Annotated in this window: 50 protein-coding genes and 1 pseudogene; 32 read left to right on the forward strand and 19 right to left on the reverse strand. The window is 71.4% G+C overall.

Features of this window, described 5'->3' with window-relative positions:
• Positions 1-153: 153 nt before the first annotated feature.
• A complete protein-coding gene (locus tag ACH4PU_RS12125) occupies positions 154-792 on the reverse strand; it encodes a HEAT repeat domain-containing protein (RefSeq protein ID WP_398269937.1) in 639 nt (212 codons plus the stop codon).
• Between the two features lie 424 nt (positions 793-1,216).
• Here ACH4PU_RS12125 and ACH4PU_RS12130 point away from each other — a divergent pair, with 424 nt between their 5' ends.
• Both ACH4PU_RS12130 and ACH4PU_RS12135 read left to right on the forward strand, forming a co-directional pair.
• On the forward strand, positions 1,217-3,061 hold the full coding sequence (locus ACH4PU_RS12130; protein ID WP_398269940.1) for a 3-hydroxyacyl-CoA dehydrogenase family protein: 1,845 nt from the start codon (positions 1,217-1,219) through the stop codon (positions 3,059-3,061).
• Between the two features lie 361 nt (positions 3,062-3,422).
• Complete coding sequence (locus ACH4PU_RS12135) at positions 3,423-4,283, forward strand: TetR family transcriptional regulator (protein WP_398269943.1); 861 nt, start codon at positions 3,423-3,425, stop codon at positions 4,281-4,283.
• Between the two features lie 321 nt (positions 4,284-4,604).
• Here the strand turns inward: ACH4PU_RS12135 and ACH4PU_RS12140 are convergent, their stop codons facing one another.
• The 4 genes from ACH4PU_RS12140 to ACH4PU_RS12155 form a co-directional block, all read right to left on the reverse strand.
• Entirely contained in the window at positions 4,605-5,030 is a 426-nt protein-coding gene (locus tag ACH4PU_RS12140; RefSeq protein WP_398269946.1) for a contact-dependent growth inhibition system immunity protein, read from the reverse strand.
• Positions 5,031-5,073: 43 nt separating this feature from the next.
• Positions 5,074-5,904: a methyltransferase domain-containing protein gene (locus tag ACH4PU_RS12145; protein WP_398269949.1), complete on the reverse strand. Its 831-nt coding sequence runs from the start codon at positions 5,902-5,904 to the stop codon at positions 5,074-5,076.
• Between the two features lie 160 nt (positions 5,905-6,064).
• A complete protein-coding gene (locus ACH4PU_RS12150) occupies positions 6,065-7,495 on the reverse strand; it encodes an MFS transporter (RefSeq protein ID WP_398269952.1) in 1,431 nt (476 codons plus the stop codon).
• Positions 7,496-7,630: 135 nt separating this feature from the next.
• Positions 7,631-8,701: an Lrp/AsnC family transcriptional regulator gene (locus ACH4PU_RS12155; RefSeq protein WP_398269955.1), complete on the reverse strand. Its 1,071-nt coding sequence runs from the start codon at positions 8,699-8,701 to the stop codon at positions 7,631-7,633.
• 96 nt (positions 8,702-8,797) lie between these two features.
• On the opposite strand from ACH4PU_RS12155, the gene ACH4PU_RS12160 reads away from it, so the two are divergent.
• Both ACH4PU_RS12160 and ACH4PU_RS12165 read left to right on the forward strand, forming a co-directional pair.
• Positions 8,798-9,526, forward strand: coding sequence for an SDR family NAD(P)-dependent oxidoreductase (locus ACH4PU_RS12160; protein WP_398269958.1), 729 nt, complete (start codon positions 8,798-8,800; stop codon positions 9,524-9,526).
• Positions 9,527-9,780: 254 nt separating this feature from the next.
• Complete coding sequence (locus ACH4PU_RS12165; protein ID WP_398269961.1) at positions 9,781-10,071, forward strand: hypothetical protein; 291 nt, start codon at positions 9,781-9,783, stop codon at positions 10,069-10,071.
• An 11-nt stretch (positions 10,072-10,082) separates the two neighbouring features.
• Here ACH4PU_RS12165 and ACH4PU_RS12170 read toward each other — a convergent pair whose 3' ends face one another.
• Together ACH4PU_RS12170 and ACH4PU_RS12175 are read right to left on the reverse strand one after the other, a co-directional pair.
• On the reverse strand, positions 10,083-10,247 hold the full coding sequence (locus ACH4PU_RS12170) for a hypothetical protein (protein WP_398269964.1): 165 nt from the start codon (positions 10,245-10,247) through the stop codon (positions 10,083-10,085).
• A complete protein-coding gene (locus tag ACH4PU_RS12175) occupies positions 10,241-10,459 on the reverse strand; it encodes a hypothetical protein (protein ID WP_398269967.1) in 219 nt (72 codons plus the stop codon). The genes ACH4PU_RS12170 and ACH4PU_RS12175 overlap by 7 nt, the downstream gene beginning before the upstream one ends.
• 347 nt (positions 10,460-10,806) lie before the next feature.
• On the opposite strand from ACH4PU_RS12175, the gene ACH4PU_RS12180 reads away from it, so the two are divergent.
• The 3 genes from ACH4PU_RS12180 to ACH4PU_RS12190 are packed head-to-tail and all read left to right on the forward strand — an operon-like array spanning position 10,807 to position 11,979.
• Complete coding sequence (locus tag ACH4PU_RS12180) at positions 10,807-11,754, forward strand: Scr1 family TA system antitoxin-like transcriptional regulator (RefSeq protein ID WP_398269970.1); 948 nt, start codon at positions 10,807-10,809, stop codon at positions 11,752-11,754.
• Positions 11,705-11,842, forward strand: a complete 138-nt coding sequence (locus tag ACH4PU_RS12185; protein WP_398269973.1) for a DUF397 domain-containing protein — start codon at positions 11,705-11,707, stop codon at positions 11,840-11,842. The genes ACH4PU_RS12180 and ACH4PU_RS12185 overlap by 50 nt, the downstream gene beginning before the upstream one ends.
• Before the next feature lie 14 nt (positions 11,843-11,856).
• Positions 11,857-11,979, forward strand: a complete 123-nt coding sequence (locus ACH4PU_RS12190) for a hypothetical protein (RefSeq protein ID WP_398269976.1) — start codon at positions 11,857-11,859, stop codon at positions 11,977-11,979.
• Positions 11,980-11,982: 3 nt separating this feature from the next.
• Here the strand turns inward: ACH4PU_RS12190 and ACH4PU_RS12195 are convergent, their stop codons facing one another.
• Both ACH4PU_RS12195 and ACH4PU_RS12200 read right to left on the reverse strand, forming a co-directional pair.
• Positions 11,983-12,732, reverse strand: a complete 750-nt coding sequence (locus ACH4PU_RS12195) for a hypothetical protein (RefSeq protein WP_398269979.1) — start codon at positions 12,730-12,732, stop codon at positions 11,983-11,985.
• Positions 12,733-12,742: 10 nt separating this feature from the next.
• On the reverse strand, positions 12,743-13,489 hold the full coding sequence (locus ACH4PU_RS12200) for a hypothetical protein (RefSeq protein ID WP_398269982.1): 747 nt from the start codon (positions 13,487-13,489) through the stop codon (positions 12,743-12,745).
• A gap of 472 nt (positions 13,490-13,961) precedes the next feature.
• Here ACH4PU_RS12200 and ACH4PU_RS12205 point away from each other — a divergent pair, with 472 nt between their 5' ends.
• From ACH4PU_RS12205 to ACH4PU_RS12230, 6 genes are all read left to right on the forward strand, one after another.
• Positions 13,962-14,492: a hypothetical protein gene (locus tag ACH4PU_RS12205; RefSeq protein WP_398269985.1), complete on the forward strand. Its 531-nt coding sequence runs from the start codon at positions 13,962-13,964 to the stop codon at positions 14,490-14,492.
• Between the two features lie 230 nt (positions 14,493-14,722).
• A complete protein-coding gene (locus ACH4PU_RS12210) occupies positions 14,723-15,088 on the forward strand; it encodes a hypothetical protein (protein WP_398269987.1) in 366 nt (121 codons plus the stop codon).
• 394 nt (positions 15,089-15,482) lie between these two features.
• A complete protein-coding gene (locus ACH4PU_RS12215; protein ID WP_398269990.1) occupies positions 15,483-16,898 on the forward strand; it encodes a family 2B encapsulin nanocompartment shell protein in 1,416 nt (471 codons plus the stop codon).
• A gap of 82 nt (positions 16,899-16,980) precedes the next feature.
• Positions 16,981-18,456 (forward strand): family 2 encapsulin nanocompartment cargo protein terpene cyclase, encoded by a 1,476-nt coding sequence (locus ACH4PU_RS12220; RefSeq protein WP_398269993.1) that lies wholly within the window; start codon positions 16,981-16,983, stop codon positions 18,454-18,456.
• A 15-nt stretch (positions 18,457-18,471) separates the two neighbouring features.
• The gene (locus tag ACH4PU_RS12225) at positions 18,472-19,347 is read left to right on the forward strand and encodes a geranyl diphosphate 2-C-methyltransferase (RefSeq protein WP_398269996.1); all 876 of its coding nucleotides are present in this window, start codon (positions 18,472-18,474) and stop codon (positions 19,345-19,347) included.
• Between the two features lie 258 nt (positions 19,348-19,605).
• Positions 19,606-20,637, forward strand: coding sequence for a terpene synthase (locus ACH4PU_RS12230; protein ID WP_398269999.1), 1,032 nt, complete (start codon positions 19,606-19,608; stop codon positions 20,635-20,637).
• A gap of 445 nt (positions 20,638-21,082) precedes the next feature.
• On the opposite strand, the gene ACH4PU_RS12235 is transcribed toward ACH4PU_RS12230, so the two are convergent.
• Positions 21,083-21,727 carry a dihydrofolate reductase family protein gene (locus ACH4PU_RS12235; RefSeq protein ID WP_398270002.1) on the reverse strand — a complete coding sequence of 215 codons (645 nt, stop codon included), beginning with the start codon at positions 21,725-21,727 and terminating at the stop codon, positions 21,083-21,085.
• A gap of 502 nt (positions 21,728-22,229) precedes the next feature.
• Between ACH4PU_RS12235 and ccrA the strand changes: the two genes are divergently transcribed.
• The 7 genes from ccrA to pssA all read left to right on the forward strand — a co-directional run bounded on the left by ccrA (position 22,230) and on the right by pssA (position 29,969).
• Positions 22,230-23,567: a crotonyl-CoA carboxylase/reductase gene (gene ccrA / locus ACH4PU_RS12240; RefSeq protein WP_398270005.1), complete on the forward strand. Its 1,338-nt coding sequence runs from the start codon at positions 22,230-22,232 to the stop codon at positions 23,565-23,567.
• Positions 23,567-25,582: a protein meaA gene (locus ACH4PU_RS12245; RefSeq protein ID WP_398270008.1), complete on the forward strand. Its 2,016-nt coding sequence runs from the start codon at positions 23,567-23,569 to the stop codon at positions 25,580-25,582. The genes ccrA and ACH4PU_RS12245 overlap by 1 nt, the downstream gene beginning before the upstream one ends.
• Positions 25,579-26,556, forward strand: a complete 978-nt coding sequence (locus ACH4PU_RS12250; protein ID WP_398270011.1) for an HpcH/HpaI aldolase/citrate lyase family protein — start codon at positions 25,579-25,581, stop codon at positions 26,554-26,556. The genes ACH4PU_RS12245 and ACH4PU_RS12250 overlap by 4 nt, the downstream gene beginning before the upstream one ends.
• Positions 26,557-26,560: 4 nt before the next feature.
• Positions 26,561-27,073 carry a MaoC family dehydratase gene (locus ACH4PU_RS12255; protein ID WP_398270015.1) on the forward strand — a complete coding sequence of 171 codons (513 nt, stop codon included), beginning with the start codon at positions 26,561-26,563 and terminating at the stop codon, positions 27,071-27,073.
• Between the two features lies 1 nt (position 27,074).
• Positions 27,075-28,280: an acyl-CoA dehydrogenase family protein gene (locus ACH4PU_RS12260; protein ID WP_398270018.1), complete on the forward strand. Its 1,206-nt coding sequence runs from the start codon at positions 27,075-27,077 to the stop codon at positions 28,278-28,280.
• Between the two features lie 191 nt (positions 28,281-28,471).
• On the forward strand, positions 28,472-29,128 hold the full coding sequence (locus ACH4PU_RS12265; RefSeq protein ID WP_185943551.1) for a phosphatidylserine decarboxylase: 657 nt from the start codon (positions 28,472-28,474) through the stop codon (positions 29,126-29,128).
• A complete protein-coding gene (pssA, locus tag ACH4PU_RS12270) occupies positions 29,115-29,969 on the forward strand; it encodes a CDP-diacylglycerol--serine O-phosphatidyltransferase (protein ID WP_398270022.1) in 855 nt (284 codons plus the stop codon). Before ACH4PU_RS12265 ends, pssA begins: the two co-directional genes overlap by 14 nt.
• Before the next feature lie 237 nt (positions 29,970-30,206).
• Here the strand turns inward: pssA and ACH4PU_RS12275 are convergent, their stop codons facing one another.
• Positions 30,207-31,322 carry a glycerate kinase gene (locus ACH4PU_RS12275; RefSeq protein WP_398270025.1) on the reverse strand — a complete coding sequence of 372 codons (1,116 nt, stop codon included), beginning with the start codon at positions 31,320-31,322 and terminating at the stop codon, positions 30,207-30,209.
• A 145-nt stretch (positions 31,323-31,467) separates the two neighbouring features.
• Here ACH4PU_RS12275 and ACH4PU_RS12280 point away from each other — a divergent pair, with 145 nt between their 5' ends.
• The 5 genes from ACH4PU_RS12280 (at position 31,468) to lanKC (ending at position 40,246) form a co-directional block, all read left to right on the forward strand.
• On the forward strand, positions 31,468-33,171 hold the full coding sequence (locus ACH4PU_RS12280; RefSeq protein ID WP_398270028.1) for a BCCT family transporter: 1,704 nt from the start codon (positions 31,468-31,470) through the stop codon (positions 33,169-33,171).
• Positions 33,172-33,247: 76 nt separating this feature from the next.
• Positions 33,248-34,279 (forward strand): MerR family transcriptional regulator, encoded by a 1,032-nt coding sequence (locus tag ACH4PU_RS12285; RefSeq protein WP_398270031.1) that lies wholly within the window; start codon positions 33,248-33,250, stop codon positions 34,277-34,279.
• A gap of 284 nt (positions 34,280-34,563) precedes the next feature.
• On the forward strand, positions 34,564-35,886 hold the full coding sequence (locus tag ACH4PU_RS12290) for a radical SAM protein (RefSeq protein WP_398270034.1): 1,323 nt from the start codon (positions 34,564-34,566) through the stop codon (positions 35,884-35,886).
• Between the two features lie 172 nt (positions 35,887-36,058).
• Positions 36,059-36,799, forward strand: a complete 741-nt coding sequence (locus ACH4PU_RS12295; protein ID WP_398270037.1) for an SIR2 family NAD-dependent protein deacylase — start codon at positions 36,059-36,061, stop codon at positions 36,797-36,799.
• 540 nt (positions 36,800-37,339) lie between these two features.
• The gene (gene lanKC / locus ACH4PU_RS12300; protein WP_398270040.1) at positions 37,340-40,246 is read left to right on the forward strand and encodes a class III lanthionine synthetase LanKC; all 2,907 of its coding nucleotides are present in this window, start codon (positions 37,340-37,342) and stop codon (positions 40,244-40,246) included.
• Between the two features lie 67 nt (positions 40,247-40,313).
• On the opposite strand, the gene ACH4PU_RS12305 is transcribed toward lanKC, so the two are convergent.
• Both ACH4PU_RS12305 and ACH4PU_RS12310 read right to left on the reverse strand, forming a co-directional pair.
• On the reverse strand, positions 40,314-40,844 hold the full coding sequence (locus ACH4PU_RS12305) for a methylated-DNA--[protein]-cysteine S-methyltransferase (protein ID WP_398270043.1): 531 nt from the start codon (positions 40,842-40,844) through the stop codon (positions 40,314-40,316).
• Positions 40,845-41,497: 653 nt separating this feature from the next.
• The gene (locus ACH4PU_RS12310; protein ID WP_398270046.1) at positions 41,498-43,033 is read right to left on the reverse strand and encodes a DNA-3-methyladenine glycosylase 2 family protein; all 1,536 of its coding nucleotides are present in this window, start codon (positions 43,031-43,033) and stop codon (positions 41,498-41,500) included.
• Positions 43,034-43,153: 120 nt separating this feature from the next.
• Between ACH4PU_RS12310 and ACH4PU_RS12315 the strand changes: the two genes are divergently transcribed.
• Complete coding sequence (locus tag ACH4PU_RS12315; RefSeq protein WP_004939468.1) at positions 43,154-43,378, forward strand: hypothetical protein; 225 nt, start codon at positions 43,154-43,156, stop codon at positions 43,376-43,378.
• Between the two features lie 6 nt (positions 43,379-43,384).
• Positions 43,385-43,990, forward strand: coding sequence for a Clp protease N-terminal domain-containing protein (locus tag ACH4PU_RS12320; protein WP_398270049.1), 606 nt, complete (start codon positions 43,385-43,387; stop codon positions 43,988-43,990).
• A 155-nt stretch (positions 43,991-44,145) separates the two neighbouring features.
• Here ACH4PU_RS12320 and ACH4PU_RS12325 read toward each other — a convergent pair whose 3' ends face one another.
• The 3 genes from ACH4PU_RS12325 to ACH4PU_RS12335 form a co-directional block, all read right to left on the reverse strand.
• The gene (locus ACH4PU_RS12325; RefSeq protein WP_078587674.1) at positions 44,146-44,604 is read right to left on the reverse strand and encodes an RICIN domain-containing protein; all 459 of its coding nucleotides are present in this window, start codon (positions 44,602-44,604) and stop codon (positions 44,146-44,148) included.
• 422 nt (positions 44,605-45,026) lie between these two features.
• On the reverse strand, positions 45,027-46,448 hold the full coding sequence (locus ACH4PU_RS12330) for a phytoene desaturase family protein (RefSeq protein WP_398270052.1): 1,422 nt from the start codon (positions 46,446-46,448) through the stop codon (positions 45,027-45,029).
• A gap of 55 nt (positions 46,449-46,503) precedes the next feature.
• Positions 46,504-47,325: an inositol monophosphatase family protein gene (locus tag ACH4PU_RS12335; protein ID WP_398270055.1), complete on the reverse strand. Its 822-nt coding sequence runs from the start codon at positions 47,323-47,325 to the stop codon at positions 46,504-46,506.
• Positions 47,326-48,201: 876 nt separating this feature from the next.
• Here ACH4PU_RS12335 and ACH4PU_RS12340 point away from each other — a divergent pair.
• Together ACH4PU_RS12340 and ACH4PU_RS12345 are read left to right on the forward strand one after the other, a co-directional pair.
• Positions 48,202-48,369: pseudogene (locus ACH4PU_RS12340) on the forward strand (IS5/IS1182 family transposase); the annotation flags it as partial.
• A 133-nt stretch (positions 48,370-48,502) separates the two neighbouring features.
• Complete coding sequence (locus tag ACH4PU_RS12345; protein ID WP_398270917.1) at positions 48,503-48,793, forward strand: hypothetical protein; 291 nt, start codon at positions 48,503-48,505, stop codon at positions 48,791-48,793.
• 108 nt (positions 48,794-48,901) lie between these two features.
• Here the strand turns inward: ACH4PU_RS12345 and ACH4PU_RS12350 are convergent, their stop codons facing one another.
• A complete protein-coding gene (locus tag ACH4PU_RS12350) occupies positions 48,902-49,684 on the reverse strand; it encodes a transposase (protein ID WP_398270059.1) in 783 nt (260 codons plus the stop codon).
• Between the two features lie 113 nt (positions 49,685-49,797).
• Positions 49,798-50,325, reverse strand: coding sequence for a CAP domain-containing protein (locus ACH4PU_RS12355; protein WP_398270062.1), 528 nt, complete (start codon positions 50,323-50,325; stop codon positions 49,798-49,800).
• A 490-nt stretch (positions 50,326-50,815) separates the two neighbouring features.
• Here ACH4PU_RS12355 and ACH4PU_RS12360 point away from each other — a divergent pair, with 490 nt between their 5' ends.
• Both ACH4PU_RS12360 and ACH4PU_RS12365 read left to right on the forward strand, forming a co-directional pair.
• Positions 50,816-50,962 carry a hypothetical protein gene (locus ACH4PU_RS12360; protein WP_398270065.1) on the forward strand — a complete coding sequence of 49 codons (147 nt, stop codon included), beginning with the start codon at positions 50,816-50,818 and terminating at the stop codon, positions 50,960-50,962.
• 393 nt (positions 50,963-51,355) lie between these two features.
• Entirely contained in the window at positions 51,356-52,411 is a 1,056-nt protein-coding gene (locus ACH4PU_RS12365; protein ID WP_398270068.1) for a biotin/lipoate A/B protein ligase family protein, read from the forward strand.
• 30 nt (positions 52,412-52,441) lie between these two features.
• On the opposite strand, the gene ACH4PU_RS12370 is transcribed toward ACH4PU_RS12365, so the two are convergent.
• On the reverse strand, positions 52,442-55,834 hold the full coding sequence (locus ACH4PU_RS12370) for a hypothetical protein (RefSeq protein WP_398270071.1): 3,393 nt from the start codon (positions 55,832-55,834) through the stop codon (positions 52,442-52,444).
• A gap of 209 nt (positions 55,835-56,043) precedes the next feature.
• Between ACH4PU_RS12370 and ACH4PU_RS12375 the strand changes: the two genes are divergently transcribed.
• Positions 56,044-56,223 (forward strand): hypothetical protein, encoded by a 180-nt coding sequence (locus ACH4PU_RS12375; RefSeq protein WP_398270074.1) that lies wholly within the window; start codon positions 56,044-56,046, stop codon positions 56,221-56,223.
• The last annotated feature ends 129 nt before the right edge of the window (positions 56,224-56,352 follow it).

Consider the following 56,352-nt stretch of genomic DNA (forward strand, 5'->3'; position numbering starts at 1 on the left):
TTCCTGGGGCTGCGCCCCAGACCCCCTTGTCCTCAAGCGCCGGACGGGCTGAATCAGCCCGTCCGGCGCTTGAGGACAGCGCCCGCAGGGCGCTTGGGGGGTGCGGGGGCTTGCCCCCGCAGGAAACGGTGAAAGGGCGGGACCGGGGCACCCTTACCCCCGCCGCCCGTTCCGGGCCCGCACCGTCGGCAGGGGCCGCCCGTTCAGCCGCGCCAGAGCGACCACCGCCGCCGGCCGCAACCGTTCATGCTCGCGCGCGGCGACCAGCGTCGCCTCCGCCCGCCGGTCACCGAGCAACCCCAGCCCCTCCACACACGCCCGGGCGACGGGCCAGCAGTGGTCCCGGGCGGCCAACAGCCGCTCCAGGGTGGAGAGGAGGGCGGGCACGGACTCGGGCGCGCGCAGCTCGGTCAGCAGCCGGACGGGGTGGACGGCGTAGGCGGTCCGCAGCGGGTTGGTGGCGAGGGCGGCGGCGGCACGGGCCGTACGCGGGTCCCGGAGCCGCGCGAGGACGTGCGCCGCCGTGGCGCACCGCACCGGCTCCCGGTAGTTGAGCAGCAGCACCAGCGTCTCGAAGGCGCGCCGGTCCCCCTGGACGCCGAGCGCGAAGGCGGCGATCTCTCGCGCCCAGAGCGGCCGTTCGGGGGCGACCAGGACGTCCGCGAGCTCGTCGCGGGCGGCCCGGCTGTCGGTGCGGGCCAGGGCCAGCAGCCGTTCGTACGCCGTGAACTCGGCCGGGGAGACCAGTTCGGCCCGCACCCGCTTCAGCAGTACGCGGAATTCCTCTTCCATTCCCGCTCCTCCCCGAGTGGCCTGTACCACATACTAATTCGGGCCCCCGCCCCCTGGCGCTCGCGGTTACCGGTGAGTTAATCTCCCGGCACGAGCCGCACCCCGGCTCGGGCGGCCGGTGACGCGGCCGTCGTGGCACCGGAGTTCCCGGTGCCGCCCGCCGGTTCGGCACTCCAGTACGGCACGGCCCCGGGACAGGGCCGGCCGCTCGCACGACTCCCTCCCCGTGGACGCCCTTTACCCGTCCGCGGAAATCCTTAAGGCGCCGCGCCCGCGCAGGGCCGTGCCGCGCTCCCGCACCCGGCAGCGTCGCCGGGTCGGCACTCCGTAGCTCCCGCTCCCGTCGAGCTCTCAGCGCCCGGGACACGCCCGCCGTCGCTCCCGGCGGGCCCCCGCGCCGGAAAACACCCTCTGGAGTCCCGTCATGGACCGTCAGTCCGCCGTCCCACCGTCCCCCGCCGCCGGCCGTACCGCCGAGAACACCGCCCCCACCGGTCCGCTCCGGTCCGTCGCCGTCATCGGCCTCGGCACCATGGGATCCGGCATCGCCGAGGCCCTCGTGCGGGCCGGCCGCGAGGTCGTCGGCATCGACGTCAGCGCCGACGCGGCCGGCCGGGCCGTCGAGGCGCTCAGCGCCGCCACCGCCCGCGCGGTCGCGCGCGGCAAGCTGACCGAGGACGAACGCCGGGCCGCGCTGGGCCGGTTCCGCACCTCGGCCGACCTCGCCGACGCCGCCGGCGCGGACCTGGTGATCGAGGTCGTGCCCGAGGACTACGCGCTCAAGCACGACGTGTTCACCGCCCTCGACGGGATCGTCGCGCCCACGGCGATCCTGGCCACCGGCACCAACGCGCTGTCCGTCACCCGCCTCGCCGCCGACTCCGCCCATCCCGAACGGGTGCTCGGCCTGCACTTCTTCAACCCCGCCCCGGCGATGAAGCTGGTGGAGGTGGTCTCCTCGGTGCTCACCGCGCCGAGCGCGGTCGCCGCCGTCACCGAACTCGCCCTCGAGCTGGGCAAGGAGCCGGTCGCGGTCGGCGACCGGCCCGGATTCGTCGCGGACGGGCTGCTGTTCGGCTACCTCAACCAGGCGGCCGCCATGTACGAGTCGCGGTACGCGTCCCGCGAGGACATCGACGCCGCGATGAAGCTGGGCTGCGGCCTGCCGATGGGCCCGCTGGCCCTGCTGGACCTGATCGGCGTCGACACCGCCCGGACCGTCCTGGAGGCCATGTACGCCGCCTCGCGCGACCGGCTGCACGCGCCCGCGCCGATCCTGGGGCAGTTGGCCGCGGCCGGGCTGACCGGCCGCAAGGCGGGCCGCGGCTTCTACACGTACGCGGCCCCGGGCTCGTCGGAGACCGTCCCGGACGCGGAGACACCGGGTACGTCCGGCACCCGGACGGCCGGCCGGCCCGTGCGCTCCGTCGGCGTCGTCGGCTCCGGGACGATGGCGAGCGGCATCGCCGAGGTCTTCGCCCGGGCGGGCCTCCCGGTGGTGCTCGCCGCCCGGACGCCGGCCAAGGCGGACGCCGCCCGGGACCGGGTGGCGGCATCACTGGCCCGCTCGGTGAAGAAGGGGAGGCTGACCGCCGGGCAACGGGACGCGGCCCTCGGACTGATCGCCCCGGCCGGGTCCCTGGACGCCCTCGCCGAAGTGGACCTGGCCGTGGAGGCCGTGGCCGAGGACCTCGCCGTCAAGCGGGAGTTGTTCACGGCGCTCGACAAGATCTGCCGCCCGGGAGCCGTCCTGGCCACCACCACCTCCTCGCTTCCGGTGATCGCCTGCGCCCGGGCGACGTCCCGCCCCCAGGACGTCGTGGGCATGCACTTCTTCAACCCGGCACCCGCGATGAAGCTGGTGGAGGTGGTGCGGACGGTGCTGACCGCGGACGACGCCCACGCCACCGTCCGCGAGATCTGCGCGGCCGTCCGCAAGCACCCGGTGGACTGCGGGGACCGCGCCGGGTTCATCGTCAACGCGCTGCTGTTCCCGTACCTCAACAACGCGGTGAAGATGGTGCAGGAGCACTACGCCTCGCCGGACGACATCGACACCGCCATGAAGCTCGGCGGCGGCTACCCGATGGGGCCCTTCGAACTCCTCGACGTGGTCGGGCTGGACGTCTCGCTCGCCATCGAGCGCGTCCTGCACCGCGAGTTCCGCGATCCGGGCCTCGCCCCCGCGCCGCTGCTGGAGCACCTGGTCGCGGCGGGCTGCCTCGGCCGCAAGACGGGGCGTGGCTTCCGCGAGTATGCGCGGGCCTGACGCCCCGGCCGCGCGGGGCGCGGCGGAAGACTCCGGGAGTCCGGGGACGCGGGACGCGGCGGAGGACTCCCGGAACCTGACCGGGCGCGGCCCGACGCGAGGCCCCGGGGGCCCGGATGCGCGGGCCGCGGCGGAAGGCTCCGAGGGCCTGGACGCCCGGGCCGCGGCGGAACGCTCCGGGAGCCCGGGGACGCGGGGTGCGGGCGAGGGCTCCCGGAGCCCGGACCCGGACCCGCGGTACGCGGTCGAGCGGCCCGGGGGCCCAGGGGTACGGAGCGCGGCGGAAGGCTGGGGCGGCCTGCTGGAACCGGCCGGCGGTCCGTCCCGGCACGCCTGCGCGGGGGCGTGTTACGTTCCCCACATGTCCCAGCCCGCCAAGTCCGTCCGCTCCCCGCGCGGGACCGCCGCCAGGGGCTCCGAGGAGCCCGGACCGCCCGGCCCGCGCCCGTCGCCGTCCTCCCCCGCCCCGGAGGCCGCCGGCACCCGGCGCGCCGCCGCCCAGCGCCTCACCATGCGCCGCAAACTCGCCGCCGCGGCCATGGAGTTGTTCGCCACCAAGGGCTACGAGGCCACCACCGTCGACGAGATCGCGGCGGCGGCCGGGGTCGCCCGCCGCACCTTCTTCCGCCACTTCCGCTCCAAGGAAGAGGCCATCTTCCCCGATCACGACGACACCCTCGTCCGCGCGGCCGGGGTCCTCGACGCGGCGCCCGCGCACGAGAACCCGCTGGACACGGTGTGCCGCGGCATCAAGGAGGTCATGCGCATGTACGCGGCCTCCCCCGCCGTCTCCGTCGCCCGCTACCGCCTCACCCGCGAGGTCCCCACCCTCCGCGAGCGCGAGATCGCCTCCGTCGCCCGCTACGAACGCCTCTTCACCCGTTACCTCCTGGGCCACTTCGAGGAGGGCACCCACCACGACGACGACCCCCTCCTCGCCGAGGTCGCCGCCTCCGCCGTCGTCACGGCCCACAACCACGTCCTCCGCCGCTGGCTCCGCAGCGGCGGAGAGGGCGACGTCGAGACCCAGCTCGACCACGCGTTCGCCATCGTCCGCGAAACCTTCGGCAAGGGCATCGGCGCGGGCCGCGCCCCGCTCCCGCCCGAACCGGCGGTCACCGCGCGGGCGGAGGGGGAGGTCCTGGTGGCGGTGGCGCGGACGGACGCGCCGCTGGGGGACGTGATGGCGGCGATCGAGAAGGTGCTGCGGCCGCGGGACTGAAGTGCCGGGGAGGATGTCGGACGGACACCTGCCGTGCGCCGACGGGGGTTCCCGCCCTGCCCGCCAGGGCGGGAACCCCCGCCCTCCGGCCCGCTCACGCGCGCACGGCGAGGTGATCACGAGGCAGGAGCGCGGCGAGGTGATCACGAGGCAGGAGCGCGGCGAGGTGATCACGAGGCAGGAGCGCGGCGAGGTGATCACGAGGCAGGAGCGCACCCGCCTGATTGACGTGCCGCAGGACCGGTGATTGCCGGCCGATCCTCCTGGGCGTGCTCGACCGGGTCAGCGCCGGACCCGCCGCGCCGCGGGTTCCTCCGTCCGTCAGCGAAGCGACGCGGTCCGGGCAACGAAGCGGGTCGGTTTCTCGGCGGTGCCGTGGGGCAGGCCGGCCGCCGCTGCCTCCGGCAGGGCCGTGATCGCGGTGCGCAGCCGTACCGCGAGGTCCGGGAACGGGGCCCAGGCTGACGCCGGAACGTTCACAGTGGCAAGCGACAGGTCGCCCTCGTAGAGGTGGGCGTCAAGCATCGGTTCCTCCGGCAACAAGCGCACCGCGAGGGGGAGAACGCAGGGCAGCGCCACCTGCCGGGAGATGAGCGTGCGGAGATCCGCCGGCCCGGTTTCGCCCGGCGGAACCCGCCGCAGCTCGTGCACCCCGCGCACGAGACGGGTCGCCTCGGAGCCGGCAGACACCCAGCGAGGCGGGTCCGGTTCATCGAGCGTGCGGTCGAGGTGCGGCAGACGGTCCACAGGGTTCCTTGTCGCCGGAACGGGAAGGGGCCTCTGCCTCAGGTCACCGACCGGGCGACGGAGGGTGCTCGGCCGGACGGCGGCCCCAGGCCGAGATCAAGGGCGCGAGTGTCAGGTCGAGTCCGCCCGCGTCGACGGCGGCCAGGTGCGCGTCGATCTCGGCGTCGTCGGCCAGGCCGGCCGCGAGAAGTTCGCCGCGTACGTGCCGGATGGTCGCCGCCTCCAGCCGGTCGCATGCCAGGCCGCCGACCGGAAAGAAGCCCGCCGCGGCGACCTCCACCAAGCCTGCCTCGCGCAAGGCCCGGGGCAGTGTCCGCCCGTAGCTCAGGTCCGCGCCGCGGCGCGCCAGCAGCTCCCGGACCGCCCCGCGCAGCCGGTTGGCCCGCCGCTGCGCGGGGCCGCTGTCGTCCAGGCATGCCAGTGGCTGCAAAGCGGTGTCGGCGTCCTCGACCAGCAACCAGCCGCCGGGCCGCAGCGCCGCCGCCATCGTGGCCAACGCGCGCGCCCGGTCCGGTACATGGACCAGCACGAGCCGGGCGTGCACCAGGTCGAACGCCCCCGGCTCAGGAGGGGGATCAGCGGCGATGTCGTGCCGGCGTACCTCGTACCCCTCGCCTGTCTTCAGCCACGACGGGTCGATGTCCGTGGCCAGCACGTGCCCGGACGGACCGACGGCCGCCGCGAGCGCCTCCGGGATGCCGGGGCCACCGGCCCCCACTTCCCAGCAGCGCGAGCCGGCCCCGACCCCCAGGCGGTCGAAGTGCCCGCGCGTCACACCGTCGAACAACTCGGCCAGCCAGACGAACCGCTCGCCCGCCTCGGCGCGCGCGTTGTCCAGCAGGTACCCGTGGGCGGAAGCAGAATCGGACGTCATGGCTCCATGGTCCACCTTCCCGGGTCGTTGCTCAGCCCGTCCGGCGTTTGAGGGCAACCGCGCGGAGCGCGGTTTCGGGGGTGCGGGGGCTTGCCCCCGCAAGAAACCGGGGGCACCTCCCAGCGGTAGCCGGGGGAGAAAGAGCGGGGCCGGGGGACCCTCAGCGCGTCAGCGCCCCCGCCGCCTCCTCCTGCGTCGACACCGCCGGAGGCGACCCCTCCAGCGGCCGCCCGGCCGTCTCCCTCATGCAGGCCACCGCCGCCACGCCGACGAGGGCCGCGCCGGCCGCGTACCAGGCCGGGGCCAGGTCACTGCCGGAGGCGTGGATCAGGCCGGTGGTGATCAGCGGCGTGGTGCCGCCGAAGAGGGAGGTGGAGAGGTTGTAGCCGATGGAGAGGGAGCCGTACCGCACCCGCGTGGGAAAGAGAGCGGGGAGCGCGGCCGACATCGTCCCCAGCAGGCAGACGAGGGAGAGGCCGAGCATCAGCATCCCCCCGAACACGGCGGCGACGCCGTCCTGTCCGATCAGGAGGAAAGCGGGCACGGACAGGACGACGAATCCGCCCATCCCCGCCATCAGCAGCGGTTTCCGGCCCACCCGGTCGCTGAGCCTCCCCACAAAGGTGATGACGCACATCAGCACCAGCATCGTCACCACCAGGACGGCGGTGCCGTGCGCGTCGTCGTATCCCAGCCGGTCGGTGAGGTAGGTCGGCAGGTAGGAGAGCAGCATGTAGTTGGTGATGCCGTAGGCGCCGGCCAGGACGACGCACAGGAGCAGCCGAGACCGTTGCGTAGCGAAGATCTCCCGCAGGCCGGCCGGCTCCCGGGCGGCCGTCCGGGCCGTCGACTCCTCGGCCAGCTTGCGGAAGGCCGGTGTGTCCTCCAGCCGCAGCCGCAGGTACAGGCCGACGAGGCCGAGCGGTCCGGCGACGAGGAAGGGGACGCGCCATCCCCACTCCCGCATCCCGTCGCCGCCGAGCCAGGTGCTCATGAGAGTGACGAGGCCGGCGGCGCCGACGTAACCGGCGAGGGTGCCGAATTCCAGGAAACTGCCGTAATAGCCACGGCGTTTGTCGGGCGCGTACTCGGCGATGAAGGTGGACGCGCCGCCGTATTCACCCCCGGTGGAGAAACCCTGAAGCATCCGGAAGACGATCAGCAGCACCGGGGACCAGAATCCGACGGCCGCGTACGACGGAATCAGCCCGATGGCGAACGTGCCGGCGGCCATCAGCACCATCGTCAGTGCGAGCACCCGTTTTCGGCCGACGCGGTCGCCGAGCGGACCGAAGAACAGGCCGCCGAGCGGCCGGACGAGAAACGCCACGGCGAAGGTCGCGAGGGACGACAGCAGCCGCACCGCGCCGTCGCCGGACGGGAAGAACACGTCGCCGATCGTCACCGCGAGATAGCTGTAGACGCCGAAGTCGAACCACTCCATGGCATTGCCGAGCGCCGCCGCCTTCACCGCGCGTCTGACCAGCCGCTCGTCCGTGACCGTGACATCCGCGGCCGTGACGTCCGTGCGTTCGGCCGCCCCCGGGTCACTGCCGTCGCGCCGGACCTCGACGCTGCTGCCTCTGGGCAAGGCTCGGTTTCCTTTCCTGCGGAGCGCGGGCCCGGCGTCAGGCGTTTCCCACACGGGACCCGTTTTTCGCGGCGCGCCTGCACACCGGGCGGGCCCGCGAAACGGCCGGTGGCCGAAACGCGACGCAGATCACGTTCACGTTCGGGTACGGGAGCGGTGCGGCCCGACGAGTCCGACGGATCCGACGAGGCGGTCACCGGACACGAGCGCGCCCGCCTGCTTGACGTGTCGCAGGACGGGTGACACCTCCATGCTCTGCAAGCCCGGCAGCGCCCCGATGCGATCCGTGGTGAATTCGAAGAGTTCGTCGAAGTCCCGGCAGTGGGCGACGGCATGGACGTTGTAGGGGCCGGAAATGGCCGCCGCGAAGGCGATTTCGGGCTCTCGCGCCAGCGCGCGCCCGGCGTTCTTCACCTCCGACGGATGCACGCGCAGCCACAGATTGGCCCGCGCGTGAAAGCCCAGGGCCGCCGGGGCGATCTCGACGTCGATGTACACGACGCGCTGCCGGAGCAGGGTGCTGAGGCGGCGGGACACACGGCCCGGCGTGGAGTCCGCCGCCTTGGCGAGGTCGACGAGGCCGGCCCGGCCGTCCGCGGCGAGCGCGGCGAGCAGCCGCTCGTCCTCGGCGGTGAGGCGTACGGGGTCGCCGGCGACGACCGGGGTCTCCGTGAACGGCGGTTCCTCGCCGGCCAGCATCACCTCCTGCTCGGGGGACAGCGTGCCGTGCAGCGCGGCCCAGTAGTGGCCTCGGCCTCCCATGAACTGGCGCAACATGGCGTAGGCGTTGACGTCGAGCACGGCGGCGGCACGCGGAAGCCGCCGGCCGAGCAGCTCTTCGCGCTGCGCGTCGTCCCGGGACTGGGTCGCGCACGTGACCTCGGAGCCCGCCGCGCCCACGGCCACCCAGTTGACGTCGTCCCGCTGGGCGAGCGCGCCCGCGATCGCCTCGACACCGCCCGGCCGGCAGCGCAGCCGTACCAGCCACCTGCTCTGCCCCAGCGCCCCCGGGTTCACCACGCCGGCGACCCGGATGACGCCCTCGGCGCACAGGTGTCGGTACCGGCGGTTGACCGTGCTCTCCGTGAGGCCGAGCGCGGCCGCCATCGCCGCGAAGGAGGCTCGCGGAGCGATCTGGAGGGCGCGGATGATACGGACGTCGTCGGGCCGGATCTCGAAGGATCCGGACGCGGAGCCACCTTTCACAGCGGGAATCCTACGAACCGGCCCGTCCGGACCGTCCCCGGAGCGGCACGGCGAGCAGACTCGCCCCATACCGCCGAAGAACGGAGTGACCGCCGTATGTCATCGACCAGCAGCGCGGAGCGGCCCGCGCCGACCGCCCTCATCATCGGAGCCTCGCGCGGGCTCGGCCACGCGATGGCGGCCGAGCTCGTCCGGCGGGGCTGGAACGTCACCGGCACGGTCCGCGACACCGCCGCACGGACGCCCCTGCACGAGCTCGCCGACCGGTCCGACGGCCGCGTCACCATCGAGCACCTCGACGTCAACGAGCCCGGCCACCTGCCGCCCCTGCACGAGCGCCTCGCGGAACGGGACCGTCTCGACCTCCTCTTCGTCAACGCCGGCACCGCGGGCCACGAGCCGACGCCCATCGGCGAGGTGACGACGGACGCCTTCGTCGAGGTGATGACCACCAACGCCCTCGGCCCCCTGCGCGCGATCGAGGCCCTTGAAGACCTCGTCTCCCCCACCGGCCTCATCGGAGCGATGTCCTCCGGACAGGGCAGCATCACCAACAACACGACCGCGGGCCGCGAGCTCTACCGGGGCAGCAAGGCGGCGTTGAACATGTTCCTGCGCTCCTTCGCCGTCCGGCAGGCCCACACCCACCCCCGGCGCGGCTTCGTCCTCCTGGCGCCGGGCTGGATCCGCACCGCACTCGGGGGTCCGGACGCGCCCTTCACCGTCGAGGAGAGCACGCCGCTCCTCGTGGACGTCCTGCTGTCCCGGCTGGGCACCCCGGGCCTGGCGTACCTGGACCGCTCGGGCCGGACGGTGCCCTGGTAAGCCGGCCCACCGAAGCGACGGCCGGCCGGCCGAGGCCGATCCCGGCCGGATCCCGGCGGACGAAGTCGCGGACGGGCTCCCTCCCCGTCCACGGGTTCCGGTGGTACCGGGGCCGGAAGCACTGTGCCGGCTGCCACCACGCCTCGGTGACGGGCAGGAGGGTGGCCTGCGGAGGGCCCTTGCCACTTCGCCGAACCGGGACGGCGGCCGGCCATGGCCCGCCGCCGTCCGCCGTGCGCCGTCCGCCGTGCGCCGTGCGCCGTGCGCCGTCCGTCGGGCGTCGGCTGTGGAACGGCTCCGCCGTCGCGCACCACGCCAGCGGGCGCAAGACCATCGACCACCCCCAGGCCGGCGCGATCGAACTCGACTGCGACGTGCTCTCCCTCCACGGCGCAGACCTGCGCATCATCGTCTTCACCGCCGCCCCCGACAGCGCGGCCGCCGACAAACTCCGGCTCCTGACCGTCGTCGGCCTACAGGACATGACCACTCCACCCCCCGGCTCCACCGACCCCGCGAAAGATCGCGGCCTGGGGACCTCCTGAGCCCGCAGCGTTCACGCGTGGTCCCGGCGGACGTGCTCCGCCCGGTTGGCGACGTACTGGGCCCGGTGCTCCTCGGCGGTGGCCCGCTCCCAACGGTCCCGGGCGGTATGTACCCTCGCCTCGGTCCGCCCGATCACGGTGTCCCACCACTGGCACGCCTCGCACGGCGTCACCATGGGCGTCCCTCCTTGTTCAGCTTGTTCACGCGGGCGCGCAGCTTGTCGGTGGCGGTGGCACGGCGGTACCGCGTCGGGTGCCAGGTCCGTCCGCCCTCCGGCGGGCGGAGGGTGATCCGCCTGGTGTCGTGGTCCCAGCCGACGACGACGCCGAACCGGTCGCCCTCGATGTCCAGGATCAGTTCGAGCGGCTGGGGGATCCAGTCAGCCACGGTGCGCCTCCGCGTGCCTCAGGCTCTCGCGGCGAAGCCGTTCCACGCGGGGCCAGTCGCCCGCGCGCTCTGCGGCACGCCGCGCGTCGGTGATGCGCGTGCACGCGGTGCACGGCGCATGGGGGTTGGGTACGAGTGCGGCCCGGGCCCCGACCCCGAAGGACATGTGCGTCATGCGGCACCGCCCACGCGATACACGAACTCGATCATTTGTGCGTCTTCCTCCTTGCAACAGCACGCAACTTCGCGTCCCACCAGGAGAGTTGCGTGGGTCACAGCGGACACGCAACACTTCGTGTCGTGCCAGTGACGCACTGGCACGACACGCGATCATGGGTTGGAGGGGCATGTCCGCCCGCAACGCCGCCAGTTCCGCCCCGGGAGGGCGCCGCGCGTTCGGTCAACTGCTCGCCCACTATCGGCGAGCAGCCAACGAGACGCAGGAATCGCTGGCCCCGCAGGTGCTCTGCGAACGGTCGGTGCTGAGCCGGATCGAGACCGGCGATCGAGTGCCGAGCGAACCGCTCGTCAAGAGGTGCGACAAGAAGCTCAACACCGGCGGTGCGCTGTACAAGTTGTGGCGGGAGACCGATTGGTATCCCGACCTGGCGTACCCCGACTGGTTTCAGCGTCGACTGAACCTCGAAGCCAAGGCGGTAGCTGTCAGCGAGTTCCAGGAGCAGGTAATGCCTGGGCTGCTGCAAAGCGAGGAGTACGTACAAGCCTTGTACGCCACGGATACGGACCCGGCGAGAAGGGAGCGGCGCATCCGCACCCGCTTGGCCAGAAAAGAGCGGTTCCTCTGTTCAGACGGCCCGCTTCTGGTCGTCGTCCTGGACGAGAGCGCTCTCCGCAACGTGGTCGAGTCCCCGAGAGTGATGGCGGCCCAGTGCCGGTTTCTCCTGAACGTCGGAAAACTCCCCAACATCCGCATTCAGGTGGCACCGGCAAGCGACAGGAAACTCAGGCGCCCCAGAACGTCGCTGACGATTCTCAAACTTCCCAATGGAGAAGAGTGGGTGTACTACGAATCGCTGGACAGAGGGCACTTCAGTGACGATCCGGAGGTCGTCGCTCGCCACGCCCAGAGTTACGCTGTCCTCAGAGCTGACTGTCTGTCGGCCAGCGATTCTGCTGCGTTTATCAGAGATGCACTGGAAGAGTATAGGAGGGGTCGTGAAAGCAACTACAAGCGGCGCGCGCTGGGTGAAGAGCAAACACAGCCACCCCGACGGCACCAACTGCGTGGAAATCGGCCTAGATACCCCCGGATCCACCCCCGTCCGGGACAGTAAAACGCCGGACGGCCCCATCCTGCGGTTCCCCGCGTCCGCATTCACGGAGTTCGTATCCTCCCTCAAGGACGGAAGCCTCAACTCCTGACAGCCAGGGCTGAAATGAACACATGGCTCAAGAGCAGCTCCAGCGACCGGGACGGCACAGACCGCGTCGAATGGGCCCCCGCCGCCGCGGGATCCCGCCTCGTGTCCGCCATCAAGGACGGCGCCTTCAGCGCCTGAGGCTCACCAGGGGCGTGGATCACCGATGCGGTAACCGACCGCGTTGGCGAAGCAGATGTTGAGCCGGATATTGCCGAGGTTGCGCGCGGTCTGGGTGACAACCGTCGGCACGAACGGCTTGGCGTTCTCGGCGAAGTCGCCTTCGAGTTCGGCGCACACCTGGTACGGAGAGTGGAACAGGAGGTGGCTGGGGTTGGTGTCGTACCGGTCGAACTGCCCGAACTCGTACGCGCCCACCCCGTGGAAGTAGTAGTAGTCGCACTCCCCGTTGCTGCAGCCGCCGATGTGATCGGTCTTGAAATGGTGCTTGTACTGCCAGTGGTGCCATGACTCATGGAGGAGGACCGAGGCGCGGTTGCCGGCCGAGTCGGAGATGTTGCCGAGGTCGAACAACGGGCAGTGCAGGTTGGTCCGGTCCCTGGCCGCGAAGCGTCCGGTCTCGGAATCCGCCTCGCTGGCACCGTTGTACTGGATGAACCGCATGTAGAACGGCCCGTGGAACCGGTTGTCGGCCGCCCGGGACGAGCTCTGGTAGTCCTCTGTGGAGTGCCACTGCGAATTGCGGTTGTCCGTGAGGCAGTAGTTGATCAGGTAGGCGCTGTTGACGACCTTGCCGAAGGGGAGCCGCACATTGCAGGCGTCGCCGATCCCGGCGGGATTCCAGGAATCGTCGGTCAACTGGTACGCCTGCCACACCCACATGTAGAGATCGGACCAGCAGCCGTACAGGCCCTGTACCGACGTCTCTTCCACGTTGCTTCCGTCATTGCACATCGGGCCCGGCCTCCTCCGGCGATGAGGCGCCCCCACGCTCGCGGGGCGGCGGTGTCCGGGGGCGTTCGCCCGGGCCGGGGCCTCTCTCCGGCAGCGGCGGGCGCTCCTCCGGGTACTGGTCGTAGAAAGCGTTCACGCGACGGTCGAACTCGGCGGCGCTCATGCCCGCGGTGAGCCGTGGCAGTCCGACGAGTTTCGCGTCCTCGGGCCGGACGACGGACAGGACCTCCCGCACGGCCTCGGCCGTGTCGCCCTGGTTGTAGAGGTGTGCGTCGATCGCGGCGGCACGCACCGGACGCTCCGGGTGGTCGGCCGCGATACGGAGGGTCGCGCGCCTGGCCTCGTCCGTGGCCAGGTAGGACAGCATTTCCGCCGCCCGTGCCTGCAGGGCCATCCGGAAGTTCAGCAGCGACTTGGCGTCCCCCGTCGAAGTGGCGTCGCCGCCCGCCTGGTTCGGCGGCGGGAACATGGGCTCCTCCGACCAGACGAATGCCTCCAGCCGGGGCAGCGCTCGCGCGTCCCGCAGTGCGCCGATCGTCGCCAGCAGCACGAGGTGCCGCCCGAAGTCGGGAACCGGGCGTTCGTCCAGCGCCGCGAAGAGACCCGCGGCCAGGTCCCCGCCCCGGCCCTCCTTGTCCGCGAGGGAAATCTGCTCGCGCACGGTCCGCGCCTCACCGTGCGGAACACGTGCCGCCCATTCGAGGAATTCGTTGATCGTGCCTCTGCTCAAAGCCATGGGTGCCGTCGCTTCACGCGGCACCCGGCTGCGCTGTGGCGGGGCTTCGACGCCCCTGTGCGAGGAATTATCGCTGGGCTGTCTCATACACCTCACGATAGGGAGACGTCCGGTATTCCGCCTCTTGGGCTATCGAGCGCGTTCCCAGGTCGCGTGGCAACGCGCTGAGGCGTAATGGCGATATCGGACCCGTCCTGGCGATATCGGACTCGTCCGTACTCGTTCGTCAGCCGAAGATTCACACCGCCTCCGTCGTGGCGCGCGGCCCGATGCGGCCGGCGGAGCACCCGCCACCTGAACCGCTGTTCACCGCTGCCGCCCCACCCGCACCACAACGGGCCGTCGGACAGACTGTAGGCGGCCCAAGGGAGTCGGCGAGAAGTCGGCAAGAAGAGAAGTCGCCAAGAAGAGCCCCGCCCACCGACCGCGGTGACCGGCGGGGCTCTCCCGTACGTCATGGAGGACAGCAGTCATGGACCTCAGCTCAGTGATCATCGCCGTGGCCGGCGTCGCGGGCACCCTGGGGGGATCCCTTCTCACCCAGCGCCGCGCCGAGCGTGCCAGACGCCGCGAGATACAGCTCGTCCGCGCGCACGACGACGAGCGCGAGAACCTCGTCCTCCGCCGCACCTGTTACACGGAACTCAACCGGGACGCCCGCCAGTTCACCACCGCCCTCAACCGCCACCTGCACATCCTCCGCGAGCGCGGCACAGCGGACGAAGCCGACAAGACAGCCCTGGACGAGGCCAAGGCGGCGTTCCGCGACCGGTACTCCGAGGCGCAGATGATCGCCCCGGAGGACGTCCTCGGCCCGGCGCACACCGTCAACAGGTCCCTCAGCCGCGTCTACGGCACGGTCAAACGCCTCGAACGCGGCGAACCCGAACCGGGCGAGACGCTCGACTCCGCGTCCCGCGCCCAGCACGCCGTCTGGGACCTCCTCCGCCCCCTGCGCACCGCGATGCGCCGGGACCTCGGCGTCTCGTCGAGCGAGGACTGAGAGAACGCCCGGCGGCTTCTCGGACGGGCCGAAGCGGTCATGAGCCGAGCTTCGGACTCGGCTCGCTGTGCACTTCGCAACCAGTGGGAGGGGATCACTGTGCAGCGCGACCCTCGCATTTTGATCATTGCGTCATATGGTCCGTCCAGCGGCGTCACCACGTCGCTCAACAGGGGCCTGGCAGCACCTGGTACGGGGGCTGGGCATGATCAGAACAGGGGACGATCACCATGAGGAAGACGTTCGCCAAGGGCGCCGCGGTAGCCGCGGCCGTCGCGGCCCTCGGGCTGGGGCTTGCCGGGACCGCCAGCGCCGATGTGACCGCCAGCAGTGGCTGCACCACGGGTAGCAACACCCTGTGCACCAGTGCCTCCATTCCCACCGGCCCCAGCAACGAGGTCTGCTACTCCGGTGCGCACACCAGCGTCGCGTGGGGGCGCGCCGAGGTCTGGGACGCGGACACCGGCGTGATGGTCGGCTCGGTCGCGACCAACTTCAAAGAGGTCAAGCGGCAGTGCATCCACGGCCTCTACGGCCAGCACTACTACCTGAAGGGAACCGGCGACCACTTCTCCGGCCAGATCTGGAACTACTGATCGGGAGCCGGTCGTACCCGCGACCCGAGAGGAACGGCCCCGCCACCGGCGGGGCCGTTCTCGCTGTCCGCGCAGGCCTGACTCCACCGCGAACCGAATGCCGGCGCCGACGTGAGACGGCGATCGGGCGTGGCGCCCGGCCTGCGTGATCCGTCGTCGGCCGATGTAGGCGGCGCGACAACGCTTCATGATCAGATAAACCGCATTCGAAGATTATCACCGCTTCGAAGGAAACTGCTGGGTGACCCGGGTCGGCCGACTCGGCCGGCCATTACCGTGCTGCTTGGCGGACGGATCGCCGCAATCGCCCCTCCCTCTTGCCGGATCCTCCGCGTCTCCCGTATCGGCGCACACCGGTGCGCCGGCCGCCCGGCCACGCAAGGAGCCCACCCCGATGACCGTGGACAGCAGCCCGGGAACCGAGGCCGCACCGGACGCGCCCCAGCAGTCGCTGAGTACCTCCGCCGCGCGCAACCTCACCACCACCACGAAGTCCGCCCCGCAGATGCAGGAGATCACCTCCCGCTGGTTGCTGCGGATGCTCCCCTGGGTCGAGACCAAGGGCGGCACCTACCGGGTCAACCGACGGCTGCGGCATACCGTCGGCGACGGGCGCATCGAGTTCGTGCAGGAGGGTGCCACGGTCCGGGTGATCCCCCGCGAACTCGGGGAGCTGGCCCTGCTGCGGGGCTTCGAGGACACGGACGCCCTCGCCGCTCTCGCCGGCCGCTGCGAGCAGCGGGACTTCACCGCCGGTGAGGTCATCGTCGAACGCGGCAGCCCGGCGGACCGGATCCATCTGATCGCCCATGGACGGGTCCGCCAGACCGGTGAGGGCAAGTACGGCGGAGAGGCCTTCATCGCGGTGCTCGCGGACGGCGGCCACTTCGGTGAGGACGCCCTTCTGGATCCCGACGCCCGCTACGACTACACGGCCACCGCCGAGACCTCCGGCACCCTTCTCACCCTCTCCCGTGCGGACTTCGCCGCTGTACAGAATTCCGTGCCCGGTCTCCGCACCCACGTCACCGAGTTCGCCTCCGCCGCACAGCGACGGCAGAACAAGCACGGTGAGGCCGAGATCGCCATGTCGGCCGGGCATGTCGGCGAGGCCGACCTGCCGGGTGCCTTCGTCGACTACGAGCTCGAGCCGCGTGAGTACGAACTGTCGGTCGCCCAGACCATTCTGAAGATCCACACGCGGGTCGCGGACCTCTACAACGGGCCGATGGACCAGACCGAGGAGCAACTCCGGCTGACGATCGAGGCATTGCGCGAACGCCAGGAGTACGAGCTGATCAACAACCGAGAGTTCGGGCTGCTGCACAACGCCGACTTCAAGCAGCGCATCCAGCCCCACTCCGGCCCGCCGACCCCGGACGACATGGACGATCTGCTCTGCCGCCGCCGTGGCACCAAGTTCTTCCTCGCCCACCCGAGGACGATCGCCGCGATCGGACGCGGCTTCAACGCCTACGGTCTCTACCCGGACCATGTCGATCTCGGCGGACAGTCCGTCCCGGCCTGGCGCGGGGTCCCGATCCTGCCCTGCAACAAGATCCCGATCAGCAAAGAGCAGACCAGCTCCATCATCGCCATGCGCACGGGCGAGAAGAACCAAGGGGTCATCGGCCTGTGGCAGACAGGGCTGCCGGACGAGGTCGAGCCGGGGCTTTCGGCGCGCTTCATGGGCATCAACGAGCAGGCGGTCGTCTCATACCTCGTCAGCACGTACTACTCCGCCGCGGTGCTCGTACCCGACGCACTCGGGGTCATGGAGAACGTGCAGATCGCCCGCGGACGCGACTGAGGGCACGCACGCCGCGCGCAGCGGGCCGACCCGCCCGTCCGCGCCGCACGAGCGCTCACCCCACCGCAACGAGGAGGAGCAGATGCCCGATCCCGTGCCCCCTGGACCTTCCGTCCCCGCGCAGCCGTCGAGGCCGGCCGGCACCGTGTCGGACGTCCCCGCACCGACGGTGCCCGACCTTCCGATCCCGGCGGCAGCCTTCGGCCTCGCCGCGATGCCGCGGCCGCCGATCGCTCTCCCTCCCCCGTCGAGCACCGGCACGCACCCTGCCCCGCCCTCCGCACCCGCCGCCGAACCCGCCGTCCGGCACGTCCTGGGAGGGCCCACCGGGCTGGGCACGACCTCGCTGTCCCTGGCGGGCGGTTCGCAACCGGCCGTCGCGCCTTCGCCGCCTCCCCCTCCCCCGCCGGTCACCGACGCGGGAGCGGTCGCACCCTCCGGACCGGTGGCCGAACCAGCAGCCGGCCCGGGTCCTCGACGGGCCCTGGGAGGGCCCAGCGGCCTGGGCACCGCCGCGCTGTCCCTGGCCCTCGTCTCGCATCTGCTGCCTCCGGCGCCCGTCCCGGCCCCGCCCGCCGAAGGTCAGGCCGTACCCGGGCTGTACCACCATCCCGTCCCGGAGCCCGACCCCGTCCGTGTCGAGGAGGTGAGCCGCCGGATCAAGCGCTGGGCCGAGGACGAGGTCCAGCTCTACCCCGAGGAGTGGGAGGGCCAGTTCGACGGCTTCTCGGTCGGGCGGTACATGGTCGGCTGCCACCCCGACGCCCCCACGGTCGATCACTTGATGATCGCCACCCGGATGATGGTCGCGGAGAACGCCGTCGACGACTGCTACTGCGAGGACCACGGCGGCTCGCCCGTCGGCCTCGGTGGACGCCTTCTCCTGGCACACACCGCGCTGGACCCGCTCCACACGACCCCGGAGTACGCGACGGCGTGGGAGGAGTCGCTCGGCTCGGACGCCCCGCGGCGCGCCTATCGCAGCGCGATGGACTACTTCGTCCGCATGGCCACGCCCTCCCAGGTCGACCGCTTCCGCCACGACATGGCCCGGCTGCACCTGGGCTACCTGGCCGAGGCCGCCTGGGCCGAGACCGACCACAACCCGGAGGTGTGGGAGTACCTGGCCATGCGCCAGTTCAACAACTTCCGGCCCTGTCCCACCATCACCGACACCGTCGGAGGCTACGAGCTCCCGGCGGACCTGCACGCACGCCCGGAGATGCAGCGGGTCATCGCGCTGGCCGGGAACGCGACCACCATCGTCAACGACCTGTATTCCTACACCAAGGAACTCGCCAGTCCCGGCAGGCACTTGAACCTGCCCGTGGTCCTCGCCGAACGCCAACAGCTCTCGGAGCGCGACGCCTATCTCAAGGCGATCGAGATCCACAACGACCTCATGCACGCCTTCGAGGCGGCGGCGGCCGAGCTCGCCGCGGACTGCCCGCTGCCCACCGTGCTGCGCTTCCTCAAGGGCGTGGCCACCTGGGTCGACGGCAACCACGACTGGCACCGCACCAACACCTACCGCTACAGCCTGCCCGACTTCTGGTAAGGAACGGACACCTCTATGACCACAGAAATCATCCCCCCCGCCTCCGCGACGATCCCGGCCCAGGCGACTCCCTACCAGAAGGACATCGCCCGGTACTGGAACAACGAGGCGAGGCCGGTGAACCTGCGCCTCGGTGACGTCGACGGGCTCTACCACCATCACTACGGCATCGGCGCCGTCAGCCACGAGGCTCTGGGCGACCCGGAGCACAGTGAGTACGAGAAGAAGCTGATCGCCGAGCTGCACCGGCTCGAGTCCGCTCAGGCCGACTTCCTCCTGGACCACCTCGGCCCCATCAAGGCCGACGACACCCTCGTCGACGCCGGCTGCGGGCGCGGCGGATGCATGATCATGGCCCACCGGCGCTTCGGCTGCACGGTCGAGGGCGTCACCCTGTCCGCCACCCAGGCCGACTTCGGCAACGGGCGGGCACGTGACCTGCGGATCCAGGACCGCGTGCGCTCCCGCGTGTGCAACATGCTCGACACCCCGTTCGAGAAGGGCAGCGTGGCCGCCTCGTGGAACAACGAGTCGACCATGTACGTGGACCTGCACGACCTGTTCGCGGAGCACTCCCGCTTCCTCAAGGTGGGCGGCCGGTACGTGACCATCACCGGCTGCTGGAACCCCCGCTACGGCCAGCCGTCGAAGTGGGTCTCCCAGATCAACGCCCACTTCGAGTGCAACATCCACTCCCGCCGTGAGTACCTGCGGGCCATGGCCGACAACCGGCTGGTGCCGCAGACCGTGATCGACCTGACCGCCGACACCCTGCCGTACTGGGAACTGCGGGCCACGTCCTCGCTGGTCACCGGGATCGAGAAGGCGTTCATCGAGTCGTACCGGGACGGCTCCTTCCAGTACGTGCTGATCGCGGCCGACCGCGTCTGACCCGGCGGCACCCTCAGGAGCGCCCCCAGGGGGAATCGGTCCGACGTCCGCTGTGAAACCGGAGCAGGATGCGGCCGACCGCACGGACGCGCGCCTTGACGGTGTGGCGGCCGCTCCCACCCCGGGCCGATGCGGCGGTCGACGCGCCGGCCGCCAGCCGGGCCGGTCCGGGTGGAGAGGCTCCCGACCGGAGTCGCACTGCCGTGCCAGGGGTGAACCTCGGTGTCGCGGCGGCCGGGGACGGGCAGCAAACCGGCCATGGGTTCCCTGCCGCAGCCGCGGTTCCACATGCCGTTCGAGTCCCGACTCAATCCTCATGCCGACCAGGCCCGCGCACATGTCAGGGAGTGGGCCCGGCAGATGGGCATGTTCGACGAGGAGTATCTGGAGTGGCCGCGTAGGTGGAGCGAGGAGAAGTTCGACCAGGCGGACTTCCCGTTGTTCATCGCCCTGACCCATCCCGACGCCGACGCCCGCGAGTTGGAGCTGACCACGGACTGGCATGTGGCCCTGTGGTTCGTCGACGACTTGTTCCTGCCGCTCTACCGGCGCGACCACGACCAGGAGTCGGCGGCGGCCCAGGTGGACCGGCTGATGCTGTTCCTGCCGCTGGACGGGCTACCGCGGCCCATGCTGATTCCGGAGAATCCCGTGGAACGGGCCTTCGCCGACCTCTGGACCGGAACGGCCGCCACCATGAGCCCGCTCTGGCGCGACCGGTTCATCGGCAGCGTGCGGCGCTTCCTGGACGGGGTGCTGTGGGAGCTCGACCACGTCGACCACGCCGTGGCCGACCTGATCGCATACCTGGGAGCCCGGCGCGACTTCGGGGGGCTGCAGTTCACCGCCGTGCTCATGGAGCACTCGATGGGCGAACTCCGTCCGGACGTGCTGCGCCGCAGGGAGTTCGGCACCGCCGTCGACGCGTTCGTGGACGCCGTCAGCCTGCACAACGACATCGTGTCCTACGACCGCGAGGTCGACGAGGGCACGGTGGGCAACAACGGCGTCGAGGTCGCCCGCACGGCCCTCGGCTTGAACCGGCGTGACGCCTCCGCCCTCGTCGACGCTCTGCTGACCGCCAGGGTCGACACCCTGGCCGAGGCCCCGGCGGCCGTACCGCCCGGAGCCGTACGGTTCGTCACGTCGCTGCGGGAGGCGCTGGCGGGCTCGTACCGGTGGCACGAGCTGACCGGCCGCTTCGGCCGGCCGACGGCTGACCCCCTGGGGAAGCCGCGCGGTCTGGGCACCTCGGCGGCGTACGCCTTCCAGGGGAGTTCCCCGGCCTGAGGTCACACCGGAGTCCAGACGGCACAGGAGCCACCGGCAGAAGCCTCGTCCACCGCAAGGGCGGACGGGGCTCTTCCGCGCGCGACGGAGGACACCATGGGCCCCAGTACTCCGAGGCGCAGACGATCGCGCCGGAGGACGTCCTCGGCCCGGCGCACACCAGGCTCATCGACGTCGGCGAACCGGACGGGTCCGGCCTCGCCGTGATCGACAACAAGAGCGCGCACAGGTGTGTTTCCTTCGCTTGAGGATGCGCCTGAACACGCGGCGCGGCAGGGGACGGAAACGCGCGAATGCCGCACTGCCGCCTCCCTGAATCCCTACGCAGGACCAGCACGGCGACCAGCCCCATGAGGACCGATCAGTCGACGATCTGTAGCGGTGCGACTCGCGTGCGGGGTCGCACCGGAGCACGCCGAGCACGCGAGCCGGGAACGGCCTCGCGTCACTTCCGCCAGAACAAGTGGTGCGTCACGCCGCTCGGGCTGGGCACGACATCGAGGTGGAACCGGTCGAGGAGCTCGTCGGGAGACTCCCAGAGCCGCACCCCGGAGCCGAGCTTCACCGGCGAGACCGCCACGTGCATGGTGTCGACGAGGCCGGCGTCGAGGAACTGCCGGATGGTGGTGACCCCGCCGCCGAGCCGGACGTCCTTGCCCCGCGCCGCCTCCCGCGCCCGCTCCAGGACCGTGGCCGGGTCGCCGGCGACGAAGTGGAAGGTGGTGTCGGAGAGTGTGAAGGACGGGCGTTCGTGGTGGGTCATGACGAACACCGGAGTGTGGAAGGGGGGCTCGTCGCCCCACCAGCCGCGCCACTCGTGGTCCCGCCAGGGCCCGCGCTGGGGACCGAACTTGTTGCGGCCCATGATCTCGGCACCGATGTTGCGGGAGAAGTCCCGCGTGAGGTAGTCGTCGAGGCCCCGGCTCCCGCCGGGTTCGGTGCGCATGGGCCAACTGGCGGTGGCGCCGGCCCAGGCGAACAGCCTCTCGGGCTCGACGTGGCCGAACGGACGCTCCAGGCTCTGATCCTCGCCGGCGCCGATCCCGTCACTCGAGACGTTGAAGTTCTGCACTCTCAGCAGCTGAGCCATGTGTTCCTCCCGTGCTGTCGACAACAGTGGCGGTACCCCCGGGCCGGGAGGACCGGTCGCCGCGTCCGGTGACCGGCCGGACGCCGGGCCACACGGACTCCTCCCTCGCCAACCTAGGCGGGATGCCGCGTGGTGATCAACGAATCGGCGGGCCGTTCGCCCGCGACCCGGCGGAACCGCTCATTCCGGCAGCGCTGCCCGCTCATCTGTGAACGCCCGGTGACAGATGTCTCAAATTCCTGGCACCGAGTGTCTTGTCGAGTGGCACGGCGTGCCATACCTTGATGGCGTCCGGGCGGCCGGCGCACAGACCACAGCGTCGTGTGCCGGCTGTCCCCACAAGCACCACTTGTGCGCCCGGACCGCCTGCGTCACCAGGCACACGTACCGCCTGCGCGGCCACCCCGCGCGCTCCCGCGCCACCCCACCGAACCGACGGCTCCATCCCCCGACGTTCCCTCAAGCCGTTTCCCCGAGAACGCGCTTCGCCGGAGGCACTACCGTGAACCAGATACTCGACGCCATCCTCTCGCCGGACACCACGGGCGAGGACTTCGCCGCTCTGCCGATCCCCGAGTCGTACCGCGCGGTCACCGTGCACAAGGACGAGGCGGACATGTTCGCCGGGCTGGAGACCCGGGAGAAGGACCCGCGCAAGTCCCTGCACGTCGAGGAGGTGCCGGTGCCCGAACTCGGGCCCGGCGAGGCGCTGGTGGCCGTGATGGCCAGCTCGGTGAACTACAACTCCGTGTGGACCTCGATCTTCGAGCCCGTCTCGACCTTCTCCTTCCTGGAGCGCTACGGCCGGCTCTCGCCGCTCGCCGCGCGCCACGACCTGCCGTACCACGTCATCGGCTCCGACCTCGCGGGCGTCGTGCTGCGCACGGGCCCCGGCGTCAACGCCTGGAAGCCGGGGGACGAGGTCGTCGCACACTGCCTCTCCGTCGAGCTGGAGTCGGCGGACGGGCACAACGACACGATGCTCGACCCGCAGCAGCGGATCTGGGGCTTCGAGACCAACTTCGGTGGCCTGGCGGAGATCGCGCTGGTGAAGTCCAACCAGCTGATGCCCAAGCCGGACCACCTCAGCTGGGAGGAGGCCGCCGCCCCGGGCCTGGTCAACTCGACCGCGTACCGGCAGCTGGTGTCGCGCAACGGCGCCGGGATGAAGCAGGGCGACAACGTGCTGATCTGGGGCGCGAGCGGCGGACTCGGCTCGTACGCCACCCAGTTCGCGCTCGCCGGCGGCGCCAACCCGATCTGCGTCGTCTCCAGCGAGCAGAAGGCGGAGATCTGCCGGCGGATGGGCGCCGAGGCGATCATCGACCGGAGCGCCGAGGGGTACCGGTTCTGGAAGGACGAGCACAGCCAGGACCCGCGCGAGTGGAAGCGGTTCGGCAAGCGCATCCGCGAGCTGACCGGCGGGGAGGACGTGGACATCGTCTTCGAGCACCCGGGCCGCGAGACGTTCGGCGCCTCCGTTTATGTGACGCGCAAGGGCGGCACGATCGTCACCTGCGCCTCCACCTCCGGCTACGACCACCAGTACGACAACCGCTACCTGTGGATGTCGCTGAAGCGGATCGTCGGCTCGCACTTCGCCAACTACCGGGAGGCCTGGGAGGCCAACCGGCTGGTCGCCAAGGGGAAGATCCACCCGACGCTGTCGAAGACGTACCGGCTGGAGGAGACCGGCCAGGCCGCGTACGACGTCCACCGCAACCTCCACCAGGGCAAGGTCGGCGTGCTGGCGCTGGCCCCGGAGGAAGGCATGGGCGTGCGCGACGAGGAGATGCGGGCCCGGCACATCGAGGCCATCAACCGCTTCCGGAACGTCTGATGGGTTCCGACCGCAAGAAGGACCGCCCCTGGCTGATGCGGACGTACGCCGGCCACTCCACCGCCGAGGCGTCCAACGCGCTCTACCGCCGCAACCTCGCCAAGGGCCAGACGGGCCTGTCCGTCGCCTTCGACCTGCCGACGCAGACCGGCTACGACCCGGACCACGTCCTCGCCCGCGGCGAGGTCGGCCGGGTCGGGGTACCCGTCTCGCAACTGGGCGACATGCGGGTGTTGTTCAAGGACATCCCGCTGGAGCGGATGAACACCTCCATGACCATCAACGCCACCGCCATGTGGCTGCTGGCGATGTACCAGGTGGTCGCGGAGGAGCAGGGCGCGGACGTCACCACGCTCCAGGGGACGACGCAGAACGACATCGTCAAGGAGTACCTGTCGCGCGGGACGCACGTCTTCCCGCCGGGCCCGTCGCTCCGGCTGACCACCGACATGATCGCGTACACGGTCGCGCACATCCCCAAGTGGAACCCGATCAACATCTGCAGCTACCACCTCCAGGAGGCGGGGGCCACGCCCGTCCAGGAGATCGCGTACGCCATGTCCACCGCCATCGCGGTGCTGGACGCGGTGCGCGACTCCGGGCAGGTGCCGGCCGAGCGGTTCGGGGACGTCGTCGCCCGCATCTCGTTCTTCGTGAACGCGGGCGTCCGCTTCGTCGAGGAGATGTGCAAGATGCGGGCGTTCGGCCGTATCTGGGACCGGGTCACCCGGGACCGGTACGGCATCGAGGACGCCAAGCAGCGCCGCTTCCGCTACGGCGTCCAGGTCAACTCCCTCGGCCTGACCGAGGCGCAGCCGGAGAACAACGTCCAGCGGATCGTCCTGGAGATGCTGGCCGTCACCCTCTCCAAGGACGCCCGCGCCCGCGCCGTCCAGCTGCCCGCCTGGAACGAGGCGCTGGGCCTGCCGCGCCCCTGGGACCAGCAGTGGTCGCTGCGCATCCAGCAGGTGCTGGCGCACGAGAGCGACCTGCTGGAGTACGACGACATCTTCGCCGGCTCGCACGTGATCGAGGAGAAGGTGGCCGGGCTCGTCACCGACAGCCTGGCCGAGATCGACCGCATCCAGGAGATGGGCGGCGCGATGGCCGCCGTCGAGTCCGGCTACCTGAAGGCGCAGCTCGTCTCCTCGCACGCCGAGCGGCGGGCGCGGATCGAGTCGGGCGAGGAGAAGATCGTCGGGGTCAACTGCTTCGAGACCACCGAGCCCAACCCGCTCACCGCGGACCTCGACACCGCGATCATGACGGTGGACCCGGACAACGAGGCGCGGGTGGTCGCGTCGCTGCACCGGTGGCGGGACGACCGGGACGAGTTCCGCGCCCAGGAGGCGCTGTCCGTCCTGAAGAAGACCGCGGCCGGCTCCGAGAACCTGATGCCCGCCACCCTGGAGTGCGTCCGCGCCGGGGTGACCACCGGGGAGTGGGCCTGGGCGCTCCGCGACGTCTTCGGCGAGTTCCGCGCCCCGACGGGCGTCAGCGGCGCGCCGCTCGCCGTCACCGCCGAGGCGGGCACCCCGCTCGCGGCGGTCCGGGAGAAGGCCGCGCTGACGGCATCCGAGCTCGGGGCCGGCCGGCTGCGGCTGCTGGTCGGCAAGCCCGGCCTGGACGGGCACTCCAACGGCGCCGAGCAGATCGCCGTCCGGGCCCGCGACGCCGGCTTCGAGGTCGTCTACCAGGGGATCCGGCTGACCCCCGAGCAGATCGTCGCGGCGGCCGTCGCGGAGGACGTGCACTGCGTCGGCCTGTCCATCCTCTCCGGCTCGCACGCCGAACTCGTCCCCGACGTGCTGGCCCGGATGCGGGCGGCGGGGGCGGGCGAGGTGCCCGTGATCGTGGGCGGGATCATCCCGTCCGCCGACGCCGCCGCGCTCCGGGAGGCCGGGGTGGCGGCGGTTTTCACCCCGAAGGACTTCGGTATCACCGAGATCATCGGCCGTATCGTCGATGAGATCCGCACAGCGAACGCGCTCGACCCCCTGGAGGTCTCCGCATGACCGGCACCCCCGCCACTCCGGTTAACCGGCTTCGTCCCCGCCGCTCCTGCCTCGCCGTCCCCGGCAGCAACCCCCGCTTCCTGGAGAAGGCCCAGGGCCTCCCCGCCGACCAGGTCTTCCTCGATCTGGAGGACGCCTGCGCGCCGATCGCCAAGGAGGGCGCCCGCCACACGATCGTGGACGCGCTCAACAACGGCGACTGGACGGGCAAGACCCGGGTCGTGCGCGTCAACGACTGGACCACCCACTGGACGTACCGGGACGTCGTCACGGTCGTCGAGGGCGCGGGCCCGAACCTCGACTGCATCATGCTGCCGAAGGTGCAGGACGCCCAGCAGATCGTCGCCCTCGACCTGCTGCTGACGCAGATCGAGAAGACCATGGGCTTCGAGGTCGGCCGGATCGGCATCGAGGCGCAGATCGAGAACGCCAAGGGCCTGGTGAACGTGGACGCCATCGCCGCCGCGTCGCCGCGCATGGAGACCATCGTCTTCGGGCCGGCCGACTTCATGGCGTCGATCAACATGAAGTCCCTGGTCGTCGGCGAGCAGCCGCCCGGCTACGGCGCCGACGCCTACCACTACATCCTGATGCGCATCCTGATGGCGGCCCGCGCCCACGACCTCCAGGCGATCGACGGCCCCTACCTCCAGATCCGCAACCCCGAGGGCTACCGCGAGGTGGCGGCGCGGTCGGCGGCGCTGGGCTTCGACGGCAAGTGGGTGCTGCACCCGGACCAGGTGGCGCTCGCCAACGAGATCTTCTCGCCGTCGCAGGAGGACTACGACCACGCCGAGCTGATCCTGGACGCGTACGCGTACTACACCTCGGAGGCGGGCGGCGCCAAGGGTTCGGCCATGCTCGGCGACGAGATGATCGACGAGGCCAGCCGGAAGATGGCGCTGGTGATCGCGGGCAAGGGCCGTGCGGCCGGCATGTCCCGTACGTCCAAGTTCGAGATCCCGGAGGCGTGACGCCATGCAGTTCGGCCGGACCTACGAAGAGTTCACCGTCGGCGACGTCTACAAGCACTGGCCCGGGAAGACGGTCACCGAATACGACGACCACCTCTTCTGTCTGCTCACGATGAATCATCACCCGTTGCACATGGACAGCAACTATGCGGAGCGGACGACGGATTTCGGGAAGAACGTCGTCGTCGGCAATTACGTCTATTCGCTGCTGCTGGGGATGTCGGTGCCGGACGTGTCGGGGAAGGCGATCGCCAACCTCGAGGTCGAGTCACTGAAGCACGTGGCACCGACGTTCCACGGCGACACCATTTACGGCGAGACGACCGTGCTGGACAAGACGCCGTCGAAGTCGAAGAACGACCGCGGGATCGTGTACGTCGAGACCCGCGGGTACAAGCAGGACGGCACCGTCGTCTGCGTCTTCCGGCGCAAGGTGATGGTGCCCACCGCCACGTACATCAAGGAGCGCGGCGGCGAGCAGCCCGGCCGCCCCGAGCCGATCGTCCGGGAGAAGTGAGATGGGCCGCCTCGCACAGACCGAGGGACTGACGGACGTCCAGCGGGAGATCCTCGCCACGGTCCGGGATTTCGTCGACAAGGAGATCATTCCGGTCGCGACGGATCTGGAGCACCGCGACGAATATCCGACCGACATAGTCGAGGGCCTCAAGGAACTCGGCCTGTTCGGGCTGATGATCCCGGAGGAGTACGGCGGGCTCGGTGAGTCGCTTCTCACATACGCGCTCTGCGTGGAGGAGATCGCCCGCGGCTGGATGAGCGTGTCGGGGATCATCAACACCCACTTCATCGTCGCCTACATGCTCAAGCAGCACGGGACGCGGGAGCAGCGGGAGTATTTCCTGCCGCGGATGGCCACCGGCGAGGTGCGGGGCGCGTTCTCGATGTCCGAGCCGGGGCTGGGCTCCGATGTGTCGGCCATCACGTCCAAGGGCGTCCGGGACGGGGACGAGTACGTCCTCACCGGCCAGAAGATGTGGCTGACCAACGGCGGCTCGTCGACGCTGGTGGCGGTGTTGTGCCGGACGGACGAGGGGCTGCCGGAAGGCTCGGCTCCGCACAAGTCGATGACCACCTTCCTCGTCGAGAAGGAGCCCGGGTTCGGGCAGGTCAGGCCGGGTCTCACCATTCCCGGCAAGATCGACAAGATGGGCTACAAGGGCGTCGACACCACCGAGCTGATCATGGACGGCCTGCGGGTGCCGGCCGACCGCGTGCTCGGCGGGACCACCGGGCGCGGCTTCTACCAGATGATGGACGGCGTCGAGGTCGGCCGCGTCAACGTCGCGGCCCGTGGCTGCGGCGTCGCACAGCGTGCGTTCGAACTGGGCGTCGCCTACGCGCAGCAGCGTCACACGTTCGGGAAAGCCATCGCCCAGCACCAGGCCATTCAGTTCAAGTTGGCCGAAATGGGGACAAAGGTCGAAGCGGCCCATGCGATGATGGTGAGAGCCGCCCGCACCAAGGACTCCGGTCAGCGCAACGACCTGGAGGCCGGGATGGCCAAATACCTCGCCTCCGAGTACTGCAAGGAGGTCGTGGAGGACGCCTTCCGCATCCACGGGGGCTACGGCTTCTCCAAGGAGTACGAGATCGAGCGCCTCTACCGGGAGGCCCCGATGCTCCTGATCGGGGAGGGAACGGCCGAGATCCAGAAAATGATCATCGGTCGGCGCCTCCTGGAGGAGTACCGAATTCAGGGGTGAAGCAGCAGGAATTGTCCGAAATGAGGGGCTTTCGTAGAGGATTTGTCGAGAAGTAGATCACACTCTGTCATCGATGTCCGGCCACCTACTGGCCCTGGCGCTTAGCCAGTTGTCGGTCGCAACCGATAGCATCGCCGGAAAGCCGCCGTCCCCCGATCGCTATGCGGCACCCTCCGCTACGAAGGTCACCCATGCCCCACAGCTCTACCTCTGCACCACGCGACAGCCTCCTCGGTGTACGCCTCGCGCGCGGAGCATCGCCGTGGCTCCTCCCCACCGTCGCCACGGCGGCGGTCAGCCTCACCCGCGCCCGCCGCTCCGGGCGCTGGGCCGCGCTCGCCGTGCCGACGACCGCGCTGGCCGCCGGCATGCTGTGGTTCTTCCGCGACCCGGAACGCGAGATCGCCCAAGGCCGGGTCATCTCCCCGGCCGACGGCGTGGTGCAGAGCATCATGCCCTGGAAGGACGGCCGCACCCGCGTCGCGATCTTCATGAGCCCGCTCAACGTCCACGTCAACCGCGCGCCGCTGGCCGGCACCGTGACGTCGGTCGAGCACATCCCCGGCGGGTTCGTTCCGGCTTTCAACAAGGAGAGCGAGAACAACGAGCGCGTCGTCTGGCACTTCGACACCGAGATCGGTGACATCGAGATGGTGCAGATCGCCGGCGCCGTCGCCCGGCGCATCGTCCCCTACGTGCCGCAGGGCACCAAGGTGGAGCAGGGCGAGCGCATCGGCCTGATCCGCTTCGGCTCGCGCGTCGACGTCTACCTGCCGGAGGGCGTCGAGGCGGCCGTCGAGGTGGGACAGGCCACGACAGCAGGAGTGACCCGCCTTGACCGTGATTGATCCCGACACACAGGCGACCTGGGTCCCGGAGGCCGAGCCCGAGGACGACGTCGACGACATGCCGCTCTCCACGCGGCTGTCGATAGCGGACACCCTCACCCTGGGCAACGCCATCTGCGGCTTCATGGCGGTGTACTTCACCACCACCGGCATCCTCATCCCGCACCTCACCAACAACGAGGACGGCGGCATGGCGCGCAACAACGCCGCCACCGCGGTGATGCTGATGCTGCTCGCCTCCGTCTTCGACCTGTTCGACGGCCTGGTGGCGCGGAAGCTGCGCAGCTCGGCGATGGGCGCGGAGCTGGACAACCTCTCCGACCTGATCAGCTTCGGCCTCGCCCCCGCGTACTTCGTGGTCGTCTGGGGCGTCGTCGCCCAGGGCGCCCACCAGAAGGTGTCCGCCGTCGCGGCGGTGGTGGTCCTGCTGGCGGTCGTCCTACGGCTCGCCCGCTTCTCGTGCGTACCGATGCGGGACGGGATCTTCCAGGGCATGCCGAGCCCGTTCGGCGCGCTGACGGTCGTCTCCGTGGTGCTGCTGGAGCTGCCCTTCGTGCCGACCCTGCTGGCGATCGTGGGTGTCGCGTGGCTCATGGTGAGCCGCGTCGAGTACCCGAAGCCGCGCGGGCGACTGGCCGTCGCCATGCTCAGCTGGATCGTGCTCAGCATGGGGCTGCTGGCCGCTTGGGCGTTCGACGCGCCGGGCGGGGAGCTGCTGCTGCAGACGGGATGTGCTTTGCAGGTCGTGCTCGGGGCGGTGATTCCGCTCTTCGCGACGGCGCGGCGGGTGAATACCTTCCGTGACAATCGGCGGGAAGCGCGGGCAGCGCAGCTGCCGTAGTTTTCGGAGCTTTCGGATGAGGCCCCGGGCGAATGCCCGGGGCCTCTTTCGCGCCTTCGGCGCGGGGGGTGCCCCTGTCCCGCCCTTTCACCGTTTCTCGCGGGGGCTGCGCCCCCGCACCCCCGAAACCGCGCTCCGCGCGGTTGTCCTCAAGCGCCGGACGGGCTGAAAATCAGCCCGTCCGGCGCTTGAGGACGAGCGGCGGAGGGGCGGGACTGGGGCACCCTCCCCCGGCGATCAGCCGAGCGCCTCGCGAGCGATCCGCTCCCCCACCCGCTCCAGCAACCGCCCTGCCTCCGCCATGGACCGCGCCGCATCCGGCTCAAGATCGGACAGCGCGTACGCCCGCCCGACACCGAGCACCACAAGATCCCCCCACCCCAGCTCCAGCCGCCCGCACACGGCCACCACCCGCGCCCCCCGGGCCCGCGCCGCCGTGGCGACACCTTGGACCGCCTTGCCGTAGAGCGTCTGCGCGTCCAGCGACCCCTCCCCCGTGATCACCACATCCGCACGGGCCAGCGCCTCCTCGAACCCGACGACGTCGAGCAGCACCTCGATTCCGGGCCGGAAGACGGCCCCGAGCCCGACGAGCGCGCCATAGCCCAGTCCCCCGGCGGCGCCCGCCCCCGGGGCGGAGGCCAGGGCGGGGTCCAGGGCGCGCGCAAGCCGCCCGAGAGCGGCGTCCAGCACGACGACATCCTCCGGAGAGGCACCCTTCTGCGGGCCGTAGACCGCCGCCGCCCCCGACGGACCCGTCAGCGGATTGTCGACGTCGGAGGCGAGGACGACGTCCGTCCCCGCCAGCCGCCCGTCCAGCCCGGACAGGTCCGCCCGCGCGAGAGCGGCGAGCGCCCCGCCCCCGGGCTCCAGGACCCGCCCGGCCCCGTCGAGGAACCGCGCGCCCAGCGCGGCGAGCATGCCGGCCCCGCCGTCGGTCGTGGCGCTGCCGCCCACGCCGAGGACGATCCGCCGGGCGCCCGCGTCGAGGGCGGCCCGCAGCAGCTCGCCGGTGCCGTACGTGGTGGCGGTCAGGGGCGCCCGCCGCCCCGGCGGTACGTGGCGGAGGCCGGACGCCTCGGCCATCTCGACCACGGCCGTGGAACCGCTCAAGGCCCACGCCGCCTCGACGGGCTCGCCGAGCGGTCCGGTCACCCGGGCCGTGTGCCGGGTGAACCCCGCGGCGACCACCGCGTCCACCGTCCCGTCGCCCCCGTCGGCGACGGGCAGCACCGTGACGTCCAGGCCGGGCGCCGCCCGGCGCAGCCCGGCCGTGAGGTGGGCGGCGACCTCGACGGCCGTCAGCGAGCCCTTGAACTTGTCCGCGGCGATGAGCACATGTGCGTCGGTCATCCGCTGCCCCTCTGTCTCCAGGTGTCGTCCGGTGCCGCGCCGCGCCGGGCCCGCGCACCCTATCCGGGCGGCCGGGGCGGTGCCCATCCCCCCGGGCGGCGTGCCAGCCCGGGGAATGCTCCCAATCCGGCCATAGTGGGGCGTCATGAGCACCGAGACCACCGACGCGTCCCCCTCGCCCCCCTCGTCGCGGGACGACCGCCCGGACCCGCCCCTGGTCGCCGTCGGCGCCGTCGCCGTCCTGGCGGTGGTCGCCTGGGCGGCGCTCGGCAAACGCTCCTTCGACCGGGTCTCCACCGCCGCCCTCGGCTGGGTGCTGTCGAACTTCGCGTGGCTGTTCGTCATCGCCGCCGACGTGTTCCTCGTGCTGTGCGTGGTCATCGCGCTCAGCCGCTTCGGCCGGATCCGGCTCGGCGCGGACGACGACCGGCCCGAGTTCGGCAACCTCGCCTGGATCGCGATGATGTTCAGCGCCGGCATGGGCATCGGCCTGATGTTCTACGGCGTCGGCGAACCGCTCCAGCACTTCGTCTCGCCCCCGCCGGGCAGCGGCGTCGCCCCGGACTCGCCGGGCGCCGCGCGGACCGCGCTGGAGTACTCGTTCTTCCACTGGACGCTGCACCCCTGGGCGATCTACGGCATGGCCGGGCTCGCCCTCGCCTACGCCGGCTTCCGCAAGGGCCGAGGCAACCGGCTGAGCTCCGTCTTCGTCCCGCTGCTGGGCGAGGAGCGGGCGGACGGCTGGCCGGGCCGGATCATCGACCTGCTGGCCGTGTTCGCGACGGTCTTCGGCACCGCCACCAGCCTGGGCCTCGGCGCCCTCCAGGTGGCCAAGGGGCTGAACATCACCACCGGGATCAAGGACTCGACGTCCGTCGAACTCGTCGTCATCGGCGCCCTCTCGGCCGCGTTCGTGCTGTCCGCCTTCTCCGGCCTGCACAAGGGCGTCAAGTGGCTGAGCACGCTCAACATCGCGCTGGCCGCCTGCCTGATGCTGTTCGTCTTCCTCCTCGGCCCCACCGTCTTCATCCTCAACACCGTCCCCGCCGCCACCGGTTCATACCTCCACGACCTGGTCACCCTCGCCACCCGGACCGGGGCCTTCACCGACTCCGCCTGGCTGGGCGCCTGGACGGTGTTCTACTGGGCGTGGTGGCTGTCCTGGGCGCCGTTCGTCGGCACGTTCATCGCCCGGATCTCGCACGGCCGGACCATCCGCGAGTTCCTGATCGGCGTCCTGCTCGTGCCCAGCGGCGCGACGATCGTCTGGTTCTGCGTCATGGGCGGCAGCGCCCTGCGCCTGGACATGACCGGCGCCGCCGACATGGCCGGGACCGTCGCGCAGGGCGCGGAGGCGTCGCTGTTCGCCCTGCTCGACACGCTGCCGATCGCCACTCTGGTCTCGTGGGTCGCGATGCTGCTGGTGATGACGTACTTCATCACCAGCGCCGACTCCGCGTCCCTGGTGATGGGCTCCCTCACCAGCCGCGGCGCCCTGCACCCCCGGAACTGGCTGGTGGTCACGTGGGGCGTGCTGATGGCCGCCGTGGCGGCGGTGCTGCTGGTGGCCGGCGGGCTGAAGTCGCTGCAGTCCGCGACGATCCTCGTCGCCCTGCCGTTCGTCCTGGTGATGCTCGCCCTGTGCTGGTCGCTGCTGACCGAGCTGCGCGCGGACCCGGGCGCGGGCCCGGCCCGGCACCACGCGCTGCACGGACTGCGGGACGCCCTGCGGACGATGGTCGGGGAGGCGATGACCGAGCAGGGGCCGGTCCGCCACCCCCGGCTGCGGCGGGTGGCGGAGAGCGCGCGGGAGCGGGGGGAAGGGGACGGCGGACGGCCGTCGTCGTGACGGGTTGACCCTGCCCCTGAGGGCAGGGTCTAGCCTCCGGGGGACGAGAGCGGAGGCGGGACATGGGGACGGGATCATGAGGATCGGCGACGCCGCCCGGCGGGCCGGCGTGACGGTCAAGGCGGTGCGGTACTACGAGGCACTGGGGCTGGTCACCCCCGCCCGGCTGGCGAACGGCTACCGCGACTACGCCGAGCACGACGTCCGGGTCATCCGCGAGATCAAGGACCTCAACGGGCTCGGCATCCCCGTCGAGCGCACCCGCCCCTTCCTCGACTGCCTGGCGGCCGGGCGCCCGCACGCCGACGACTGCCCGGCCTCGCTGGCCGGTTACCGGGCGGCGATCGACGACCTGACCCGGCGCATCGACGCCCTCGCCGCGCGCAGGGCCGCGCTGGCCGCCCGGCTGCACGAGGCCGCCCACCGCGACGGCGGCACTCCCGCCCTCCCGCAGGAACATCCCGGACATGCCACGAACGAGGGAGATGCCATGCACGACTTCACCCGCCTGCCCGCCGGCCTGCCCGTCCCCGAGGACGACGGCGCCTGCGACACCCTGCCCGGCCAGGCTCTGCCGCCCCTCGAACTCCCGGGTACGGACGGCCGGTCCGTCCGCCTGGACGCACTGGGACCCGGCCGGTCCGTGATCTATGTGTACCCGCTCACCGGGCGGCCCGGCACCGACCTCCCGGAGGGCTGGAACACCATCCCGGGTGCCCGCGGCTGCACCCCGGAAGCCTGCGGTTTCCGCGACCACCACCAGGAATTGACGGCCGCCGGCGCGGCCCGGGTCCACGGCCTGTCCGGTCAGGACACCGCCTACCAGCGGGAGGTCGCCGAGCGGCTGCGACTGCCGTTCGCCGTCCTCTCCGACCCGGGGCTGCGGCTGGCGGACGAGCTGCGGCTGCCGACGTTCGAGGCGGGCGGGCGGCGGCTGTTCACCCGGCTCACGCTGATCGTCCTGGACGGGCTGGTGGAGCACGTCTTCTACCCGGTGTTCCCGCCGGACCGGCACGCGGAGCAGGTGCTGGACTGGCTGCGCCGCCACCCCGTACGGGAGCGGTCCTCGGCGGGGGACGGCGGGTCCGGCCGGCGCGTGAGCGGGTGACGAAGCGGACGGTAACCCGTCGTATCGGCCGAACGACCTAGGCCCCGGACGCTCCGTACCCGCGCGCTAGCATCGGCGAGGTGCGCCCGGTCAGCGTCGGGCATCCCGAGGGATGCCACGATGCCGTCCCGGGCGGCACAAGTGCCGCCCCGGCGCACTCCGTTGCGCGTCGTTGCCCGCGCCGGGGCGGCGGTTTTCCGGTCCGGCCCGGCCAGGGCAGGTGCGGTCGGGCGGGGCCGGTGGACGACGAGGCGGGACACGAGGGACGGGGAGAGGGAGCGGTCATGGGACGCAGCCGTACGGAAGAGGTCGAGGACCTGATGGGCCGCTTCCCCGGGGTGCCGCGGGAAGCCGTCATCAAGGAGGACCTGCTGCGCGGCGGGATCGCCTTCGACGAGTCCGCGCTCACCGGGGAGGAGGGCGGCGACGTCAAACCGAAGTCCTACTTCATCTTCTCCTTCGACCACCGCACCCTCCCGGAGCTCGGCGCCGCCGCCCTGCGCCGGCCGCCGGAGGAGATCGTCCTGACCGGCGGCCCCTACGGGCTCCGGCGCACCGTCGTCTCCGTACGGGTCAACCCCCAGTCCCCGTACCGCGTCGGGGTCACCCCGGAGGGGGCGCTCGGCCTGATGCTGGACGGCCGGCACATCGCGGACGTGGGCCTGCCGCCGATGCCGGACTACTACCGGCACACGCTCGCCAACGGCAAGTCGGTGATGGAGGTCGCCCCGACCATCCAGTGGGGCTACCTGATCTACCTGACGGTGTTCCGGGTCTGCCAGTACTTCGGCGCCAAGGAGGAGTGCCAGTACTGCGACATCAACCACAACTGGCGCCAGCACAAGGCGGCCGGCCGCCCGTACACGGGCGTGAAGTCGGTGGAGGAGGTGCTGGAGGCGCTGGCGGTCATCGACAGGCACGACACGGCCGGCGTGTCACGCGCGTACACCCTCACCGGCGGTTCCATCACCTCGCGGGTGGACGGGCTCACCGAGGCGGATTTCTACGGCCGTTACGCGCAGGCGATCGAGGAGCGCTTCCCCGGGCGCTGGACGGGGAAGGTCGTCGCCCAGGCGCTGCCGAAGGCGGACGTCCAGCGGTTCCACGACTACGGGATCCGCATCTACCACCCCAACTACGAGGTGTGGGACCGGCGTCTGTTCGAGCTGTACTGCCCGGGCAAGGAGCGCTACGTCGGCCGGGACGAGTGGCACCGCCGCATCCTGGACTCGGCCGAGGTCTTCGGCCCGCGGAACGTCATCCCCAACTTCGTGGCGGGCGTGGAGATGGCGGCGCCTGCCGGGTTCACGACGGTCGGCGAGGCCGTCGACTCGACGGCGGAGGGGCTGCGGTTCTTCATGTCCCGCGGCATCACCCCGCGCTTCACCACCTGGTGCCCGGAGCCCACGACGCCGCTCGGCCGCGCCAACCCGCAGGGCGCGCCGCTGGAGTACCACATCCGGCTGCTGGAGACCTATCGGGCGACGATGGACGAGTTCGGCCTGTCGTCGCCGCCCGGGTACGGGCCGGCGGGGCCGGGGCGGGCGGTGTTCTCGGTGAGCTCGTTCATGGACAGCCTGTCCTCTGACAGCCCGTCCGGCGTTTGAGGACAAGCGGCGAAGCCGCTTTCGGGGGTGCGGGGGCGCAGCCCCCGCAAGAAACGGTGAAGGGGGGTGCCCCCTCTGGGGGAGGGACAGGGGCCGGCGCCCCCACGGGCGCGCGCGGCGCGCCCGGCAGTTTCCGCTCGCCCGGCGCGCCGCCGCTGCGTACCCTCACCGCATGGCGAAGAACCCCCTGGTGGCAATCCTCACCGGCGCAGGCGTCTCCACGGACTCGGGCATCCCCGACTACCGGGGCCCCAAGGGCCTCTGGCGCCGCGACCCGGAGGCGGAGAAGCTCGTCACCTACGGGTTCTACATGAACGACCCGGAGATCCGCCGCCGCTCCTGGCTGATGCGCCGCGACGCCCCCACCCTCCGGGCCCGCCCGAACGCCGCCCACGAGGCGATCGTGCGACTGGAACGCTCGGGGACCCCCGTCCGGGTCATCACCCAGAACGTGGACGGCCTCCACCAGGCGGCCGGGCTGCCCGACCGTAAGGTGCTCGAACTGCACGGTTCCGCCCGCTCGGTGGTGTGCACGCAGTGCGGCGCGCGGTCGACGATGGAAGCCGCGCTGGAACGCGTCGCGGCGGGCGACCCGGACCCGGCGTGCGAGGCGTGCGGCGGCATCCTGAAGTCGGCGACGGTCATGTTCGGGCAGCCGCTGGACCCCGCCGTGCTCGGCGACGCCCTGACGGTGACGAAGGCGTGCGACGTCTTCCTGGCGGTCGGTACGAGCCTGATGGTCAACCCGGCGGCGGCGCTCGCCGGGGTGGCGGCCGACCACGGCGCCCGGCTGATCATCGTCAACGCGGAGCCGACGCCGTACGACGAACGGGCGGACGAAGTGATCCGCGAGCCGATCGGGACGGCGCTGCCGGCGCTGCTGCGGCGGTGGGAGGGAAGCGCGGCGGGCTGACGCGGCGGGGGCGGCGCCCGGGGGGCTGAAGCGCGGCCGGGGGCGCGGCCCGGGATTGCGAGCGCAGAGTACCCGGCGCACGCTGGAAGTGGCGCCGCGTACGCGCGGCGGACCGCGCCTGTCGAGCGCCCGGCCCGGAGCCGGTGAGCCACCGGCCCCGTCGGAGGGGCCGTGCGCCACTGGACCGACCATGCTCGGTACCGCTCCGAAAACCGGTCAGATGTCGAGGAGTGAACGACATGACCGAACCCACCGCGACGGGAAAGTCGGCGGGGGACCTCGCCAACCAGGTGATGCCCGCGATCCTCGAGCTGCAGAGAGTTCTCCGTCCTCACACGGGGGCGGGGACCACTGAGGGCACGGAGGCAAGGGGCTACGTCAGCCTCACTTCCTGTCAGTACCTCAGCTGTGGCGGCGGCCACCCCACCCTGATGTGACAGCACCCCCACGGGGACGGTCCCTCCGGGGGCCGTCCCGTACGGGGTGGCGCACTGCCGTCGACGAGTCTTCCTCCCAAAACGACCGCACGAGGCGAACGTCATGGACGACTGGGAACTCCTCAACGCCTACGCGCGGTACCACCCCAGGTGGTTCGAGAGCGCGGACGCGTACACGCCGGCCACGGACCACACCGAGGTGTTCGAGGAGCTCGCGCCTCCCGGCTGGGCGCTCCGCCGCAGCGGCCTGTGGTTCGTCGCCGAGCCGCCGTCCGGAGCCGCGGCGCCGGCCCCGGCGCCCGCACCCGAGCAGGGCTGGAAGATCCATGTGGCGGTGCGTTCGCAGGACTCCACCGCGTGCCTGGAGCGCGCGGCCGGATGCGCGCTGGACACCGCCGTACCGTTCAAGTTCCTGCTGGACGCGCGGACGGTGGCCGAGGTCAACGGCAAGCTGTGGCCGCGCGGTTCGAGCGGCAAGTTCATGACCTTCTACCCGCCCGACGACCGGGCGTTCCTCCGCCTCGGCCACCTGCTGACGGACGAACTGCGGGGATTCGACGGCCCCTACATCCTCTCCGACCGGAGGTGGCCGCATTCCTCGTGCGTGTACTACCGGTACGGCGGCTTCAGCCCGCGGACGCTGCTGCGGCCGGACGGCAGCCGCCGGTTCGTCATCGCCGACCACCAGGGAGCGGACGTGCCCGACGCCCGCCTCCCCTACTGGCAGCTCCCGGAGTGGCTGACCGATCCGCTCGCCCCGGACGAACCGGCGACGGCGGCCGAGGGGGCGCCGGCACTCCACGACGGGCGTTACCGCGTGACGTCGGCGCTCAACTTCTCCAACCGCGGCGGGGTCTACCTCGCCGACGACCGGTCCACCGGCCGGCCCGTCGTGCTGAAGGAGGCGAGACCCCACATCGAGGTGGGACCCGGCCGCCTCGACGCCGTCGGACTGCTCGAGAAGGAGTACCGCATCCTGCGCGACCTCTCCGCCGACTGCGCGTTCTTCGTGCGCCCCCTCGGCCTCTTCGAGGAGGGCGGACACACCTTCCTCGTGGAGGAGTACCTGCCGGGCGAGCACCTGGGACGTCACACCATTCGCAAGAACCCGCTGTACCGGGCGGGCCTGACCCGGGCCGCCCTGGACGACTACTACGCGGACGTCCGCCCGGTCTGGGAGGGGCTGGCCCGGGCGGTCAAGGCCGCCCACGGCCGCGGCATCGTGCTGGGAGACCTCTCCTTCGGCAACGTCATCGTCCCCGAGCCGGGCGGACTCCGCGTCATCGACCTCGAATGCGCCGTCGAGGAGGGCGTCGACCCGCCCGTCGGCCTCCACACACCGGGCATGGCACTGCCGGAGACGGTGCGGTCGGGGGGCGCGGACCGGGCCAACGACCTCTACGCACTGGGCGCGATGGTGTTCGGAAGCGTCGTGCTGGCGAACGCGATGACCGAGCTGTACGCGCCGTCGCGCCGCCGGTTCCTCGCCGACCTCACCGCGGAGCTGGGGCTGTCCGGCCCCTTCGTCGAGTTGCTGGACACACTCATGGAACAGCCGGGGTCCGGGCGCGCACCCGACATCGACGACGTCGTCGCGGCGTTGGCCACCGTACCCGTCACGGCGCCGGTCCGAGCCCCGGCTCCGGATTCGGCTTCGGGTTTGGCGTCGGCTCAGACCGCAGTCTCCGACCCGGCTCCGGCTCAAGCCCCGGGCCCGGCATCCGGCTTGGCACCGGCTCCGGTTCGAGGCCCCGCTCCGGCCTCGGCCCCGGCGGCCGTACGCCCCGCACCCCACCCGTCACCGAGGCCACCGCGACGCGGCACGCGCCAACTCGCCCGGGAGACCCGGAGCTCCGCCCTCCGCTACCTGGAACGCACCGCCACGCCGGAGCGCGACGACAGGCTGTTCCCCGCGGACCCCACCGTGTTCGAGACCAACCCCCTGTCCGTCGCCTACGGTGCCGCGGGCGTCCTGCACACGCTGCACCGCGCGGGGGGCGTGGGCGCGGTCCCGCCCCGCCTGACCGCCTGGATGACCGACCGGAGCGTCACCGACGACGCGTACCCGCCCGGCCTCTACCTCGGGCAGGCCGGCATCGCCTGGGTCCTGCGCGAGCTGGGCCGGCCGGAGGCCGCCGCCGGCCTCCTGCGGCAGGCCGGCCGCCACCCCCTGCTCGACGCCTCGTCCGACGTGCTGCACGGGCTGGCGGGTTACGGGACCGCCTGCCTCCGGTTCTGGCTCGACGGCTACGGCGACGACTTCCTCGACGCCGCCGTCCGGGCCGGAGAGCGGCTCGCCGAGACCCGCGTCCGCGGCCCCCGGGGCCCGTACTGGCCGGACGCGGAGGGCAACGTTCCGCTGGGTTACGCGGCGGGAGGCAGCGGGATCGCGCTGTTCCTGCTCTGCCTCTCCCAGGCGGCGCACGACGAACGCGCCTTCGCGCTCGGCCGCTCCGCCCTCGAACACGACCTGGCGTACGCGGTCCGGCACGGGGCGGAGTTCGAGGGGTTCCCGGCCATGGTGCCCCTGGAGACGGAAGCGGACGCCGCCATCGTGCCGCGCTGCTACTGGGACTTCGGCTCGGCAGGCGTCCTCACCACGCTCATCCGCTACCTGGCCGTGCGGCCCGACGACGGACTGCGACGGTGGCTGGGTCCCCTCGTCGAGAACGTCCACCACAAGTACGCCGTCCTCCCGCAGTTCTTCCACGGGCTGTCGGGGATGGGCAACGCGCTGCTCGACGTATGGCGGTTCACCGGCGACCCGCGGTACAGGGAAGCGGCCTGGAAGGTGGCGGAAGGCGCCCTCCTCTTCCGCGTGGACAGCACGGAGGGGACGGGCTTCCCCGGGGAGCAGGCGCTCCGCGAGAGCGCCGACTTCGCCACCGGGACGGCGGGCGTCGTCGCCTTCCTGGACCGCCTGATCAGGGCGGACGCCGGCCCGGACCCCGACCCGGCGGAGAGCCCGGACTTCGTCGTCGACGACCTGATACCGCTCCCGGCGCACTGATCCCCGCCGTCGCACGGCCTGAGTACAGCGGAAGCTCAGAACAGCGGAATCTCAGAACGACGCGATCTCAGAACAGCGCGTCCTGCCGGTCCCCCGCCCCCGCCCGCAGCGCCCCCTCCAGCTCCAGCAGCCGCCGCTTCCGGTCCACCCCGCCGCCGTACCCGGTGAGGCTGCCGTCGGCGCCGATCACGCGATGGCAGGGCACGATGATCGACACGGGGTTCTTCCCGTTCGCCAGTCCGACCGCGCGGGAGGCGTTGGGCGCACCGATGTGCCGCGCCAGCTCCCCGTAGGACATCGTCTCCCCGTAGGGGATCTCCAGGAGCCCGGCCCAGACCCGGCGCTGGAACGGGGTCCCGCGCAGGTCCAGCGGCACGTCGAAGCGGGTGAGCTTTCCCTCGAAGTACGCCGCCATCTGGCGCGCGACCTCGCCGAACGGCGCGGGATCGGGGTGCCCGAACCCCTCGTCCCCCGGCCGGTGCCGCTGGTCGAGGACGTAGAGCCCGGAGAGCGTGGCGCCGTCGGCGGCCACCAGGGTGAGGGGCCCGTAGGGGCTGTCGATGACGGTGTGTACGGCGACGGTGTCTACGGCGGACATAGGGGATCCGTTCGCTTCCGTTCGGTGTCGGGGACAGTCGGTTGGTGGGTGGGGTGGTGGTAAGGGCGCTCCGTGGGCGGCCGGGGGCTTGTACTGCCGGAGGGTACGCCGCCGGGCCCGACCGCCGTCACCGGAGGCCGCGCGGTGGGTGCGCTCCGGCCGACGGTGGGGGCGGGACGGCGGCACGTCGCTGTCAGGGCCGCCTGCTCGTCGAGCCCGTGCCTGGTCCGCTCCGGCCGCGGAGACAGCCGACGTGCCGCCGTCGAAGCCGTCCCCGCCCCCCGCCGTCCCCACCGGCCCGGGCGCGGGGCTCGGGTCCCGCATCGCGTTCCGGGCGGGCGGCCGACGGCTTCGGCGGAAGGCCCCGCCGCCGGGGACGCGGCAGGGCAGCGGATCCGGTTCTGATGCGGCCCTCGGCGGAGCCGATGCGTCGCAAACGCGGGCTTGCCCGCCCGGATGCCGGGCTCTCGGCCCTGCGTCCCCTTCCGGCGGGCGGCCGACCGCCGCGGTGGGCGGCCCCGCCGCCCGGACCGGGCGCCGCGGCGCGGAAGCGGCGATGCCGGGGTCCGGGGAGGAGCCCTGGAAGAAACGGTGGAAGGGCGGGACCGGGGCACGCCACACACCGGGCGCACACCCCCAGCACCCCACCCCCGTCACACGCGCCCCTCTCGCGGAGGCCCCGGCATCCGGGCCGCCGGGTGGTCGTCCGTGGACCACAGGTACTGGACGGCGTAGGCGCGCCAAGGCCGCCAGGCCGCCGCGTGGCGGGTGAGGGCGCCGGGGGTGGACGGCAGGCCGAGGGCGGCCGCCGCCCGGCGGACGCCCAGGTCCGTCGGCAGGAAGGCGTCGGGGTCGCCGAGGCCGCGCATGGCGACGATGTCAGCGGTCCAGGGGCCGATGCCGGGTATCTCGGCGAGCCGGGCGCGGGCGCGGGTCCGGTCGCTGCCGACGCCGAGGTCGAGGTCGCCGGTGGTGAGAGCGGCGACGAGGCGGGTGAAGGCGGTGCGGCGGCCGGCCGGCATGGCGAGGGACGCGGGGTCGAGGGCGGCCAGGGCCTCGGTGGACGGGAACAGGTGGGTGAGCCCGCCCGGAGTCTGCCCTGGGCTCTGCCCCGGGGTCTGCCCGGTGGCAGGGGCGGACGTCTCGACGGGTGTGCCGTGGGCGGTGACCAGCCGGGCGGCCAGGGTGCGGGCGGCGGCGGTGGAGACCTGCTGGCCGAGGACGGCCCGCAGGGCGAGTTCCTCGGCGTCGACCGTGCGTGGCACCCTGCGCCCGGGCGCCTTGTCGATCAGCGGCGCGAGGTGCGGGTCGGTGCGCAGCAGCGCGTCGACGGCCTCCGGGTCGGCGTCCAGGTCGAGCAGGCGCCGGCAGCGGCTGATGGCCCCGGCGAGGTCGCGCTGGTCGGAGAGGGCGAGGCGGCAGGCGATGTGGTCGGGCAGGGGGCGGAGGCTGACGGTGCCGTGGCCGTACGGCAGGCGCAGGGTGCGGTGGTACGCGCCGTCGCGCCACTCCTCCACGCCGGGGACGGCGGTGGCGGCGAGGTGGCCGAAGAGGTTGTCGGGGGTGAAGGGGGCCCGGAACGGCAGGCGGAGGGTGAGGGCGCCGGGCGCGGCGGCCTGCCGGCCGCGTCCGGCGCGGGCCCGGAGCGCGGTGGGGGTCAGGGCGAAGACGGCCCGCACGGTCTCGTTGAAGGCGCGGACCGAGGAGAACCCGGCGGCGAACGCGACGTCGGCCATGGGGAGTTCGCTCGTCTCGATGAGGACGCGGGCGGTCTGCGCGCGCTGGGCGCGGGCGAGGGCGAGCGGTCCGGCGCCGAGTTCGGCGAGGAGCTGGCGTTCGATCTGGCGGGCGCTGTAGCCGAGGCGGGCGGCGAGGCCGGGTACGCCCTCGCGGTCGACCGTCCCGTCGGCGATCAGGCGCATGGCGCGGGCGACGACGTCGGCCCGTTCGTTCCACCGCGGCGAGCCGGGGCTCGCGTCGGGCCGGCAGCGCTTGCAGGCCCGGAACCCGGCCTGCTGCGCGGCGGCGGCGCTCGGATAGAAGCTCATGTTCCGGTCCTTGGGCAGGACCGCGGGGCAGCTGGGGCGGCAGTAGATACGGGTGGTGAGGACGGCGGTGAAGAACCAGCCGTCGAAGCGGGGGTCCTTGGACCGCGCGGCCCGTACGCAACGGTCGAAGTCGGTGTGCATGCGGTCAAGCATCGGTGCCGGCGGCGCCCGGGGCTGGCGGAAATCCGACATGGGCGTCGACCGCGCGGAGCGTGTCAATGATGGTTGACAGAGGGCGGTCGTGTCATCCATGGTTGACACATGGCCGGAACAGACGCGAAAGACGCGGTCGGCACCACCGAGGCCGCCATGGACACCGACCCCCGCGTGGGGCTGCGCGCCGTCGCCGCGCTACGGCGGCTGGTCGAACGACTCGAGGCACTCCAGGTCGACAACGCCCGCAGGCTGGGCTGGTCGTGGGAGGAGATCGGCGCCCAACTCGGTGTGAGCAGGCAGGCAGTCCACAAGAAGCACGCCCGGAGGTAGACGACGATGTTCGAAAGGTTCACCAAGGAAGCCCGGCTCGTGGTGACCGGCGCCCAGGAGGAGGCACGCGTCCTCCGCCACTCCCGGATCGGCGCCGAGCACCTGCTCGCCGCCGTCGCCGGGCGCCCGCAGTCCCTGGGCGGCGCCGCCCTCTTCCGTCTCGGCATCACCCCCGAGGCGTGCCGGGAGGCGATCCGTTCGACGGGGGATCTGGACGAGGACGACGCGGAGGCGCTGCGCGCGCTGGGCATCGACCTCTCGGCCGTACGGGCCCGCGCGGAGCGGGCCTTCGGGCCGGGGGCGCTGGACCGCGCGCAGGGCGGGGCGAGCGAGACGGGCGAGACCGACGAGACGGCGTCCCGGTGGTGGCCGTTCCGCTCCGCGAAGGGGGCCCGGTCGCATGTCACGTTCGCCGTCGAGGCCAAGCAAGCCCTGGAACAGTCCCTGCGGGAGGCGCTCGCCCGCAAGGAGAACTGGATCGGCACCGAGCACATCGTCCTCGGCGTCCTGGCCCTCGGCCACCCGTCGACGGTGAAGATGCTCCGGGCCCTCGGCACCGCCCCGGAGGCGCTCCGCGCCGACCTGCTCGCCCACCTGCGGCCGGCGGCCTGACGGCGGCCGTACGGTGGTGGGCCGCCGGCCGGGCGAGGGACCGGCCGGCGGGCCTGTGGGTGAGAGCGGGGGCGGCCCGTCCGACCACGCCCGGCGCGGGCGGACCTTCGTGATCACGCCCTCGTGGTCATGCCGTCGCGGTCAGACCTGTGTGGTCAGACCTGTGTGGTGTACCAGTGCTGCCACGACCCCCCATTGGGATCGTGCATGTTGATCCCCGCACCGTCCCAGGTGTCGTCCGCCCGCTGGACCTGGGCGATCTGCCCGTTCAGATCGGTGTGGAGCTCGCGGTTCCAGAAGAACCAGCGCTGGTTGGCGTTGCCGTGACAGTCCCCGACGGCCTGGACGGCCTCATTGATGCCGCCGTTGCGGACGTCGAGGCAGTGCATGTTCGCGAGGCTGCGGAGCTTCTTGCCGTCCCACATCCACCACTGGGACGAACCGTTGCCGCAGGTGCGGATCTCGACGTTGTCGCCGTTCACGGTCAGGCACTTGCCGCTGCGGTCGTTGCGGATCTCGAAGGCGTCCAGGGCCGAAGCGGGGGTGGCGGCCAGGACCGGCACGGCCGCGGCCAGCCCCAGCGCCAGTGTCCCCGCCACGAGTGCTCGTCTCATCACGGAACCGTCTCTCTCGCGTGCCCCGGAGGGAGCGCCGGGCGGCGGCTCCCCCGGGCGGCTCCACGGCCCCACCGGCAACCGGCGGGCACGCGGCACCACCCGCCGCAGCCTTGCCCGGGGCCCCCGAGATCACTCGGGTCGGGGGCGTACTGGCGGCAACACGCCGCTCGCGCTTCCCGGGCGATCGGACGGATCAGGCCACCGAGCCGGAGGGGGCGGCGAGGTACGGCGACCGGGCGAGGTACGGCGACCGAGCGCGCACCGCCCGCGCCCACTGACCACCGGCTTCCGGCGGGCGCGGTCGCCCCTCCACCGGACGGCCCATGGCTCCACCGGGCGACCCGCGGCCCGGCTGCGCGGACCTGGTCACACGACCGGGGTCACCCGGTCCGTCCGCCCGTCCGTCCGGCGCGGTCTCATCAGCCCCGCCCGCCCCGCAACCTCCGCCACACCACCCGAGCCGCGTGATGCCCCGACATCCCATGCACGCCCGGCCCCGGCGGCACCGCCGACGAGCAGAGAAAAACGGCGGGATGAGCGGTCGCGTAGGGCACCCGGGCAAGCTTGGGCCGGACGAGCAGTCGCAATCCGGCCACCGAACCGCAAGCGATATCGCCGCCGACGTAGTTGGCGTTGCGAGCGGCGAGCGCCGGCGGCCCCGCGACGGCCCGGGCCAGCACCAGATCGCGGAAACCGGGCGCGAACCGCTCGACCTGACGCTCGATCACCTCCGTCGCGTCGCCGCGCCAGCCGTTGGGCACATGCCCGTACACCCAGAACGTGTGCTTGCCCTCCGGCGCACGGCTGGGATCGACGATGCTGGGCTGGGCGGTGATGAGGAAGGGGACGGAGGGGTCCCGCCCGTGGACGGCGGCGCTCAGCGCCTCGCGGATCTCCCCGTACGTCGGGCCGACGTGCACCGTCCCGGCCCGGCGAGCGGCCTCGGCGCGCCACGGCACGGGCCCGGACAGCGCGTAGTCGATCTTGAAGACGGAGGGCCCGTAGCGGAACCCCCGGTAGGCGTCGCCGAGCCCCGCGATCCGGGCGAGGGCGGTCGGCGAGGTGTCGAAGACGTAGGCGCGGGCGGGCGGCAGCTCGTCGAGCCGCCGCACCTCGAAGCCGGTGTGGATCGCGCCGCCGCACTCGCGGAGGTACGAGGCCAGCGCGTCGGCGATGGCCTGCGACCCGCCGCGCGGCACGGGCCAGCCGCGTTCGTGCGCGGCCAGGGCGAAGATCAGGGCCATGCCGGCCGTGCCGAGGCCGGTGAGCGGCGCGATCCCGTGCGCGGCCAGCCCGGCGAACAGCGCCCGCGCCTTGGCGTCGCGGAACCGGCGCACGTAGACGGCCGCGGGCAGCCCCGCCGACAGCCCGAACCGGGCGTACCCCACCGGGTCGCCGGGCAGCCCGTCCCACTGGGTGCGCAGGAAGTCCCGGGCGAGAGCGTCCCACTTCCCTTGGAAGGGCTCGACCGCCCGCCGGTACACGCCCGCGTCGTGCTCCCCGAGGGAGGCGGCCGTCTCGCCCACCCGCCGGGAGAGGACGGCGGCCGACCCGTCGGGGAAGGGGTGCGCCATCGGCAGCCCGGGGTGGAGCCACTCCAGGCCGTGCCGGGCCAGCGGCATGGCCTCGAACGCGGGCGAGCCGATGCCGAGCGGGTGCACGGCGGAGCACGGGTCGTGACGGAAGCCGGGGAGGGTCAGCTCCTCGGTGCGGGCGCCGCCGCCGATGCCGTCGGCCGCCTCGAAGACCTCGACGGACAGGCCGCGGCGGGCCAGTTCGACGGCGGCCGTCAGCCCGTTGGGGCCGGCCCCTACGACGACGGCGTCGAGCATGGTGGGCACCGGCGGACTCCCCTCGTGAGCGCGTGAACCGACCGGACGCACCCGGCGACCTTGATCAGGCCGCCAGGAGCCCCAGAATACGGGCGAGCGTTCCCTCGTCCCGCGCGGCGGAGAACGGCATCGTGTTGCCCCCGCCGATCCGGAACGGCACGCCCGCCACCGTCGCACTCGCCCCGCCCGCCTCGGCGACCAGCAGCAGCCCGGCGGCGTGGTCCCAGGCATTGGGCCACGTGAAGGCGACGGCGTCGGCCGCCCCGCGCGCCACGTTCAGGTACTCCAGCCCCGCCGAGCCGCACGGCCGCGTCGCCACGCCGGGCGTGTCGAGCCGCGCGAGGACGCGCTTCTCGTGGTCGTCGGTGAAGTCGTAGTGCGATATCGCCACCCGCAGCTCGGCGTCGGGCGCGGCGGGCCCGGGGCGCAGCGGCGTCCCGTCGAGGAAGGCACCGCCACCCTTGCGGGCGGTGGCCATCTCGTCCAGCGCGGGCGCGTACGTCCAGGAGGCGAGCAGCTCACCGCGGTGCGCGAGACAGACGAGCGTGGCGAAGCCGGGGTCGCCGTGGACGAACTGCCGGGTGCCGTCGACCGGGTCCACGATCCACACCGGATCGTCCCCGTGCAGCGCGTCCAGCGCGGCCGGATTAGCGTGCACACCCTCCTCGCCGACCACCCGCGACCCGGGCAGCAGCGCGGTGAGCGACGCCGCCAGGTGCTCCTCGGCCAGCCGGTCGGCGACCGTCACCAGATCGTGCGGCCCCTTCTTCTCGACGACCTCGTGTGCGGCGAGCTGCCGGAAGCGCGGCATGATCTCGGCAGCGGCGGCCTTGCGCACCGCTTCCTCGACGTCGGTCAGGTCCCCTGCGAGAAAGTCATCGATCATACGCCCATCGAACCATGCCCCACCGACAATCGGGGGCGGGGAGGTGGCGTCGCGACAACGGAGAGGTGAACGGGCCGCGGGGGCGCGCCGGGCAGGATGCCGCACCATGCCGATCGAAGCGGCTTCCGGGTGGGCGACGTAGTGGACCAGGTACTGGAGACCGACTGCCCCTTCACACCGGCTCGGGAGTGGCCGTAGTGGCGCCCGGCGTCGTGGCCCGCGGCGGCGTAGAGCCGGGAACCCGGGCCGACGGCGTACCGGAACCCTTCCGGACCGATCCAGCGCCGGAATGCCTGCTCCTCCCCCGCTGCGACCGACACATGCCGCGTCGGCTAGGCCGCCCACGGCCCACAGCGGCGCACGTCACCGCCGTCACCCACTACGGCCCGCCCCCGCCGGACCGGCCGGCTGCCGCGCCCGATCCTGGGCGTCGCGGTGCTGCCCCGCGTCCGGTCGTCGCACCCCGAGGCCCTCACGGATCACGCCGACGGCCCGGGCTACGAACTCCGCCCGGGCGACGGCGGCCCACGTCCCTCACCGTCAGCCCACTGTTCCGGCCGTACGGGTTCCCGCGCCCGGGCGACGAGGTGGCGACGCGGCGGAACGGACCTGGCGCTCCGACGGCCCGTGGACCTGGCACGCGTTCGACGGCGGGCGTCCAGCGCGGTCGCCCGGCGTCCCCGAGTGGCCGCCCACCCTCCTCACCCGCGCCCGGGACTCGGCGACCCGAACCGTCTTCCCCGGGGTGCACGAGGCCGGCCCGAAACCTCACGGCTGCGCATTACGTCGTAGGAAACGCGGTGCCCGTTCTTGTGGCGGAAACCCTTCCCCAAAGCTTGTCTCGTTACTCTGGTTCGGGAGCCCGGACGCCACCAGGTCCTCATCGTGGACGGCACGCTGGTACCCACCCGGGACTGGACGGTGTCCGCCTCGTCGAAGAACTACCGGTACTCCGCCAACCTCCAGGTCCTCATCAAGGCGGAGACCCGGGTCGTACTGGCCGTCGGCCGGCCGCTGCCGGGCAACCGCAACGACTGCACCGCCCTTAATTCTGGTGCGCCCCTAGAGGGCTCCTGTGCGCCCGCGCACTACCGGTGCACCGCGGACCATGGCCGGGAATGCTCCAGGTCGGTTCACCGTCTGGCGCGACAAGCGCACAATCTACAGGAGGCGTGTCATGGGCACTGTTCGCCAGTTCGTCGCCGCTGTTGCGGCAAGCGCCGCTCTTACGTTGGGAAGCATCGCGCTGGCCACGCCCGCTCAGGCGGACGACACCGTCTTGAGGCTCCCAGGACTTGCCCCCGGGACACCTCCCATCCTGGGCAGGGCCCTGAACCCCATCGACGCCATCGGCCCCGTCTTCGCCGTCCCCTCCGAGGGCGTCAGGATCGCCGGCGACGCCGTCAATTCCAGGGCCGGTTCGGGAGGGGGCGGGGGGAAGTTGTTGGGCCTTTTGCCGGGGCTGTGACCGTGAGGGCGTCAGGCGGATTGCGGGCGGAGCCAGAACCGGACGGCGGCGAGGGCGGCCGTGCCATGAAAGACGTAAGCGCGCCCTGAAGCTTGTCTCACGACGCGATCAGGCTCGGCTGAGGGCGAGGTTGTGCATGTGGGCGACGCTGCTGGTGGCCCAGTAGACGCCCTCGCCCTTCAGCCGGCAGTCCCGCAGGATCCTCCAGTTCTTCATGCGGACGAAAGCGTGTTCCGCTCGGGCCCGGACCCGTCGGTGCGAGGCGTTGTGCTGTTCCTTCCAGTCCGGGAGCTGGTCCTGTCCGGCCTGGCGCCGGTGGGGCATGAAGATTCCGGTGCCTTGGTAGCCGCCGTCGGCGATGACAGTCGCGTTGCCGCAGGCGTCCTCGCTGCCAGACTCGGCGAAGGCGGTGCAGTCGTTGCGGTTGCCCGGCAGCGGCCGGCCGACGGCCAGTACGACCCGGGTCTCCGCCTTGATGAGGACCTGGAGGTTGGCGGAGTACCGGTAGTTCTTCGACGAGGTGAACACCGTCCAGTCCCGGGTGGGTACCAGCGTGCCGTCCACGATGAGGACCTGGTGGCGTCCGGGCTTGCGCTTGCCCGGCGCCAGGACCAGCAGCGGGCCGTGCCGGCTGATGATCCGGCCGACGGCCGCCGGGGAGATCCCGAACAACGGGGCGAGCTGCCTCATCGTGAGGTTGGTGCGGCAGTACATCGCGACCAGAAGGACCCTTTCCTCCAGCGTCAGTGCCCACGGACGACCCGGCCGGTCGGGGCCCAGAGCCCGGCCGCCCTCCCGGTGGACAGCCCGCACCAGACGCTGGAACTGACGCGGGCGAAGCCCGGTGAACACTTCGACAAGCTCACGACACTGAGCGGTGACAACCTGCACGACCAGCCCAACACAGCACCCGAACCAGAGTTACGAGACAAGCTTTTAGTCTCGGATCTCCGTCGGGATATATTCGACGTTCCAAAACTCTGACCACACTGGCCATTTCGAGGCTATTTTGTGCCCATGTCTAGCGTCCAGTAGTGGCCCCATGGGCCGCCTTGACAGTGACCCACACCGGCTTCCAGTTTTTCACACGCGAGGATGTTGTTGCGATGCCCCCATTGTCTGGCCTCGTCATCCTGCATCCAGGACTGCACCACCTCTTCCGCCATAGCAAAGCCGAAGGCTACATTCTCCGCCCGCGCTACAAAGCCGTCTTGAGCCATAAGGCCTGAATCGCCAGTGGTCGGCAGTCCGTTACGACCTTGATGCGCATTGCCGTCCGTCTTGATCCAATCGACATCCGCGGGGTCTCTCAGATAGTCACTGTGGTCCCGCGCGTCCAGCGTCAATGCCCTCGAAGTCCTGAAAGGACTTGTACATCCAGCCATAGAAGCGCCTGCGGAGTTTCCGTGCGGTGGGTACTTTTCCGGATGCACGCGTGCGTCGTTGATCAAGGCAAGAAGTCGCTTCTCCTCGGCTGGCGCCGACATGGAAAACCAAAATTGGTCAATAAGACTGAGTGGAAAAATAGGCATCAGACTCTCTCTCCTCCCTGGTGCACCGGACGGGCGAACCGAGGATGAGCCACCCTCCGGCGAGAGGCAGCGGTGCGTAACGCTGCGCTTCTGCGCGGCGCGGTGCCTTTCTTTCACTATCGGTGAAGCCATGGCTTCACGCACGCTGGCAGTGGCAGCGGCAGTTACAGTACGAGCAGGGCCCAAGATCCACCGGAGAAACAAGCCATTGATCACACCACCTACGCCACAAGAACGCGCACCCGTCACCAGCCGCTAAGAGACGGGGGGAAGAGGAGGGCTGGATTGTGCGAAGCCCTTGGGGAGCTGAAACCCCCGTCAGTCTTGGTCACCTTCTCGGGAGAGGAGGACAGCGGGGCGGCTGACGACCCGGCGAAGGACGTACCACCCCCGGGTCACCCTGACCACAGTCGGCGGGACCGAATTCCTGCTGACAGCGGACCTGTCGCGACCGGGTGGACGCATCGCCATCCTGCCTGGGCCCACGGGCATGGATGCCCCGCCCTGGCGGGCCACCGTCTCGGAGTACGCCGGCCTCAACGGTGGCCGGTTCGGCAAGACCCGCGCCGGCACCCGCCGGATCCAACTGCCGCTGCTGCTGTGGGCGCCCTTACGCCAGGAGCTGCTGACGCTCTGACGACGGCTGATCACCGCCGTCATAGCGGGGCCCGCGACGCTGCGCGGCGCCGAAGCCGACGGCTCGGCCAGAACCATCGTCGTGTCCTACCCCGGCGGCTTGGAGGGCGATGAAGGCGGTCCCGGCACTCCGCTGAGTACCTGGACCACTTCCTGCCTGGCCTGCGAGGCTTTGACCAGGGCAGTTGCTGTAGTACCCCTTCAGGCGCACTGACATGGGACACCGGTTCCAAAGGGGCACACTGCTCGGCGAGGCGGAACTGCCCCACGACATGCAAGACGTCGTAGTTCTGTCCGGCGGTTCGCCGCGCGATCGGGGGAGCATCCCCACCACGTACCGTGACTGTATCCGCCACTGGGATCAGCCCAGAGGCACGTTTCCGGAGGACGCACAGTGCACGGGGAGTACAAGGTGCCGGGCGGCAAGCTGGTCGTCGTGGACCTGGACGTCGTGGAGGGGGCCCTCCGCGACGTCCAGGTGGCGGGCGACTTCTTCCTGGAGCCCGACGAGGCGTTGTTCGACATCAACCGGGCGCTCGAAGGGGCCGACGCCGACCTGCCGGCTCAAGATCTCGCCGCCCGCATCGACGCGGCGCTGCCCGAAGGCACGGTCATGTTCGGCCTCACCGCCGAGGCCGTGGGCGTCGCCGTGCGCCGAGCGCTGGCCAACGCCACCGACTGGCACGACTACGACTGGCAGCTCATCCACGACGCCCCCCAGTCCCCCGCCCTCCACATGGCCCTGGACGAGGTCCTGACGGCGGAGGTCGCCGCGGGCCGCAGGCCGCCGACGCTGCGGGTCTGGGAATGGGAATCCCCGGCCGTGATCATCGGCAGCTTCCAGTCACTGCGCAACGAGGTGGACGTGGAGGCCGCCGAGCGTCACGGCATGACGGTCGTCCGGCGCATCAGCGGTGGCGGGGCCATGTTCGTAGAACCTCAAAGTACGATCACTTACTCTCTCTACGTCCCGGACTCCCTCGTCCAAGGACTCTCCTTCGCCGACAGCTACGCCTACCTCGACGACTGGGTACTGGCCGCCCTCGGCGACATGGGCATCAAAGCCTGGTACCAGCCGCTCAACGACATCGCCACCGAATCCGGCAAGATCGCCGGCGCCGCCCAGAAGCGCATGGTCGGCGGCAACGGCGCCGTGCTGCACCACGTGACGATGGCCTACGACATCGATGCCGACAAGATGCTCGAGGTCCTCCGCATCGGCCGCGAAAAACTCTCCGACAAGGGCACCAAGAGCGCCAAAAAGCGCGTCGACCCCCTCCGCCGCCAAACCGGCCTCCCCCGCGCCGACGTCATCAACCGCATGATCGCCTCCTTCCACGGCCGCTACGGCCTGACGACGGGCTCGGTGACGGAGGAGGAGATGGCCCGCGCGGTCGACCTCGCGGAGACGAAGTTCTCATCGAAGGAGTGGACGACGCGGGTGCCGTAGGGGCAGTTCCGCGCCGCGGTCAGCTGTTCGTCACCCTGCTGCCCCGTTGATCTCCCGATGGTGGTCGAGGACGTCGACGACCGCCTGCAGGGCGTCGGGCACCCTGCCGGCCAGCACCGGCAGGGCCCGGTACCAGCCGGCCGTTCCGAGGACGGAGCGGATGAGGTCCTTGGCGGCGGTGTGGTCGGTCGTGGTGACCGACAGGGCGTGCCCGGCGAGCACGCGGAGCACGGAGATCGCCCACTCGTCGTCCGTGACAGTGGCCAGGTCCAGATGGGCCGGGGCGCCCAGCACCTGGGCGGCCACCGCGGTCATGGCGGTGGCTCGCTGTACCGGGTCCGTCAGGTAGTCGACCACCCGTCGGGCGTTTTTGACGTCACCCCGCGCGGCATGCAGCAGGCCGAGTCCGGTGACGAGGACGGGTTCCATGGCGCCGCGCGTTCGCGCCTCGTCCTCGGCGGTGAGCAAGGCGCCGTCGACGGGCGTACCGGCCGCGAGGCGGAGCAGGGCGCCGGCGATGTCGGCGCCGTAACCACTCAGCAGGCCGGGCCGCTCGACGCCGGGGATGATGGCCCCTTGGGCGAGCCCCACTTCAACGGCCAAGCCGACTCGCCGTCGGTAGTGGCGTTCCCATCCACTCGACTTCCTGTCCGCGTCAGGCTGGGCCCAACCCGCCGCTCGTTCGGTCAAACCCGCGTGGGCGAAGGCTTGTGCCACGAGGCCCCGCACGCGCACGGTCTCCTCGTTCCCGACTGCGATCCCCCGTGCTACGGACTCCGCCTCCTCCGCACACCGCGACGCCTCGTCGAGCCGCCCCACATCGGCGTGCGCGATGGCGGCGCTGGTGAGGATCCGAATCCGCACGACCGCGTCCGGTTCTCCGGCCGCCAGGGCGCGGGCCTCCGCCGCACCCTGATCACCGTCGCGCACGAGCGCCTCGGTGAGGAACGGCAGCCAGGTAATGGCCTGTTCACCGCTCTGATTCCGAGACGACTCGACAAGCCGGGCCAAGCAGTCCCGCGCTTCGGGGCCGGCGCCACGATCGGCATGACGTTTCATCTCCGCCAGCAACCGGTCGACCAGGGTCGCTTCGTCAGGCTGACCGTCGAGCACGGTCCGAGCCCGTGTGGTGATTTCCGCAGGCGCCTCGTCGAGCAGCCGACGCGCTCGGCGCGGCGAACTGTCGGCCTCGAGCAGGCTCCGTACCACTCTGGACAGCGTCTCACCGAGACGGTCGTCCGCCGGGCCTGTCAGAAGCACGCGCATCCTGTCGTGTGCCGCATCGGCCAAGTTCCGCGCATCATCCGGCAGTGCCTCCGCGAGCGCGGACGCGGCCAGCGCGGCACAGTCGACGGCCGCCGGGCCGTCGGTCTCCACGTCGAGCGTGAGGGCGAACTCCTTCATCCGGCGGTGCAGCGCCTCGGTCCTTGCCGGGTCGGCCAGGGCCACGGCGGTCCACATCTCTACGGCGATGGCGTGCTGTTCCTCCGCCATGAAGGCCAGATAGTCGGCTTGACCGGTCACGTCGTCGAGGATCTCGGCGGCATGGTCGGGGTGGGAGCCGCGCAGTCGCGACGCGGCTTCGGCCGCTGCGGAGAAGTGACTGGGATGACAGACATTGATCATGTTCAGCAGACGGACGGCATCGTCAGGCTTGCCTGCGGCGGCAAGCAGGGCGGCGGCTTCCGGGACGACCTTGTCGGCGTCAAGCTCTTCGGCCGGGGCCGTCAAGGCGTTCTGGTATCGCGCCCGTTCGGCCCATCCGGCAGCCTCGCACGCGAATTCCCGCGCCTTCTTCTCGTCCCGGTCCAGCAGTACCCGTGATACCGCCATCAGCCGCTTGGCCTTCGAGGCGGGGTCAGCGGAGGTGAGAGCGAGCGCCCTCGCCCGCGCCGTGTCCCCTACCAGTGCCAGGGCTTCCAAGACGGCGCGCGGGGCCGTCCGGTCCTCACACTCCAGGAAATACCGCGAGGCGGCGACCTGAGCCAGCACTTCAGGCGTCGGCTTCAGACGCGCCACTTCGTCGAGCGAGGCCAAGGCGAGGTCGGCTCGGTAGAGGTTGGCCAGGCGCAGATGGCGGCGGTGGTCCAGGGCGAAGGTGAGGAAGCGGGGGGTGTCGCCGGAGTCGCGGAGGAGTTCCTGGTAGCCGTTGAGCAGGTACAGAGGGGTGTTCGGAGGCCACTCGTCCGCGCGGTAGTGGTCGGCCCAGTCGTGCAATCGTCGCGTCAGAGAAGCGAGTCTGTGCTCTCCCAGCTCCTCCACAGCCGTGCGGTACAGCTCTTCATGAGCAAGGACGAGGCTGTTCGGTTTCAGGTCCTCGCTCGTCAGTGTCCGCCCCGCGACGTTCCGCAGCATGCACTTCAGGTCGAAGGGTTCCGTCGCCGGCGCATGCCCGCCGTGCTTGAGCAGTTCGACCAAGTCTCCGTACCCGAGGCCGCCGCGGGCCAGAGCAAGGAACCCGACAACCTCCCGACCCACAGGTTGGGTGAGCAACTTGGTCAAGTCCTCAAGCGCGACCTCCTGCAAACGCCGAGCGATGGGTGAAGGGCGGAACCCCGGAATGACGTCGGCTTCACGGAGCGGGTGATCGTCACCCGCGTCGGCCGGTACGGGCGGGTGCCACCTTCTGCTGACCAACACCCGCATATTCGATGGCAGCACCTTCGGCAGGAGGGAGGCGATGCTCTGGCGACCGAGCCCGGCGCCAGCGTCCTCGTCGAGGCCGTCCACGACCAAGAGGAGACTCCGGCCGTTGGAGAGGCTCTTCCGCGCGGCCTTGCCATACAACGCGAACAGAGCCGCTTCGTCGTTGACTCGCGGTCGCTTGCCGCCGACCACCTCGCAGAGTTGCGCGACCATCGTGTCGAGGAACTTCTGCGCGGTGTCCGCTCCGGATGGGTGGCGAACGAAGTAGCTCACCACATCCACGTCATGAGGCACGTGAGCAGTGACGAAGGCTGCGAGCAGGGCGGTCTTACCTGCCCAAGGGGGCGCGATCAGCGCCGAGTAGCCCGGCCCGGTCCGGGCCCGCTCGGCCAGTTCGCCCAGTTCCTTCTGCCGACCGACAAGTTCTTGGGCGCGGTACGCCGGAGCATTGTGCGCACACCGGAAGGGTGCCGGCCGGGTGGACCGGCGTTCCTTCGACGGTCGCCCACCCGGGTTGCTGCGGCTCTCCGCCACTGCATCCGCGATGGCGCGCTCCCACTGCTCCGGACGGAAACACGGCCGGCCCAGTCTCTCTTCCAAGTGTGAGATCAAGGCCCGGTACTTCGCCTGACTCGCCGGGGTCGTCGGAGCCACTTCCCTGGCTTCATCCAGCCAGTTGCTGACTGTGGAAGTGGCTATGCCCGTGTCCATCTTGATGCGATTGAGCGAGATCGGTCCTCGCTCCTCCCGCACCTCGTGGTGCAGCTTCCGCAGCATGTCCCTGAGTCGCGCCCGGGCGCTTCCGGAGCTCAAGCCGCCTCCTCGGAGCCAACGTCCCGGACACTTCTTCCCGGGCCCGTGAGCAGGCTATAGGCCGCCCCATCGCTCGCGCTGAAGTAGCCGGAAACTCATCGGACGGGAGACAACCATCCCACCCGCCGCCCGGCATAAGTCCCACCAGGCGGCCCGTTCGGGAGGGAACCACCATGTACGCACTGCCCACTCTGCTGACCGGCGCCACCGCACTGGCCGCCGCCACGGGTCTCACCTACACCACGACCTTGCTGACCGTCGCCCTCGTCTCGGTCGTCTCCCGCAACCCCGACCGCCGACGGGACGCCCGGGCCACACTCACGATCCTGGTGCGACGCCGACCGTCCCGCTAAGCCAACGACGGGCGGGGGCCCGCGTCGGAAACCTCTCGGAAGGCAACTCGGACGCTGCCACTGTGGCAAGTGTCCGGAAAGCACACGGCACCGATCGGCGCCGTGAGACAGTGCTCGTCACGGCCGACC

Source organism: Streptomyces sp. NPDC021100, from assembly GCF_044333095.1.
GTDB lineage: Bacteria > Actinomycetota > Actinomycetes > Streptomycetales > Streptomycetaceae > Streptomyces.

What these genes read in the sequence shown, in the direction of transcription:
- ACH4PU_RS12335 (WP_398270055.1), bottom strand. Translation starts at nt 47,325, where the DNA reads ATGATCGATGACTTTCTCGCAGGGGACCTGACCGACGTCGAGGAAGCG.
- ACH4PU_RS12310 (WP_398270046.1), bottom strand. Translation starts at nt 43,033, where the DNA reads ATGCACACCGACTTCGACCGTTGCGTACGGGCCGCGCGGTCCAAGGAC.
- ACH4PU_RS12295 (WP_398270037.1), top strand. Translation starts at nt 36,059, where the DNA reads ATGGCGAAGAACCCCCTGGTGGCAATCCTCACCGGCGCAGGCGTCTCC.
- ACH4PU_RS12255 (WP_398270015.1), top strand. Translation starts at nt 26,561, where the DNA reads ATGCAGTTCGGCCGGACCTACGAAGAGTTCACCGTCGGCGACGTCTAC.
- ACH4PU_RS12370 (WP_398270071.1), bottom strand. Translation starts at nt 55,834, where the DNA reads ATGCTGCGGAAGCTGCACCACGAGGTGCGGGAGGAGCGAGGACCGATC.
- ACH4PU_RS12125 (WP_398269937.1), bottom strand. Translation starts at nt 792, where the DNA reads ATGGAAGAGGAATTCCGCGTACTGCTGAAGCGGGTGCGGGCCGAACTG.
- ACH4PU_RS12250 (WP_398270011.1), top strand. Translation starts at nt 25,579, where the DNA reads ATGACCGGCACCCCCGCCACTCCGGTTAACCGGCTTCGTCCCCGCCGC.
- ACH4PU_RS12375 (WP_398270074.1), top strand. Translation starts at nt 56,044, where the DNA reads ATGTACGCACTGCCCACTCTGCTGACCGGCGCCACCGCACTGGCCGCC.
- ACH4PU_RS12200 (WP_398269982.1), bottom strand. Translation starts at nt 13,489, where the DNA reads ATGGCTTTGAGCAGAGGCACGATCAACGAATTCCTCGAATGGGCGGCA.
- ACH4PU_RS12320 (WP_398270049.1), top strand. Translation starts at nt 43,385, where the DNA reads ATGTTCGAAAGGTTCACCAAGGAAGCCCGGCTCGTGGTGACCGGCGCC.
- ACH4PU_RS12210 (WP_398269987.1), top strand. Translation starts at nt 14,723, where the DNA reads ATGAGGAAGACGTTCGCCAAGGGCGCCGCGGTAGCCGCGGCCGTCGCG.
- ACH4PU_RS12260 (WP_398270018.1), top strand. Translation starts at nt 27,075, where the DNA reads ATGGGCCGCCTCGCACAGACCGAGGGACTGACGGACGTCCAGCGGGAG.
- ACH4PU_RS12245 (WP_398270008.1), top strand. Translation starts at nt 23,567, where the DNA reads ATGGGTTCCGACCGCAAGAAGGACCGCCCCTGGCTGATGCGGACGTAC.
- ACH4PU_RS12215 (WP_398269990.1), top strand. Translation starts at nt 15,483, where the DNA reads ATGACCGTGGACAGCAGCCCGGGAACCGAGGCCGCACCGGACGCGCCC.
- ACH4PU_RS12190 (WP_398269976.1), top strand. Translation starts at nt 11,857, where the DNA reads ATGAACACATGGCTCAAGAGCAGCTCCAGCGACCGGGACGGCACAGAC.
- ACH4PU_RS12345 (WP_398270917.1), top strand. Translation starts at nt 48,503, where the DNA reads ATGGGCACTGTTCGCCAGTTCGTCGCCGCTGTTGCGGCAAGCGCCGCT.
- ACH4PU_RS12355 (WP_398270062.1), bottom strand. Translation starts at nt 50,325, where the DNA reads ATGCCTATTTTTCCACTCAGTCTTATTGACCAATTTTGGTTTTCCATG.
- ACH4PU_RS12290 (WP_398270034.1), top strand. Translation starts at nt 34,564, where the DNA reads ATGGGACGCAGCCGTACGGAAGAGGTCGAGGACCTGATGGGCCGCTTC.
- ACH4PU_RS12130 (WP_398269940.1), top strand. Translation starts at nt 1,217, where the DNA reads ATGGACCGTCAGTCCGCCGTCCCACCGTCCCCCGCCGCCGGCCGTACC.
- ACH4PU_RS12145 (WP_398269949.1), bottom strand. Translation starts at nt 5,904, where the DNA reads ATGACGTCCGATTCTGCTTCCGCCCACGGGTACCTGCTGGACAACGCG.
- ACH4PU_RS12285 (WP_398270031.1), top strand. Translation starts at nt 33,248, where the DNA reads ATGAGGATCGGCGACGCCGCCCGGCGGGCCGGCGTGACGGTCAAGGCG.
- ACH4PU_RS12265 (WP_185943551.1), top strand. Translation starts at nt 28,472, where the DNA reads ATGCCCCACAGCTCTACCTCTGCACCACGCGACAGCCTCCTCGGTGTA.
- ACH4PU_RS12280 (WP_398270028.1), top strand. Translation starts at nt 31,468, where the DNA reads ATGAGCACCGAGACCACCGACGCGTCCCCCTCGCCCCCCTCGTCGCGG.
- ACH4PU_RS12305 (WP_398270043.1), bottom strand. Translation starts at nt 40,844, where the DNA reads ATGTCCGCCGTAGACACCGTCGCCGTACACACCGTCATCGACAGCCCC.
- ACH4PU_RS12360 (WP_398270065.1), top strand. Translation starts at nt 50,816, where the DNA reads ATGGATGCCCCGCCCTGGCGGGCCACCGTCTCGGAGTACGCCGGCCTC.
- ACH4PU_RS12170 (WP_398269964.1), bottom strand. Translation starts at nt 10,247, where the DNA reads ATGGTGACGCCGTGCGAGGCGTGCCAGTGGTGGGACACCGTGATCGGG.
- ACH4PU_RS12225 (WP_398269996.1), top strand. Translation starts at nt 18,472, where the DNA reads ATGACCACAGAAATCATCCCCCCCGCCTCCGCGACGATCCCGGCCCAG.
- ACH4PU_RS12275 (WP_398270025.1), bottom strand. Translation starts at nt 31,322, where the DNA reads ATGACCGACGCACATGTGCTCATCGCCGCGGACAAGTTCAAGGGCTCG.
- ACH4PU_RS12220 (WP_398269993.1), top strand. Translation starts at nt 16,981, where the DNA reads ATGCCCGATCCCGTGCCCCCTGGACCTTCCGTCCCCGCGCAGCCGTCG.
- ACH4PU_RS12315 (WP_004939468.1), top strand. Translation starts at nt 43,154, where the DNA reads ATGGCCGGAACAGACGCGAAAGACGCGGTCGGCACCACCGAGGCCGCC.
- ACH4PU_RS12325 (WP_078587674.1), bottom strand. Translation starts at nt 44,604, where the DNA reads ATGAGACGAGCACTCGTGGCGGGGACACTGGCGCTGGGGCTGGCCGCG.
- ACH4PU_RS12180 (WP_398269970.1), top strand. Translation starts at nt 10,807, where the DNA reads ATGTCCGCCCGCAACGCCGCCAGTTCCGCCCCGGGAGGGCGCCGCGCG.
- ACH4PU_RS12135 (WP_398269943.1), top strand. Translation starts at nt 3,423, where the DNA reads ATGTCCCAGCCCGCCAAGTCCGTCCGCTCCCCGCGCGGGACCGCCGCC.
- ACH4PU_RS12230 (WP_398269999.1), top strand. Translation starts at nt 19,606, where the DNA reads ATGGGTTCCCTGCCGCAGCCGCGGTTCCACATGCCGTTCGAGTCCCGA.
- lanKC (WP_398270040.1), top strand. Translation starts at nt 37,340, where the DNA reads ATGGACGACTGGGAACTCCTCAACGCCTACGCGCGGTACCACCCCAGG.
- ACH4PU_RS12205 (WP_398269985.1), top strand. Translation starts at nt 13,962, where the DNA reads ATGGACCTCAGCTCAGTGATCATCGCCGTGGCCGGCGTCGCGGGCACC.
- ACH4PU_RS12235 (WP_398270002.1), bottom strand. Translation starts at nt 21,727, where the DNA reads ATGGCTCAGCTGCTGAGAGTGCAGAACTTCAACGTCTCGAGTGACGGG.
- ACH4PU_RS12160 (WP_398269958.1), top strand. Translation starts at nt 8,798, where the DNA reads ATGTCATCGACCAGCAGCGCGGAGCGGCCCGCGCCGACCGCCCTCATC.